Source organism: Bacillus cereus group sp. BfR-BA-01310 (assembly GCF_022664325.1).
GTDB lineage: Bacteria > Bacillota > Bacilli > Bacillales > Bacillaceae_G > Bacillus_A > Bacillus_A paramycoides.
Genome location: NZ_JAKUHD010000022.1, coordinates 1 through 52796 on the forward strand (window position 1 = coordinate 1; position 52796 = coordinate 52796).

Sequence of the window (52796 nt, forward strand, 5' to 3'; positions counted from 1 at the left end):
TCTTTAAATGTTAATCCTTCGATTACAATAATATCGTGTGCAAATAGTGTTTTATGGGTTGGGTGACCTTCTTGGGCACGTTCAACACCTACTGCATCAATGCCCACACCGCGAATACCTTTTTCAGCAAGCCGTTTCGCACCGCTTTCAGCTAAATAAATTCATATATATGTTTTTCTTTTTCTAATACATGCTTAATTTCGTGCTTAAGTTGCTTAATTTCCTTTTGTATAGTTTTTAAACGTATTACAATGGATTTCTGTCGTTCTAAAAAAGTTTCAATATCGTATACACCCCATGCCCATCAAGTTAAGATTTTAAAGTACCCCCATAACGAAATTTTTATCTCTCTACAGTTATTTATGTGAATTCAGCTCGTGTTTTGCGTTTTGGGGGATAATTAGTTTTTTAACTTGATGGCGATGGGGTAGATTAGTTTAATAAAGTAATATTCGGATTAAGATAGATATAAGTAGAAAAATTAATAACAAGGGGTGATTTTTTGGAGAAAAATATTGGGGGTGTAGATTTTTTTAAACAAGTAGTAAAAAGACTTTGCAACTAATAAAGTAATAAGGTTTACTTCAGTAAAATAAGGTATATTATATTTGTTGAATAGATTCTCTTTAAAGACAAGAAAAGTAGGTGAACAAAGTGGGGAAATATCAATTGGATTACAAAGGTCAGGTAGCTGTGACAAAGTTTCATGAAAAACAGACACCTGCCAAATTTGATAAAAAGCAGCAACTTGAAAAATTGCGTGCGGAGTATTTGAAAAAGAAGCAAAAACAAACAGATAAATAATATGTTACATTTTTCCCGATTTTCTGTATATGATGCAAACAAACACAAGAAAATAGGTAAGTTATTCATCGTTCAAATATATACAGGCTATTTTTTCAAACCTCTTACTTATGCAACTAACGCATGCCCATCAACTTAACAGAACAGGTTGCCCCAAAAACGATAAAAATGAACTTCATTGCTATGAAGGAATCTAATTTTTCGTTTTTGGGGTATTATAAAATTTTAACTTGATGGTGATGTGGCGGTACCCCTATATCGGGTCGCTGTTGTACATTTGTTCAGTCATAAGTTTAGTAACGGCTATGTTTTTGTAGCATATAAGATCAACAGTGCTATACAGGAGATGTATAGCATTTTTGAATTATGTCGGCTAATAAGGATGACGGAAAAATGAAATTTATCATTTGGGGTTTCTTTCTAATTTAAAGGGAGGTTAGTTTTTTAATATGATTATCAAGTTATTAATCTAATTAGATAATCATATTAAAAAACTATGTGGAATAAAAAGTTAGATAAATTTTAACTTGATGGGTATGAGTCTGTACCCTTAAAAAAGATGTAATGTTTAGAAGAAAGGCGCGACATTTTAAAAGAAATTTGCGAAGTTTTATCCCCTTAAGTATTTTTTCCTAAAGAGGATTTTTATGTCCAAAGAAGAACATTTTATATTGAAAAGCGGTTTAAGGAGGGCTGCGGGATAGGTTCTGTGTCTGAATATTAGTCGTGGTTAAAAATGCAAGATGTTTCGCCACAAGGACATTCTACGGGATTAAATTGATGAATAAAAAACTTTTTTTGAGTTGTGCAGTATATTCTAAATATAATCTCACTTATGAACGAGCAATCAGTCGGTGATGACATCTCAGTAAAAAATCCTCTCTTAATGTTATAAAAAGAAGCGATAGAAATTAGTAGCCTTTTGTGTCGGCACACTAAACTATTGGAGGGATTAAAATGTTAAACAAAAGTGTCGTCCTCTACACTGAGGAAAATGGTATTGCAAGAATTACATTAAACAGACCGGAAGCACTAAATGCGTTAAACCGAGATGTTCTTGAGCAACTTTCTTCCGTCTTGGACAGGGTTAAAACTAATTCAAGTGTAAAAGCATTGATAATTATCGGTGCCGGAGAAAAGGCATTTTCCGCAGGTGCTGACATTCAGTTTCTCAATAAAGCCACTCCACTAGAAGTACGGGATTTAGCTCAGTTGGCTGTTATGGTTACTCATAAAATCGAGTCATTAGGAAAAGTGGTTGTTGCTGCTATCAACGGATTTGCACTAGGAGGTGGACTTGAGTTAGCTGAATCCTGTACGATCCGTATTTGCGCTAATCATGCTAGATTAGGACATCCTGAAGTACGTATTGGAGCTGTTGCCGGATTTGGAGGGACTACGAGATTACCCAGACTTATAGGTAAGGGGCGTGCTACAGAACTGTTGCTCACTGGAAGCGTGATAAGCGCAGACGAAGCTTATAGAATAGGACTGGTTAATAGGACTGTTGAGCCTGATAAATTATTATCAGAGACAGAAGCGCTTATCCAAGAAATTCTATCTCAGGCTCCTATTGCAGTAAAAATGACTTGGGAGGCAATTCATCGGGGTGGTAATTTAACTTTAGAAGAGTCCGCACGTCTTGGAGCAGATTATTTTGGTTTGATAGCGTCCACAGAGGACTTCAGAGAAGGTACTAAATCATTTTTAGAAAAGACTCAACCATTATTTAAAGAAAGATAGTTAATCGAACCAATCATTTTGGGTTAAACTCTTTATTTGTAAAAAAATGAAAACTTTTTTGCAAAATCCTGTATTTGCATGGGGTAAAATAGCTTATTTTTATCAATCTTTTTTATCGTTGATTCAGTCCCTCAAGACTGATGAGTACTGCTGTTGATGCTTCTAAACAGCTAAATAACTGAGCTAAAGAAGTCATTGCTACATTTTGACTCACCCATATACATAAAGCGACTAAATCTTTTGCTTGGTACTTACTGGTTCTTTGTACAAAACCAACATCCCTAGCAAGATCCCGTAAGATATTTGGAGATGAAAAACTTTGAATCTCTTGAGCAAATAGTTGTAATTCGTCAGACACAGAAATAGACATAAAAAACGCTATCCTTTCCTATGATTCTACAGAAAGAATAGCGTTGTTGTTATTATTTATATACAAATTTATCTCAATTTGATAGCGATAAGATGCTATCCCTATTAGTATTTAATGTATCTAGAAACCCTTATTAAAAAACGTATACGCTCATATTGGGATTTAAATCATACAAAACATCAGCTTCTATATTGAGTGGTGTTGAAGCCATGCATATGCTCAAAAAAGAACAAATTGATTTGCAGGACCAGTCTGTCCAAAATCAGAATATTTTTATCAACCAGCTGTTTGGATTAACTGCTTAACAGGTGATTCCGTTAGGAATCCTTGATTCTTTTTTATTTATCATTTTTTTGCATCAGAACCATTCACCGCTTTGGCTACAAGTGCTGCATATGCTTCTGCACCTACTTTGGTTAAATGCACACCATCAGGTGCAAAGTAGTCTCTCTTTCCAGCACTTGCTGCATACCAATCGACTAGAGTTATATTAGGATATTTAGATGTTGTCACTTTCAATCTCTCATTCACGATTGATTCCCACGGACGTGGTACCCTCGTATTAATAAATATTATTTTACGCTCATTCCCAATTAAATTTATTAATGATACAAGTTGCTCCGTAGTAAAGGCTCCATTTGTACCTAATCCAATAATGACATAGTTTCCTAAATTCCCTTCATTCTTTAACTGTTCAACTACAGGAATCGCTTTTGACAGTTGGCGACCAATTTGTGCATCAATCCTAATATCAGGAAAAGCATTTTTTAAATACGGAGTAATATCGATCATAACGGAATCGCCTATCGCTGTAACGGTCTGAGAACTTTTAGTTTGCTCAGAATTTACTTCTTTTGATTCTTCTTGATTTTTGGGCGCCTCTTGAGTTGGATCTTCCCGAACTGCAACTGGATGTTTCGCCGGTTGTGTTTGTTCTGCTTCCACCCTATCTAGTTTAGGACTCTCCTTAGCCTTACTAACTTTTGATAACCCAAAGACGGCTATCGACGAAACGAATACTGCACAAATTAAAGCTAACTTGACACCTAAAGCGACATTTTGAAGTCTTAAATTCTTAAATTGAATGTTTCGGAGCGTACCTTGTCGGATTGGTTTTTCAATATACTTCCATGAAATTTGCGCAATCATTATAATCAGAAGAAATTGAAGAATTGCTCTTATTGGTGAAAAATCTCCAGTATTTACTTTTGGAGTCGTCAATGTAAGAATTGGATAATGCCAAAGGTATATGCCATACGACCTTACCCCTATCCAACGTAAAGGTCTAAATCGTAAAAATTGAGCGATACGGCTAGCTGGATGAGCAAGATTTGCCACTAACAATGCTGTTGCAATTGATAAGATAACCATTCCTCCATTGTATAGAAACGGATCATATTGATTAGTCTTCCAAAACATAATCAAAATAATAATAAGGGCAGTTCCTCCCACTACATCAAGAATGAGACGCGCCTTTGGAATAATTTTATTTGCAAGCCTATTGCTTGGCCAAAGTAAGGCAAGTGCCGCTCCAATAAGTAAAGAAAAGGCCCTCGTATCTGTGCCATAATAAATTCTGCTCGGATCAGCTCCAGGTTCATACAAAATTGCCATCGCTAAAGCTGAAGCAGCAGCTCCCAGACAAATCAATAAAATCATACGGGATTGTTTTTTTATGTAGTAAAATCCTAAACTAATGATAAATGGCCAGACCACATAGAATTGTTCCTCAACTGCTAACGACCAAAAATGATTCAATGGAGAAAGCTGGTTAAAATTATCAAAGTACGATAATTTATGATAAATATACCACCAGTTACTAACATAAAATAACGCCGCTAATGAATCTCCACACATTTTTTCAAGTAAAGAGCTATGAAAAATTGTAATCCATGCAAACGTTATAACGAGCATAACAATCATTCCTGGAAGCAATCTCCTTGCCCTACTAAGCCAGAATTTCTTCAAATCAATTCTCTTATTTCTCTTCCACTCCATCGCTAGAATATCTGTAATTAAATAACCTGAGAGTACAAAAAATACAGTAACCCCTAAAAATCCTCCAGGCATCCAATTAAAGTTAATATGATACAAAATAACACCTAATATAGCTAGACCTCTTAGACTGTCCAATCCAACCATATAACGACTATTTTTTTTAATAGGTTTAGTCACCTATAATCACCTCTATTTCTTGGAAACTAGGCTAATAATAGCGGTATAAAATGCTATTAATTTCCTAAAATCGTATAAACTATTACAAACATCATTTGGGAAGGCTCTTTTTTTATAATTACATGCACAGTAACTAATACTTTATCACGTTATCTGGTTTTGTTGTGAAATTTTTTAAACCAGGTGTTTTTGCTCATCCCCCCGAAAAAGGGGAATATGCTTAATTAATTAAAAAGTTATATGCTGTGTATCAAAAAGTACACCTTTTGATAAGTTTTTACAGACATATCAAGGACTGACATTGTGAATATGATCTATAACGCATATGTAAAAGGTTTTCTAAAAAGAAACGTTGGTGCATAGGTAGAAAATAATAAAAATAATGATACTATAAGTTCTATGATTTTCTCCATACTCGCATCTCCTTATCAATCCATTAAAAAACCTTTTAATTATATATCAAGAATACTATTGAAATAATGAAAAAGGATATGCATAATTACATATTTCTCTTATTGATAGAATGTACCCTATTGAAAAGCAAGCCTTTCCTTGATATTATTAGTCTCTTTGTTAGCTTGATAGTGATAGGGTTCCACCAACAAAACACGAATTTCGTACGATAAGGAATTTTTCATTAAAAAAACTTAGTTTTTCCGTACGCTAAGAAGGTTCCATAAGCGGTATTTAACCTTTGGTATGATACTTTGTTTAATGTTATTTGAGGATGGAATAGAATTGATTTAATGCTTATTCCTATTGAGGAAAAAAATGAGTATTGTTCTGAAGATGGATAAACAATTATTCTGTTAGATAAAGATGAAAAAATGCCTACACTAGATGAGCCAACAGATGAAGGATATTGGGTTAAAAAACCATCCGCTGTCTTTTTTGCTGATTGTTGAAATGAATTTTGGTGGATTTCGACTAATGTAGCTAAAGGGTTATGGAGAGAAGAAATACTTTACGCTTATGAACACTTAAATAGTGTAAGAGAAATGCTATTAACAATGCTTGAATGGAAAATTGGCATAGAAACCAATTTTTCATTGAGTGTAGGGAAAAACAGTAAGTACCTAGAGCGCTATGTTAATAAGGACATATGGGAAAGTTTATTGAAGACGTACCCTAATGGAGAGTATAAACACGTATGGAATTCCCTTTTATAAAGAAAGAAGAAGTGCTGTATAATGTAATTATATTTTATTGAAAGCGAGTGATTTATTATGACAGTAAGATCTTTCCATTCACCAATTAAATTCGAGGTACGGAAGGGATAATATTAGAAATTTCTTTTATGAAAAATCTTCCGTACAAAAAAACGGAGGAAAATAATATATGTTTAGTTATTACAGTACACTTTGTACCGAAGTCTATGATTTTACAAAACCTGTGGGATATTCTCTAGACGGTGATATTGAATATTACCAAGAACGTTTAAAAACTTGTGAGGGACGTATTCTTGAAGCAGCAGTTGGCTCAGGGCGTTTTCTTATTCCACTTCTTGAGGCTGGATATACAGTTGATGGAATTGATTATTCTCCTGAAATGCTGGATTCTTGCCGTAAACGTTGTGAAGAAAGAGGACTAAACCCTAATTTATATGAAGGTAAATTACAGGGATTTTCATTGCCATTTAATTATGAAGCGATTATTATTCCTACGGGTTCCTTTTGTTTGATTGAGAAACGAGAAGACTCTTTGGACGCATTGAAATGTTTCTATAAACATCTTGTTTCAGGCGGGCGTTTAATTGTTGATCTTGAATTACCTCATGATTGGAAAACAGGGGCGATTTCTACTTCAACTTTTTCTCTACCTAACGGGGATGGGATTACGATGGAAAGCAAATCGATTGAAATAGATTGGCTCAATCAATTTACTGTATCTTATATAAAATATGAGAAATGGCGCCAAGGAAAGTTGATTCAAACCGAGTTACAACGTTTTGCATTACGTTGGTATGGAATTGAGGAATTTAGACTTATTTTAGAAAGTATTGGTTTCTCTAATATTACATGCTCCGCTAATTATGTTTACAAAAATCAGCCATCGAATGCAGGTCAAATTGTTACTTTTGAAGCTGTCCGAAAGCAATAAATATAAGGGAGCTGTTGTCCTATAATGACAACAGCTCTTTTTTTTGTTTCAGGTTCTCTTTTAACGTTTCAAAATTTGTATTGAAAATTGTAAGTTCTAGAAGTATCATATACATATTCAAACATTTGAAGATGTATATGATACTTTTGGAGTTTTAGTTAAAAATAAATACTAGAGGTGTTTTAATGGGAACCGAAATGCAACAATTTAAAGCTGATTTTTTTAAAGCCTTATCGCATCCTTTACGAATAGGTATTTTAGAAGTTTTGTCAGAAGGTGAAAAAAGTGTAAATGAAATTCAAAGCATTCTTAATAAGGAAGGTTCAGCTGTTTCTCAACAGTTAAGTGTGCTACGTGCTAAAAATATTGTTGTTGGCACCAAAGATGGAAAACGAGTTTTATATTCTCTTCGGGATCCTATGATTATGAATTTATTGGTAGTTGCACGGAAAATTTTTAACAATCATTTAATCGATACGATTTCAATGCTAGAAGAGCTAGATGAAACAGAAGGCGAAACGATAGTTAAGGAGGGGTAGGTTGAGCATTGAAGTTAAGAAGGAAGATATCATCCAACATGGGATTGAGATATTTCGCTCAATAGGAGCTCATCACGTTTGTAATGTTTGTATTAACAGTGGGAATACTTGTTGTTTTTCATGCCAGCATTTACAAGATGGAGTTGGGTGTCAAAAAAGAAATACAGCTTGTACAGCTTGGTTATGTGGAATTCAAGGTTTTTTATTGGATCAAATAGGATTATTGGATGAATGGAATCGTTTTTGGATTGAAATTCCAGGAAAGATGTTTCGTAGGGATATAACTCCAGATAATGTAAGGATTACATCGTTTATAGATACGAAGAAGCTAGATAGTCGAGCTGGGAAACTTCTAGCGGAAAGATTGGAATCCTACTTACAACAAGGTGGAGATATAGGTGAATTAGAGCATCATTTAAGCAAAACGTATAGTAAATATTAGGATGGTGTTTTCTTTTGTGAAAATGAAAATCTCCTGTACAAGGGAACGAGAAATGCATTTGTAATCCAGATTTATTAAAAATAGAAAAGAAGGGTTTGTAATGAGAGGGTTATTTACGGGAAGGTTTGAAGGATATTCATTGGGTCATTTTCAAAAGGATCTTCTTTCAGGAATGATCGTTGGAGTTGTTGCGATTCCACTTGCTATGTCTTTTGCAATAGCCTCTGGTGTTAAGCCAGAGTATGGAATTTATACAACATGTATTGCCGGGATACTCATTTCGCTATTTGGTGGTTCAAAGTATCAAATTGGAGGACCTACAGGTGCCTTTGTTCCAATTCTTTTAGGAATTGTCATTACCTATGGATATGAAGATTTACTACTTGCTGGTTTATTAGCTGGAATTATTTTATGTCTTATGGGAATTTTTAAACTAGGGTCTTTAATTAAGTTTATTCCACGTCCTGTAACGATTGGATTTACGTCAGGAATTGCTGTCATTATCTTTACGGGACAAATTGCTAGTTTTTTAGGGCTAACAGGTATAAAAAAGCATGAGGAATTTATAGCAAATTTGCAGGAAATCTTTACTCATATCAGTACTACCAATTTTTACAGTGTTATAACTGCTTTGATTTGTTTTCTTGTCATACTCATAACACCAAAGATTTTGCCAAAAGTACCAGGTTCATTAGTAGGTGTTGTGATTTCAACTATAATTGCAACTGTATTTTTCTCAGGTCATGTACCTACTATAGGTACAGCATATGGCACGATTCCCAATACACTTCCGCAGTTTGATATACCAGAAATCACGGTAGAGCGTATAAAACAGTTAATTGGCCCTGCATTTGTCATTGCCATGTTGGGTGGTATTGAATCTCTTTTATCCGCTGTCGTGGCAGACGGTATGACAAATAGTAAACACAACAGTAACAAAGAGCTTATTGGTCAGGGAATTGCCAATATTGTTACACCATTATTTGGAGGTATTCCGGCAACTGGAGCAATTGCCCGCACAGCAACCAATATTAAGAGTGGAGCTGTATCTCCAATGTCGGGTGTTATTCATGGGGGATTTGTGTTGTTCACGCTTCTACTGTTAGCTCCATATGCTTCACATATTCCGCTTGCTAGTATGGCTCCCATTTTAATGGTGGTAGCTTGGAATATGAGCGAACAAAAACATTTTATTCACATACTTAAAATGAAGACAGGGGATTCTCTTGTATTACTTGTAACATTTCTGCTGACTGTATTTACAAGTTTGACAACAGCTGTGGAAATCGGACTTATTTTAGCTGTTATTTTATTTACAAAACGTATGAGCAACATGCTTGTTATATCTAAAGTGCTTCCAGATCACACAAGAAAGAACGAAAAATTGTTACCACATGTGGTAAATAAAGCTCACGATTGTCCACAAATAAGCATTTACACAATAGAAGGGCCATTATTCTTTGGGGCTGCTCAAACATTTGAACAAAACATACTAGCGACCATTCATTATAAACCCGAAGTTTTAATTTTACGTATGGGAAAAGTTCCTTTTATTGATACAACTGGAGAATCCTATTTTAGGAATATTGTTCAGCATTTTAAAAAGCAAGGTGGCGTACTTCTTGTTTCAGGAATTCAATCAGAGCTAAAAACAACTCTAGATAAGAATGGATTATACGCTGAGATTGGGGAAGAAAACTTTTTTGATCATACAGGGGAAGCGATCAACTGTGCTTTAAGACATTTGAATACGAAAAAATGTATAGGATGTAAGCACTTTGCTTTTCATGAATGTACGGAGCTTGCTCAGCAATCTCAGGGAATGAATACAATAAAGAATAAAGAAAATGCATTAGATTATTAAAAAAATTAATGTACAGTAATCACATATGTCCCGGGAAAAAACTATCTGTTATATCTTAATAACTATTATACAAAGACTAGGAATAATTAAGTAATAATGATGCAGATTCTTTTAAATGATGTGCTAAAAAATAGAAGACTATGAAGAATTTTATTATAAATCATGGATATAGAGGAGAATAAATAATGTCTGAATTTAAAAATCAAGTATTAAATGTGCTAGAAGAAGTATGTGAAAATGATATCGTAAAAGAGAACCTAGATGTGCAATTATTTGAAGAAGGAATTCTAGATTCTTTTGCTACAGTATCTTTATTAGTAGAATTTCAAGAACGTTTAAACATCGAAGTGTCTATTTCTGACTTTGACCGTGATGAATGGGCAACACCGAACATGATTATTAAGAAATTGAAAGATATGCGATAAAAATAGGTTTTAAAAACATATATAAGGGTAGCTTCTTAAATTTTAACTTTAAGATTGCTATTCTTATGAAATTATAAAAAGAAAGTTTTAACGAACTTCAGCTAGAATTCTCCTTCCTCTAGGCGCAGCGTAGGTGGGAGATGAATGGTCCGACCTAACAAAAGTACTTCTGAGTGGTAAAGCATTGCAAACTTTGTTTATAATAGAGTTATTAGAACAAACATTCGGAGGTGGCGACATAATGAAATTGAACTACAGGTTTGAAATCTATCCTACAGAAGAACAACAACATACATTAGAGAGATGGATTTCCATTTGTCGTCAGCAATATAACTCCGCCTTGCTAGATAAACAACGATATTATAAACAAAATAAAAAAGACTTAACACGGTATGAATTACAAGGTCAGCAAAAACTTGATAAAAAGATATATCATTTCTTAAAAGAGGTTCCTTCGCAACCTCTTCAGGAAGTGTTTGCGCGCTTGGAAAAAGCCTATAAAAAGTTCTTTAAAAAGGATGCTGGCTATCCAAAAATGAAAAGTTTTAAAGAATATCGCTCTATTACTCTTACTCAATTTGGTATGTTCAAATATAAAAAGAAGGATGGTTCGTTGGGGACAAGCCGTCGTATGTGTTCTCTCACAAAAGGCGGTAAACTTCTTATCTCGAAATTAGGGGTCATTGATATCAAATGGCACCGTAAATTAGATGGCTGCGTTAAACAAGTTGTCATAAAGCATCAAGGGAACCGTTGGTTTGCGACTTTTTGTGTTGAAAAACACGTAAACCAAGGTTCTATTTGTGATGCAAATAAAACAACTGGTATTGATGTGGGCATCAAAAAATTTGCGGTTCTATCTAATGGAGAAGAAGTTCAAAATCCTACGTTTCTACGCAAAGAAGAGCGTAAATTAAAACGTGCGCAACGTAAACATTCAAAAATGAAAAAAGGTTCGAAGAACTGGTGCAAGCAAGTAGCCAAAGTACAGCAAATTCATACGAAGATAGCGAATCAACGTAAGGATTTCTTGCACAAGCTAAGCTTCAGATTAACCAACAGCTATGGTGTAATTTGTATAGAAGACCTAAAAATCAAAAATATGATACGTAACCGTCACCTAGCAAAATCCATCCACGATGCAGGTTGGGGGATGTTCCGTACATTCCTCTCCTACAAGGCAAAACGAAGTGGTGGGCATTTGGTACTGGTAAAACCGCACTACACGTCACAAAAATGTTCGAAGTGCGGGGAAACAGTTAAGAAATCACTTTCTGTTCGTACGCACGTATGCAAACAATGTGGTACTGTACTGGATCGTGACCGCAATGCAGCGATTAACATTGAAAAATCCGGCTTAACGCAAATTGCGTATCAGCCAGCTTATTAAATGTACATAACATCTATATAACTGTAGGGCAAGGTCTTGTCCGAACAGTATAATCTACGCCTGTGGAGAGCGTGTAAGACCGGATCTCGTAAGAGATAGGCAATGCTTGTAGAATCAGGAAGCCCCCACTTCAAGCGGTGATAACCGGTAAGTGGGGGGTAGTTCACAAGGCTATATATAGAATGAATAATAACAAGTGGAGGAATTTAAAATATGTCTAATTTACCTAATTGCCCAAAATGTAATTCAGAGTACACTTACGAAGATGGAAATTTTTTTGTTTGCCCAGAATGTGCCCATGAGTGGACTTTAGAATCAGAAACTGAAAATAGTGAAGATACAAAGGTAATTAAAGATGCAAATGGAAATATCTTAAACGATGGTGATTCTGTAACAGTCATCAAAGATCTTAAAGTAAAAGGAACTTCATCAGTTGTTAAAATCGGTACAAAAGTGAAAAATATCCGTTTAGTTGATGGAGACCATGATATTGATTGTAAAATTGATGGTTTTGGAGCTATGAAATTAAAATCTGAATTTGTTAAAAAGGTTTAAATGTGAGGTTCATGTAACAGAACTAATTTGATCTAATTGTTTAAAATCAATGAATGTACAACACTTTTAAGGCAGTAGAAGTTAACCATTTTTTATAATAGAAAGACCTCATTCAAAGATACTTATCAAGGATGGGGTCTTTTTATTTTTTTCTTTTTAACAAAACTATACCTAAAGTAATTTGATGAAATTTCAAACGGGATTCATCATCTCGCTAATGGTAATTTTACAAAAAAGGTACATATTTCATCAAATGATGAGTTTGGTGATATAGCGCGTGAAATTAACTTAGCGAGCAAAAAGTTAAAAGAGGCGGTTGAAAGAGGTGACTTTGCAGAAAGTAGTAAAGATTAGCTCGTTGTTAACTTAGCACATGATTTAAGAACGCCATTAACATCTGTTTTAGGGTATTTAGATTTAATTCTTAAAGAGGAGAATTTGAAGAGGGAACAGATTAAACATTTTTCTACGATTGCATTTACGAAATCGCAGCGACTTGAAAGTTTAATTGATGAGTTATTTGAAATTACACGAATGAATTATGGCATGCTAAAGTTAGATAAAAAAACAATTAATATAAGTGAGTTGCTTATACAGTTAGATGAGGAATTGTACCCATTATTAGAGAAACATCATTTAATAGCTAGATTGAGTGTTGATCCTCATTTATTTATTAACGGTGACGGGAATTTGTTAGCTCGAGTATTTGAAAATCTTTTAACAAATGCGATTCGATATGGAAATAATGGGCATTTCGTTGATATAAATGGGTACATTGATCATGGGAAGATTATCGTACAAATTATTAATTACGGAGATAGCATTCCAGAAGAAGATTTACTTTATCATTTTGATATGCTTTATACAGGTGATAAAGCAAGAACGGAGCAAAAGGGCGGTACAGGTCTTGGATTATTTATTGCAAAAAACATCATCGAGCAGCATAATGGGACGATTTCTGTTGCAAGTAATGTAACAAGAACAATATTTGAAGTGAGATTGCCAAAAGAAGAGGAATCAAAAATTCAATGAAAATTTAGCGTTCACCCCACTTTTGATTTAATTAGTTTTTCTCTATCCTATATGTATGTTAGATTAAGGAAAAACTAGAAATGAAGAAGTGGGTCTTTTTATATTGTACACATCAAATAATAGAGGTACAGAACCATCTCTATCCAGCTAAGATAAATTTGTATCCACATAAACAAAAAATGCTATTCTTTTTGTAGAAATATACAGAAAGGATGGTATTTTTGTATGAATCTATTGATGCAAGATGAGTGTAATTCAAACTTACAGCGATATCTATCTCTGTAAGTTTGAATTACAGTTAGATTAGTATTATTGCTCCTACTTTGGTTTAGCAACAAACCAAAAGACTCCATTTTGAAAAAAAGATTGGTTAGTTTCGTCTATACAATCCCTTACAGAAAGGTGGACGCAAACACCATAGATATCAGAAGAAAACAGCCTTTGATATCTTAGACTTTGAATACAACTTTTCCATGTCCTACAATCATGTAGCGTAATCTAAAAATTGAAACCTGATAGGGTTTATTTGGTATGCAAATCTATAATGAGATTACACTGGAACCTTAGAAAAAAGAAATATCTCACGTGAAATTAAACTTATATAAACTTAACTTGTTGGGTGTGGGGTGATACTCCTATTACAAGTATGATAGTTGATTGACCACACTTTCTAAAAATTGCTCTACTTTTTCTTTTGATGTATCAGGCGTATGATAACCAATCGTAAATGTAAGTCTTCTATTATAAGAGCTTGCCCCCATTGTAAAGAATGGGGAATACATAATAGGTGATGTCATATACCCGTCATCTGCTAGAACTTCACCAAACTTAATAGGTTCATCTGCTATCACCCCTAAATTTGTAAGTAACGGCAACGCCATCCCCATTTGTAAAGCCTGTTCATATTGCTTTTTATACATTTCTTTCACCTCAGATAGCTTTAGACCTGCCAGTAACTCCATTCCTGCGGCTGAAGAGAGACCTGGATTTTGAGATTTTATTTTATCCATTGATTGTTTGACTCGAACTAGAGTCTGATTAAATGATTCATTATCTTCCATTTTAATCACTGGCATTTCCATACCGGATAAATTGCAAATAGCACCAGTTGTATGATTAGGAAGATATCGGCGTAAATCAATTGTTATACCGATCATTTTTTCTGCAGTGCGAGGTTCTGCATACACAGTGAAATGTGATAAAGATCGGAAGTATGCAGCCATAATGACATCATTAAAGGTGGCCTGTTGTGCTTTTGTCCATTGGGTTAGACGTAGAGTTTGCTCATGGCTCAACCGCCGTACGGACATTTTTGGGTATACATTTTCGTTCGGTTGACATGGAAAAGACCATAACGATGCTTGTTGTTCTTGGCTAGGACGATACGCACTTTTTACGTCTGATATTCCAGCATAGTTGAAAACAGGTGATTGATCGCGAAAACTCCCATTCCCCGTGCCAAATTCCTTTATAATTTGATCCTTAGAATGCCCCTGGGAAAGTTGAGTATATATTGCTCCCAGTAAACTAAGATATTCCTTGACTCCTGCACCATCTGAACAAAGATGTGATAATTTAACAACTAAAATATTTGTTGTAGTGCCTTGTAATAATTTTGTTTGAACCATTGGCCCCTGAATATAATCTCCAGGTTCCTTAATAAAATCTATTGCCATCATTTCAAGTTCTTGATCGTTTCCTTCTGCAAAAAAACAAGTCGTTGATTTAGTACTAGATGAATGTTCCTCCCAGTAAGGAATATCACTTTCTACAAAACGGCTGTTCAAAACTGGCTGTAATTGTAACGTTATCCTTACTGATTGTTCAAGCATTTCCTTTGATATACCTATAGGAAAATAAAGAACGGCGTTAATTTGTTGATTTGCAGAATAAAGACCTAGTATATAATTCATTCGATCTTGAGGTGTTACTGGATACTTTCTTTGTTCCATAATTTCTCCCTCCTAATTAAGACTATTTTGGTTATAATCTTGTTCCTCATATGGTTGTAACTCTTCTTCAAGGGCTAATAATGCTTCGTTTTTAATTTTTTTAGTTTGTCACTTATGAAGGCATCTTTTTCGTACTGGTTCTATGCTTTAATTGCTATTAACATTTCTTAGAGTTTTTTAAGGAATTAACCAAACATTAAGTTATTTTGTTTGGTTATACATAAACATTCTATGATGATGTTTGTTTAAAATCAACAAAAATAAATAAAACATTTTTATCTTTTTTCGACATTTATCTCCCACCTATTTGCTGGCGCTATCACACCTTCACACAAATTAAGGAAGGAATCTTCTATAATATCTTATTTAATATTTATTTATACGGAAATTCATGTAATATAATATGAAATAATACATTTTATAATAATTTATTAAGATAAAATGTTATATTTTTGGGTGGAATATATAAATGGAGGAAATGTTATGAACAAGAATTTAAAATTTACTCAAATGATGATCGGTATTAGTACGATGGCATTATCATTTGGAAGTATTCAAACAGAAGTATCAGCAGAAGAAAAAGCACCCTATAATATGTTACAGATGAAACCAATTGGGACAGAAACTTTAAAAGATGAAATTGCACATGCTACAAAAGCGGATGAAACATTGACTTTTGAAGAGCGTTTAAAAGTAGGCGATTTTTCACAACGACCTACTCTAGTTATGAAACGTGATGAAAGTCAAGTAAAGCAAAACTACACTCTGGCAGAACTGAATAAAATGCCTGATAGCGAATTCATTGATACGCTATCAAGAATTTCTTGGAATCAAATTACCGATTTATTCCAATTTAATCAAGATACGAAAGCTTTCTATCAAAATAAAGAACGCATGAACGTTATCATTAATGAATTAGGACAACGAGGAAGAGCCTTTACGAAAGAGGACTCAAAGGGAATTGAAACATTTGTTGAAATATTACGTTCTGCTTTTTATGTGGGATATTATAATAATGAAATAAGTTACTTAAAAGAGAGAAGCTTCCATGATAAATGTTTACCAGCATTAAAAGCAATTGCAAAAAATCCAAACTTTACATTAGGTACAGCTGAACAAGATAGAGTAGTAGTTGCGTATGGAAAATTAATTAGTAATGCTTCTAGTGATGTTGAAACAGTACAGTATGCGGCAAATATTTTAAAACAGTATAACGATAACCTTTCTACGTATGCTAATGATTATGCGAAAGGACAAGCTGTATATGAAATCGTAAAAGGTATTGATTATGATATACAGTCTTATTTGCAGGAGACGAATAAAAAGCCTAATGCAACAATGTGGTATGGAAAGATTGATAACTTTATAAATGAGGTTAGTAGAATTGCTCTCATACAGAATATAACAACTGAAAATAGTTGGCTAATTAATAATGGTATTTATTATGCAGGACGTTTAGGGAAATTTCATAGTAATCCAAACAAAGGGTTGGAAGTTCTTACACAAGTGATGAACATGTATCCTCGTCTAAGTGGACCTTATTTTGTAGCGGTAGAGCAAATTAAAACAAACTATGGTGGAAAAGATTATAGTGGAAATGCAATAGATTTACAAAAAATCCGTGAAGAAGGGAAACAACAATACTTACCTAAAACATATACATTTGATGATGGATCTATTGTCTTTAAGACAGGTGATAAAGTAACAGAAGAAAAAATTAAAATGTTATATTGGGCAGCCAAAGAAGTAAAAGCACAATATCACCGTGTAATTGGAAATGATAAAGCACTAGAACCAGGTAACGCAGATGATGTACTGACGATTGTAATTTATAATAATCCGGATGATTATCAATTAAATAGACAGTTATATGGATATGAAACGAACAACGGTGGGATTTATATTGAAGAGAAGGGAACTTTCTTTACATATGAGCGTACGCCAAAGCAGAGTATTTATAGTCTAGAAGAGTTATTCCGTCACGAATTCACACATTATTTACAAGGAAGGTACGAGGTTCCTGGTTTATTTGGGAGCGGAGAACTGTATCAAAATGAACGATTAACTTGGTTCCAAGAAGGGAATGCAGAATTTTTTGCAGGATCTACACGTACAAATAATGTTGTGCCACGTAAAAGTATTATAAGTGGCTTATCATCTAATCCAGCAAGCCGTTATACAGCAAAGCAAACTTTGTTCGCAAAATATGGATCATGGGATTTTTATAATTATTCCTTTGCACTACAGTCTTATTTATATAATCATCAATTTGAAACCTTTGATAAGATTCAGGATTTAATCCGTGCAAACGATGTGAAAAATTATGACGCGTATCGTGAATCATTAAGTAAAGATGCACAGTTGAATACAGAATATCAAACGTATATGCAGCAGTTGATTGATAATCAAGATAAATACAATGTACCGCAAGTAACAAATGATTATTTAATACAACACGCACCCAAGCCGTTAGCTGAATTGAAGAAAGAAATTGTAGAGGTAGCAAATATAAAAGATGCAAAAATTACAAAACATGAGTCGCAATTCTTTAACACATTCACCGTGGAAGGCACGTACACAGGTGATACATCAAAAGGTGAGTCTGAAGATTGGAAAACGATGAGTAAACAAGTAAATCAAACTTTGGAGCAGTTATCCCAAAAAGGGTGGAGCGGCTATAAAACAGTTACAGCCTATTTTGTTAACTATCGTGTGAATGCAGCCAATCAGTTTGAATATGATATTGTTTTCCATGGTGTTGCAACAGAGGAAAAAGAAAAAACAACTACTATTGTAAATATGAATGGACCATACAGCGGGATAGTAAATGAAGAAATTCAATTCCATAGTGATGGTACAGAAAGTGAGAACGGAAAAATTAATTCTTATCTATGGAACTTTGGAGATGGTACAACAAGTACAGAAGCCAATCCTACCCATGTATATGGAGAAAAAGGAACATATACTGTGGAACTAACAGTGAAAGATAGTAGAGGAAAAGAAAGTAAAGAACAAACAAAAGTTACTGTAAAACAAGATCCGCAAACAGGTGGATCCCTTGAAGAGGAGAAGGTACTCCCGTTTAATACGCTTGTAAAAGGAAATCTGATTACTCCTGATCAAACAGATGTTTATACGTTTGATGTTACAGTTCCGAAAGAACTAGATATTTCTGTGATAAATGAACAAAATATTGGGATGACATGGGTACTTTATCATGAATCAGACATGCAAAATTACGTAGCTTGTGGTGAAGATGAAGGAAATGCTATAAAGGGAAAATACGCAGCGAAACCAGGGAAATATTATTTGAATGTGTATAAATTTGATGATAAAAATGGTGAATATTCATTATTAGTAGAATAAATTCATTTCTAATATGTATATAACGGTTTTAGGGATAAAACATAAGACCTTTATTTTCAAAATCATAAAAGATGATTGTTCCCGCAGAAGGAAAGAATAGTGCATATCAGATAGTCATCATAAATCATAGTTTAGATAATAAGGGAAAAGCAGTGTTTGATAGGAATGTAAACAAAACGGAAAAAATGAGCTGACTTCTCAAAATAACTACCTGTAGAGAAAGAAAATTTTCGTTTAGGGGGTACTTCAAAACCTTAGCTTGATGGCAAAGTGGTGCTACCCATCACCATCAAGCTAAGAAAAGCAAATACCCCCAAAGTGAAAAAATAAGCCGTTTTCTGTCAAAAATACACGGAATTTTCATCCTAGGGGTGTAAATTCTTAAGTTGATGGGCATGTATGGTGACCCCTAATAAACCTTACAATTTTGTAATATTAATGTCACTAAAATCAATTTCTTCACTATAAATCATTTACTATAATTTCCATGTGCAAAGATAAGGAGAGAGTTATTTGAAAAAATCCTTAGTTATATTTATATTATTTGCACTGTTTTCTAGTTTTGCTATAGGATGCGAGAGATCTAGAATGGGAACAGAACAATACTATGTACAAATAACAAATAAGGGTGAGGTAAAAGGTAACCAGCGTTTCTATACTTTATCTACTTATAATGAAGATGGAGTAGAAAAAACAGTTACATTTGGAAGTGTAAAACCAATAGACACACCATTTAAAGAGAATGCCTTTATACACCTTTACGTCAGACATAAAGATCACAGTAATGTAGAAATAAACTATAAAGAAGTAACTTCCTATGAAGAAGTTCAAAAAGATGATTTACCTACAAAAGTAAAAGAAAAATTACATACTAAATAATTACCCAATCAAAATAAAGGATACTCTCTTATACACGATGAGGTAGCACCATATCGCTATCAAACTAGCAGAATAAAATATCATTTCACCTAAGCTCGCACTTCATTTTCTATATTTTTACTTTAATTTATAAAAAAATACTATTAAATATTTTCATATAATTGTTATAATATGATTAAATTGGTATAAAAGTTTTTTCTAGATTATATATTTTAAGAATTCTCATGCAAAAAGAGCAAGTTCTCTACTTGGGAACTTGCTCTTTTTTGCAGAGAAACATTACCAGAAGGCCCTAAGTGAGTATCCAAATTTCACAAAAAATTTCTGCATTTTCCCACAACACTATTTAGATATAACGGAATTTTTAAATTTATAAAAAGATTAAGAGGCGATAGAGAATGAAAAGATATGTTGGAATAAAAGGAATTGGCACATATTTTCCAAAACGAAAAGTAGATTCTTTTGAAATAGATCGTATGCTAGATGTGCCAGCAGGCTGGACATTAAAAAAAGCTGGGGTAAAAACACGATACTTTGTTGATGGTGAAACATCTTCTTATATGGGTGCTGAAGCTGCAAAAAAAGCTGTAGAAGATGCTAAGCTAACATGGGCTGATATCGATTGTATCATCTGCGGAAGCGGAACGATTCAACAGGCAATCCCTTCTACTGCATCACTTATTCAAGAACAGCTCGGACTACAGCACTCTGGTATTCCATGTTTTGATATCAACTCAACATGCCTAAGTTTCATAACAGCACTTGATACAATTTCTTACGCAATTGAATGCGGGAGATACAAAAATGTTGTTATCATTTCTTCTGAAATTTCTTCTGTGGGATTAAATTGGGGACAAAATGAAAGTAGCATTTTATTCGGTGACGGTGCGGCAGCTGTTGTGATAGCAAAAAGCGATCATATATCTTCCATTATAGCTTCCCATATGGAAACATATAGCTCTGGTGCGCATCTATCAGAAATTCGTGGCGGTGGAACGATGATTCATCCTAGGGAGTATAGTGAAGAGCGAAAAGAAGACTTCCTGTTCGATATGAATGGCAGAGCTATTTTTAAACTATCTTCTAAGTATCTGTTGAATTTTATCGAAAAACTACTTATGCATACTGGTTATTCCCTAGATGATATTGATTTAATTGTTCCTCACCAAGCAAGTGGACCAGCTATGAGACTGATTCGTAAAAAATTAGGGGTTGATGAAGAGCGCTTTATGACCATTTTTGAAGACTACGGTAATATGATTTCCGCATCTATTCCAGTAGCCCTTTTCGAAGCGATTAAACAAAAGAAAGTGCAACGCGGAAATAAAATATTATTGCTAGGTACTTCTGCAGGACTTTCTATCGGGGGCATCCTTCTTGAATACTAAGAAAACAGTATTAATTACAGGGGCACGTGCACCAGCAGCTTTACATTTATGCAGACTGTTTAATAGCACCGGGCATACCGTTATTATTGCAGATAGTATTCCTTATCCATTAAGCAAAGTTTCAACAAGTACGGATTACTTTTATGAAATTCCTTCTCCAAAGTGGAAAACAAATGAAAGTATCCATGCGCTGCTATCAATCATTCAACGCCATAATGTGGATTTACTTATTCCTACTTGTGAAGAAGTATTTTATATATCTAGACATAAAGAAGAATTTAGTCCATTTTGTCATGTATTAGTAGATGATTTTCACAAACTTTCACTACTCCATAATAAGTGGGAATTTATTCAGTTAGTAACGAATTTAGGTTGGCAAGTTCCTGCAACGTATAGAATAAATAATGAACAAGCCATAAGGTCAATGATTCACCAAACACCAGCCACTACTCCTTTTGTGCTAAAGCCGATTTTCTCCCGTTTTTCTGATAAAGTGGAATTTATTACAAAAGAAGCTGCTATAAAAGAAATCATGGTAGACAAGCCAAATTATATCATTCAAGAGTTTATACAAGGAACACAGCATTGCTCCTACAGTATCGCACAATCTGGGAAAGTGTTAGCTCACTCTACCTATAAAACGGAATTCACGGCAGGATTAGGCGCTACCATTGCGTTTAAACATATTAATCAGCCTAAAATTGAACAGTTTGTTAGGCAAATTGTAAAAGAGCTAAATTTCTCTGGACAAATTGCCTTTGATTTCATCATTACAGAGAATGGAGATGCTATTCCAATCGAATGTAATCCACGTACCACAAGTGGATTACATTTATTTGATGAGGAAATATTATCCGCCTTTTTTAATACAAAAGTAAATAATACACTAATTCCGAAACTGAATTCTGAGTGTGCAATTCGGTTAGCAATGCTTTTATATGGACTCCCCTACTTAAAAAGTACACAAAAACGTAAGGGATGGTTAAAAGTTTTATGCTCCTATCCAGATATCATTTATAGTCACACTGATAGGAAACCATTTTTTTATCAGTTTTTTAGCATGTATAAATTATGGCGTGAAAGTTATAAACATGAACGGACTATTTTAGAGCAAACAACATATGACATATCGTGGGATGGTGAAGATTTATGAAAATGCTAGTAACTGGTGGAACGGGCTTTCTAGGACAAAAACTCGCCTTTCGACTGAAAAATATGGGCTATGAAGTAACGGCAACGGGGAGAAATAAAACAATCGGTAAGGTATTAGAACAAAATGGAATCGAGTTTGTTCATTGTCCTCTTGAAGACAGGGATCGTGTGCTACAAGTTTGTAAAGATAAAGATTATATCTTTCATAGCGGCGCACTTTCTTCCCCTTGGGGCAAATATGAAGATTTTTATAATGCGAATGTGTTAGGAACGAAACATATTATCGAGGGAAGTCAAAAGTACGGTATAAAACGCCTTATCCACGTATCAACACCAAGTATTTATTTCTATTATGATGAGCGACAAAATGTAGTAGAAAACGCGAAACTTCCTGATACATTTGTAAATCATTATGCAACAACGAAGCACATGGCTGAACAAGCTATTGATCAAGCTTTCACGCATGGTTTACCAGTTATCACAATACGCCCGCGCGCTTTATTCGGACCAGGAGATAACGCTATTCTTCCGCGTCTTATTAAAGTATGTGAAAAGGGTGCCTTACCGAGAATTGGTACAGAAAATGTTCTTGTTGATATTACGTATGTTGAGAATGTTGTAGATGCTTTACTTCTTTGTATGCATTCCCCAAAACATACATTAGGGCAAAAGTACAATATAACAAATGACGAACGTGTAAATTTATATGAGGTCATAGAAAATGTAATGAAGCGTCTTGATAAGGAAGTAAAATATAAAAAAATTTCCTACAAAACTGCTTTTACACTAGCTGCTATACTAGAAGGAATCTCAAAAACTATTTTATTTGGAAAAGAACCTATTCTCACAAAATATACTGTTAGTGTCCTTTCAAAAAGCCAGACCTTAAGTATTGATAAAGCTAAAGAAGAATTAGGATATGCTCCAAAGATCAGTATAGAAGAAGGAATTACAAAATTTGTAGACTGGTGGAAAATACAATGAAAATCAAATCTTTAAAGCTATATGATACGGGATATTGCACACATCCAGAAAAAATCGCATACTCCAAGGGCAGTTGGAAACAAATCCGTTTTCCAGCTACAGTAGGATTACTTGAGCATCCAGTATTAGGATATATTTTATTTGATACTGGATATGCGGGACATTTTAAAGATGCGACAAAAAAATTTCCTTACTCTGTATATGCAAAACTTACCCCTGTTCATTTTACGGAAGAGCAATCTATTAAACAGCAACTGCTTCTTGATGGTATTCAGCCAGAAGAAATTAAATATATTATTCTTTCTCATTTTCATGGCGATCATACAGCTGGTCTGCCCGATTTTCCAAAAGCCAAAATACTAACCTTCGCAAAAGCTTATGAGGATATAAAACGGAGAAGTAAATTTGGTGCTCTATTAAAAGGGTGCCTAAAAGATACACTGCCGATGGATTTAGAGAAAAGGATGTCATTCATTGATCAAACTCTATCCCTTAACTTACCTTCTACATATGGAAAGTTTGAAGAGGGGTATGATGTATTTGATGATGGCTCATTATTTGCTGTTGACTTAACAGGACATGCAACGGGACAATTCGGTTTATTCGTCCATTTACAGAGTAATAAAATTGTCTTTCTTTGTGCAGACGCAGTGTGGCTAAGTAAAACTTATAAAAACCTTGTATTTCCTAGTAAGATTGCCAACCTTTTAACTAGCGATCCCAAATCTTACCGAAAGAATATTGAGAAGTTACACCATTTATCACAAACATCACCTGAGATCGAAATTGTACCAACTCATTGTGAACATACATGGGATAAAATTAAAGCAGGGGTGTACTATGAATAAACTACGGATTCTCAAGCAATACTTGAAAACAAAATATGACTTGAGATTTTCAAATCGCAAACAGTTGGAACAGTTTCATAAACAACAAATAGAAAAACAACTTTTGTTCACGATAGAGGCGTCTCCTTTTTATCGCCAGTTATATACGCCGTTTTTAAATGAAATTCAAAAGGGAAATTTGTCTGCACTCCCCATTATTGATAAAGAAGTAATGATGGAACATTTTGATACATTAAATACAGTGCATATTTCAAAGGAAGAAGCGTTTCATGTAGCATTTGAAGCAGAAAAGACCCGGAATTTCTCACCAACCATTCGTAATATAACTGTCGGTTTATCATCAGGCACTAGTGGAAATCGTGGGGTTTTTCTCGTTTCCGAGGAAGAACAAACGTTTTGGGCTGGCTCGATTATTGGAAAGGTGCTTCCTTCTAGCATTCTACATAAACACACGATTGCTTTTTTCTTACGTGCAAATAGCAATTTATACGAAGCGACAAAAAATAAGCGAATTTCATTTCATTTTTTTGATTTACTAGATTCGTTTCAGCAGCATATCACTCGATTAAATGAAGTAAAGCCATCTATTTTAATTGCACCTCCGTCTATGTTACGGAAAATCGCTTACTGGCAGCAAGAAGGGCTTATTACGATTTGTCCCAAAAAAATTATCTCTGTAGCAGAAGTGCTTGAAGATATTGATAGAGACTTTATTCGTGCAACTTTCAAGCAGACAGTACACCAAGTTTACCAATGTACAGAAGGTTTTCTTGCTACCACCTGCAAGCAGGGGACATTACACATTAATGAAGATCTCGTTCATATTGAAAAAGAGTACTTAGATCAAGAGAAAGGGATATTTGTTCCCATTATTACTGATTTCATGAGAAAAACACAGCCTATTATACGCTATCGTCTCAATGACATATTAATTGAGAAAAAAACGCCGTGCAGCTGTGGCTCACCTTTCTTAGCATTAGAACGAATTGATGGTCGATGTGACGATATATTTATTGGAATAAGTGAATTGGATAATAGCGAAATATTTATTTTTCCAGATTTCATTAGAAGAGCAATTTTGTTTGCATCCAGTGACATTCAAGAATTTAAAGTAATACAGCACAGTGTAGACAAAATTGAAATAAAACTTAAAGCACTGCCTGAAGATTTCGAATTATGTCAATCAAAGGTAATGCAAGAGTTACATACACTGTGGTCTACTAAAAAGTGTGCTATACCACATTTTTTCTTTTCGCATTACGATATTCAAGTATATGATAAAAAATTAAAAAGAATAGAAAGTCTTGCAAGACGTGGTGAACATATATGATTAAGCTACATACTGTTCATTCCTTGCACAGCATTGATTGGGAATCAAAAAAAGATGGAGCATATGTACGCGATAGTTTCCTGCCTCTCTTTCAAAAGGGCGTTACAGCATTTATTGAAAATGTTAACACGCAGCTCTTTCTATTAGAAATTGATGATCTCATCTTGCCAGTTACTCTTAATAACGCAGAGTTCGAAAATTCATATGTATGTTCTCCTTATACACATTACATATCTTATGCGTTAGAAGAGCTATGGGAGTTGAAAAAACCATGGCTAGAGAAGCTATTAACCTATCCGATTCATCTTATGGGAAGTTGGCTACGACGAACGAATATTAATAAAGTAATTGTCGTAAATAATTGGATGCTTTCAACAAATCTTTATCACTCTATCAACGAACAACAAATCGAACAAATTACGAATTTATTTGTTGAGAAATTTCCAGAGCATACAATTCTATTTCGCTCTTTAAATAACGAATTATATCCCGTAACGACAGAAGCACTATCTACGGTAGGTTACAAGAAAATTATGTCTCGTTCTATATACTTATTTGATCCGAAACACTATAAAGAAATGAATCGAAAAAAACGAAAAGACTTATTAAATGATAAAAGTTTATTAGAGAAAAGCAATTATGAAATCATTACGAATGAAGAATTAACAAAAGAAGATATTTTACAAATTTCCCAGCTATACAACCAACTATATATTGAAAAATATTCCGCCCATAACCCAATGTTTACACCCGCTTATTTATGGAATGCTCTTCAGCATCATTTATTTGAGATAAAGGCCATAAAAAAAGGGGATACAATAGATGGTGTCATTGCTTATTTTATTAGGGATGGGGTTATGACAACTCCTATCCTTGGCTATAATACAAACTCTGATCAACAACAAGGCTTATACCGTATTCTTTCCCTCCTTATTACAATGGATTCTATCGAAAAAGATTTAATTTGTCATTGTAGTGCTGGGGCTGGAGAGTTCAAACGAAATCGTGGTGCAAAACAGCAGATTGAATACAGTTTTATGTATCACGCTCATTTGCCACCTAATCAACAAAAGGTATGGAAAGTATTAACTTGGATATTAAATACATGTATAGAACCGATGGCAAAAAAACATCGCTTTTAAACAAAAAAGAGATAAGACTCGTAATGTGTAAGAGATGCAAGATCGTCATTAGAATATATACATAAGGACTTATATAGTCAAACAGAGTATATAGCCTCTCAGTGGAGCGGAGCAACAAGTAATCGATTCTATCAGATGTTTAATGACACAAAACCAATGATGTTTAATGTTCTGCAAGAATTAGGGGAAATTGCAGAAGAGCAAGAACGTGCTTCCATAAAATTCCGTGAAGCTGGCGAGTTGTATGGCGGGAATTTAGTCGATTCCGATATTCAAGAAGGTGCCATGTGTGGAAAACTTCCTCCAAAATCAGAAAAGACATTTTGGGATAGAAATAAAAAGGATTTAAGTGATGTGTGGACTGGGATTTCTACTGGGTTTGTAGATGTGGTAGGAGACAAAGAGACCTGGTTAAACATGAAAGATGCAATCGTAAACTATGAGGAAACTATTCCTGCTGCATGGAATGCTCTATCTGATTCATTCATGAATGAATATTGGAATGGTAATCTGAAGAGTAGAGAACATTATGCAGCTTATGCTATCACTTCAATACTCACAGGCTTTGTTGGAGGAAATAGGACAAGCAGGAAAGGTAGCGGCTGTTACAGGTCTTACAAAAGGGAAATCACTGCTTACAAATTCCTCTGCATATAGAAAAGCATTACATATATTAAATAACTATGAATTTAAGGCTGGTAATCATCTCTCATATGCAGGTGTTGGTAGTACACAACAATACTTACATAAAGCAGCTGCATATACCTATGAATGTGCAATTGGTCCGAAGGCAATTAGATTAAGAAAAGGGGAATTAGCGGGAGATAAACATCCTGTTACAGGTATTCCGTATGATGCTAAGATTAGTAGTGTAAACCAAGGCATTGGTTTACACTACTATTTTTTTATAAATGAAAAAAATACTATGAACGGTCATTATTAATTATCGTCAGATAATAAAAAGGAATTGGTGGAAGAAAAAATGCTGACAAAATGCCAATCTTTTTTGTCTTTAGAGTATAAAACCTTGTTGATGAATTGAAAATCATTAAAATTTTTACACATTAATTATTTAACAATTAGCCTTGAATAAAAGAAGCTTTTAATTAGCTGTGATACCTGCCAAGCTTGCTCCTCGAGAAGGAAGTGCCCGCCGCAAAGAAGATGGGTTTCCACATTGTACAGTTCCTTGCTAAAGGCACCAGCGCCATTCAATGTGAAAATAAAATCATTTTTCCCCCAGATAACTATCGCTGGGGGCTGCTTCGCGCGCAGATACTGCTGCCAAACGGGGTATTGCTCTACATTTTTTCGATAATCGTAGGCAAGTTCCAATTGAATTTGAGCATTTCCCAGGCGGTCCAATAAGAGCTGATCCATCAAATAGCTGTCCGGGCTGATCAGATTCGGGGAGCAAGCACCGGTAAGATACTGCTTCTTTGTGAAATCAAAGGTGAGTAGGGCTCCCAATGCTGCTTCAGTGTTTGGGTTTCTGTCCTTCCACAAAGCTTTAAATAGATCGAACGGTTTGCCAAGCCCCTCTTCATGAGAAACGGAATTTTGAATAACAAATCCAAGCACCCTTGACGGCTGGCGAACAGCAATGCGGAGGCCGACTGGACCCCCATAATCCTGAACATAGAAGACTGACTGCCTGATGCCAAGCAGATCCAATAGCTTTTCCATAACAAGAGAAATGTTATGGAACGTGTATGTAAATTCATCGGGAGCAGGCATGCTGCTGTTTCCAAAGCCGGGATAATCAGGTGCAATGACATAAAACTGGTCAGACAAAAGAGGAATTAGATTCCGGAACATATGGGAAGAACTCGGAAAACCATGGAGCAGCACAATCGCTGGATTTCTGCGGCTTCCTGCTTCCCGGTAAAAAATACGCAGGCTATCAATTGTAGCAATGTGGTAACTTACCATCTATCCATCTCCTCTCAGCCTTTAGTACCCCTCTATCTTTTTGTATGCAGATAGGGAGGTATTTAACATTTTTTTCGTTACTCCATTTTTGATTATTTTATCATGTTCTATTGCAGTTCCTTGTTAAACTAAACTCCCGTTAATTGAATAACTTTTTTCAAGAATATGGCCCGATTGTGAAACAAGAAAAAAGCCTATATTTCAATACAGGATTTTTGATCAAACTTATTTACAAATTATCAAACTTTATTATAAACGATCAGACTTTTTTCAAAATAATCAAACTTTATTTCAAATCAACAGCAGCTGCGTTTATATATTTTGGAAGGAGAAGGGAACTTTTAAATAAAAATACAAACTGTACGTTAAATTCTGATTTAACGTACATAACAATTGTAGGAATCTAAAATTTTTATTTATATCTATCATGAGAGGGCTTTTATATACCAATTAAAGTAGAATTCAAACTATGTATTTTTTACACAATAAAATCAAATATCAAACGAATAACATAGAGTGTTTAAATCTCTAGCTAGTTAGAGAAAAGAATAAAAGTTCAGCAATTTTGCATTGCTGAACTTTTATTCTTTATTCTTTCCTATTCTTCCTAAACTATCTTTAATAGTTGTTTCCCCAAGTTGAGTGTATAACAAAGCTGTATCTTGACTGGTATGTCCAAGTTGCTGCATCACTTGTAAGGAGTCTTTTTCTTCCATATATAATTTATTTGCCAATGTATGTCTTAATTTATGAGGAGACATTCTTTTACCAAAGGCCTTAGTATATTTTTCTACTATATCTTGGATAGCCCTAACCGAAAGAGGCTGTGCAGTATGTTTATACTTCGATAAAAATACATTTTTTAATTCTTTCCCTGGAGCATATTTGTTATCTCTAATTTTCATATACTTTTCAATGTCATTCAATGCAATTGGAGTAATCCATACTGAATCTTCTTTGTTTCCTTTTCGTATTACATCAATTAGTCTTTCTTTTAAGTTTATATCTTCTATACGAAGATCTGCCAATTCACTTACACGAATACCACTACCAAGAAAGAGGGAGAGAATAGCTACATCACGCTCTTTATCTCTTAGGAAATAGAACAACTGATGTTTTGTTAAAGATTTTTCATGTTCGTACTTAACGTAATTCAAAAACTCTTGATCGTCATCATTATGAAATATTTTAGATCTCATACGTTTTGCACGGGCATTTAATGTTTCTTTATCTTTATGTATTTCAATCTTAGCCATTACATTTCTATAAAAATAACATTCTCCATCATCATTCTCTGATAGGGAGGTAAGATACTTAAATAAAGACTTTAAGGCTGAAATTTTTCTGTTAACAGAGGAATTCTGCATATTTTGTTGTAGTTTTAGAAACCTCATAAAGTTCTCAACATCTTTTTTCTTTAAATTCTCCAAATCAGAGAAGGATATGTCTTTAATGGGCTTAAATTCAATAACTTGTTCAGATAATAGCCAATTAAAGAAGACTCTAAAATCATATACATAATTCAGTAGGGTGGAGGGAGAGGCATCATGCAATTCTTTGTACTCCACAAATTCTTCTATGTAAAAGGGCATTTCATTTAAATTCTCGTATAATTTCTTACGATGTACGGATTTTTGACGTTGCTTGCTGTAATCCATAAAAATCACCTCATATATACTATAACAGAAAAGGATTACGAACACAAGTTCGCGTTAAATTCAATTTTTACACAAACTTATTTACATAATTAAATTATGGGATGCTAAAATATACTAGAAATTGAATGGAATAGTGTAGTTATTCTAATAAAAATTACAGATAACCAAGTGATAAATTTGTATTAGGCTAGTAAAACTAGTACAAAAATTACATTTAAATGTATGTAAGATAAAGCAATTTTATATATAAATTTATACAAAATGAATACATGAAAACAACATAAAAGTCGTTATAAAATATGAATTGGTTAATTTAATCATGATTATCAGGAGTTAATTAGATCAACACAAGAAAAGCTCATATAAATTAAAATGCAATTCACTATAAAGATTGCTAGTGAGTAATTCAGAATTTGATTATTTTCATATAAAATATGAATTACATAGATGTATACCAATACAAAAATCTATGCACATGAACTGGAAATCCCTAGATACTGTATTAGATTTTTATATAACCATCTTAGTATTCGTAAAATTGGTATTTCGTGCGAAGTTGTGAGGTGTTTGTTTTTCCCCCTTTTTACGATACTTTTATGCTTATCCAATAAAATGTATTATTCACCTGTCATCAGTAAGAATATCTTTTAGTTGCTGATACATTCACTTATACATATTAATGTTGATTATACGGTTACTTATAGGGTACAGACAGTATATAAAAACACGTTAAGAAAATTTTAATACAAAACAGCTAACTTTAACCTCTTAAGACTAAATCGGTTGTGTTTTACTCAAAACTTAATTGTTTGTAATATTGAAAGAGAGTGTTTCCTTTAGTCCTTTTAGGTCAAAGGTATCTTTTATTATCCTTGTTTTAGGTGAACGCTGAGCAAAATTTAATTCTAATACATATTTGAAAATATAATTTTGAAATTCTTTCATCTGTCTCAATAAGATAAGAATTCTTTTCATTTTGAGACAGACTTGACTCTTTTATTGCAACTACTTATAAGATTTCTTATGTAAACAAGGCTTTTGGGAAATACGCCGTCATATCAACGTTTGCGACACTTTCGAAAACTTACACTTACAACAACTTTTATACATCGTTGATTTTACGCTATTTTCACCTTAAGACACCGTTATTTCCTGCATAAACTTCCCATTGTTAACTATCTCTATTTTCGTTGTGTTCGTTTGTTTTGTTAGAGAAAATAAAAAACAATTAAATAGATTAATTGTTTTTTCTATGCAAAATCTTAATTTTTATTTTTTTGAAGTAACCTATAATGCTTGAAAAAATGAAATCCCCCAATGCGAGTGGTATATAGATAAACCATATCTTTAATATAGCCTTTGTTTCTCTATGATTAGAATCCTCCATTCAAACCACCTTATCCCCTTCATTTATCTATATTTTCATTTTAATTCCATTAACAAGAAAATTATACCATTTATTTAACTAGTAGTCTTTATTTTCAAAAAATTCTCGAAGTCTTTTACCCTTATCATCCATTAACAACAAATAAAACCAGAAAATCCATGTACAAAAAAAAGAGCGCTTTTCTTCAAAGCACTCTCCAATAGGAATTTACCAATCTCGACGGTCATCACAATCACAGTTATGATGATGGTTACGTCTACGACGACATTCATCGCAATCACAGTCATGATGATGGTTATGTCTACGACGACGGTCATCGCAATCACAGTCATGATGATGGTTATGTCTACGACGACATTCATCACAATCACAGTCATGATGATGGTTATGTCTACGACGACGGTCATCACAATCTCTTTTTCTGCGTCTGCAAAACATTAAATCATCCCAAAATCTATTACAATCTCGAGAATGTCTGAAATTATCATTACATCCCATAAATATGCTTACCTCCTCTTAACAATAGAATTCATCATATTCTATGATTAAAAGTTAAAAACAGCTTGTTTACTAGTCTATGTTCTGCATTTTAAAGTAATAATATTCATTTTTAATCTTCAAATTGCAAATCTATTTCACCCCCTTATCATCCATTAACAACAAAAAAGACGCCATCCAGATTACGACGGCGTCTATAATAGTAGTTATAAATTTAATAAAAACATTTTTACTTATTTCCTTGTTTCCATACCCCATTTTTTTTGTGATAGATATCCTTGCTAGTCATGAATTGAAACGAGCTACCAGGAATACTATATTTTTTATTTTTCTCTCTTTTCTCTTTAGACTTTTCCAAAATAACTTGTTGTAGATCTGTTCTTCATTGCTTTAAGCGTTCTTTTTCTCGCATCTTCACTTATACCCCTTTAAATAAAAATTTATATGCCCATATTAAATATATCTCTGGAATCCAATTTATGAAAGGGGTTACAATCGTTAGTCAACTTAGGGTTATATCAAGTCAAATGTCCATTTTAATAAGTAAATAAGAGTACCCTCCATTAGGTACTCTTCAAGAATAAGTATGGCGCTCCAAGTCTCACCTCATATGATAACTTGTCCCACGATTTTATCATATGTTTGTCTTTTTAGAATGTTCACTGGTTTAATGTGTAATTTCTATTAATAAGTTATTAAGCGCCTTCTCTACCTGCTGCACCTTCCATTTACTCTTATTCCTTGAATCACGTAACTCAGGAAACAAACTGATTCCTTCTTGCTCCACTTCATTACTGAATCGCATCTTGAGTGCTCTATATTCCTTTAATACGCTTATTACTTCCTTTTGTACTTTCTTATCATCGATAGCTGGTAATAAAGTTAATTGCCTTTCTAAGTTGGAATTCCCCTATTTCTGAATTTGTAATTTTAATATTATATAAGGTACGTGAAATTTTATTATTTAACTACTGAATAAAGAAACAGTGTGCATTAACATAGCCCCCACCCCACTATTGCGCATTGTTCCGCTATCCATAAAATAAAGTATTAGACTAGAAAGTGAATATACGTAAACGTAAAAATTCCGCCTATTACCGTTGGTCAGTTTTCTTAGGTCTTGCATTAAGGATACTAAGTGCAATGAATAAAAATGGTGACAAAATTGCAAGTGATAGACTTGGGATAGAGCCTTCATAAAACCAGTATTGAATCATTGGTATATCCCAGTATGAAACTTTTAAAACCGCAACTGTATTTTCCCCCGATGTTTCATTTAGTGTTGTACCTATAACTTTTCCGTATACAGTAAACTCTCCGATATAAGCTGGATCATCAACATGATGGAACGGTGTGTCACCTTCAAGCTCAATGTCCGTAGATTTTACATTAGGGTATGTATCTTTAATTTTTTCTTTTAATATAGCTAAATCACTCTTACTTATTTTTTGAGGTGCTCCCGTAGTGGCTTGTGCGTATACGTGCAATTTTATGTCATCTTTTTGGATAGCTGACCTACCTACTATTCTATTTGGAGAAAATATAAGAAGTATAACATGCAAAATAAAAAACATTACAAAGACTTTAGAACATTTTTCTAATCTGTTCATTCATCACACCGCCAATACATATTAATAACATTATAATATGTATTAGGTAATTAATTCCACATAGAAACATTTGTTGGTTTGAAATAAAGTTATTTAAAAACAAATAATGTTGTTTAATTTTAAATACCCTCATTTAAACTAACGAGGTAGGAGTTTAAGAAACACTGTTAATATATAATAAAACAGATAGTCATTGAAGCTAATAAATATATTTTTAGGAGTGTGCAAAATGAGTGGTCCCGATATAAAAAGTGTTTTCCCCATGAAAAATATCAGAAGCCTATGCTTTTTAAAGAATGTAGTGATTAATCCGAATATTGAAATTGGGGATTACACGTATTATGACGATCATAATAATCCTTTAGATTTTGAAAAAAATGTCCTTTATCATTTTGACTTTATAGGGGATAAACTAAAAATCGGAAAGTTTTGTGCTATTGCATCCAATGTCAAATTTATCATGAATGGTGCGAATCATAATACAAATTCTTTTACAACGTTTCCTTTTGGGGCATTTGGTGGAGATTGGGAAGTCGGTTTAGAGAATTTAAGTGGTGGATTCAAAGGTGATACAGTTATAGGAAATGATGTTTGGATAGGATATAATGCCACCATTATGCCTGGTGTTAAGATAGGTGATGGAGCTATAATAGCCACAAATTCTGTTGTAACTAAAGATGTTCCGCCTTATTCAATAGTAGGAGGAAATCCAGCTAAATTAATACGTTATAGATTTGACGAGGAAACAATTGATATTCTCAATATCATTAAGTGGTGGGACTGGGATATTGAAAAAATAACTGAATTCATTCCCGTTTTAACAAGCAATAATACGAGTGCTTTAAAGGAACTGATAAAGTCATAATAAAAACTGTTAACCAAATAGTAATGAATTTGAAATTTATTTCTTTTATCTATTGTTTTGCACCTAGCCGATACCTCTAGTTGCATAAGGGCTATTTTTAAACATCTTTATTGTGACTGATTTTGAGGGAGTTAGTAGAGATAGAAAAAAATTAAATAACTATTGTAAACACCCTTCGATTATTCGGACGGTGTTTACTGCGTTTATAGCTTAGAAATTAAATAGCTATATTATCATTTAACATTAGACACATTTAATCAATTACCTGTGCGTTAAGGGGTACCCCCCATCACCATCAAGCTAAGATTTTGAGAAACCTCCCATAACAAAAATTTTACCTTTTCACAGTTATTCATAAGAGTTCGGCTCATTTTTTCTTTTTTTGAGCCTTTATTTTTCTTAAGTTGATGGGTATGTGTCACTCCCCCTATTGAGGGAGCTAAATTAATGGATTTTGCTACTGCGGATTCCGAGTTTAAGAATATCCAATTTTTGGACCCCATCTATTAAACATCAATATCTCATCCCTTAAAAGATTTGTGTTAACAAAAATCACATCTATTTGGATCCCTTAAGGTTCTGATGAGAGGTGGATTCAGTGTTACAGATGAAGACAGCGTTTTTTCCAATGCACGTAGATAAGATTTAGATGAATTTGTTCTCACTCTAAGCTAAGCAATTAGTATGAGGAGAGCTTCTTCTGTTTTAGGGGGCTATTCTACAATATAAGTGCAGCATCACCTCTGCATAACGATCTTGCATTATCGGGCGCATTTCTTAAAAAAGTATTACGTCTTTATTAAGAATCGAAAACCATGAGTGATTTCAATAGCAGCTGTCTCCATGGGAGAATAGACTTCGATAACGATGTGGGAAACTAAGACATCAATGTTGTAGTCATTATTTTTAGGAAAAAACAAGTCTAGAGTTCCCTTTTTTATAGGAAGCTCGGGCATTCAACCCACTGATAAATGGAAACCCAAAGGGCATACTAAGATTATATTTAAAATGGGAGGATATAAATTTGAGTACAATAGAGAATGCATTATCTATCTTCGCCTTAGGCGGCTTGAATGAAATCGGGAAAAATATGTATGCAATCGAATATTCAAACGATATCGTGATTATCGACTGTGGCAATAAGTTTCCAGATGAAAGTTTTTTAGGAATTGATTTGATTATCCCTGATATAGCTTACTTAGTAGAAAATAAAGATAAAGTCAGGGCTTTACTTGTCACACATGGACATGAAGATCATATCGGGGGGATCCCGTTCTTCTTAAAAAAATTGAATGTACCCGTTTATGCCACACGCTTCACACTAGGATTAATTGAAATCAAATTAAAAGAACATAAACTTTTAAGAGAAAGTGAACTTATTGAAATCAACTCAAACTCAAACTTGACAATCGGAGAAATGAGTATAAGCTTTTTCAAAGTGACCCATAGTATTCCTGATTGCTTGGGAATAGTCTTTCACACACCAGAGGGTAATATTGTACATACGGGGGACTTCAAGTTCGATTTAACCCCTGCGAATAATGAGAATTCGGATATTCATAAAATGGCTGCAATCGGCAAAGAAGGGGTCTTACTTCTATTGTCTGAGAGTACCAATGCAGAACGTCCTGGTTTGACCCCATCGGAACAAATGGTAGGCGAACATGTGGAAACAACTTTCATGAAAGCCGAACGCAAAGTTATTGTTTCTACTTTTGCTTCAAATATTAGTCGCGTTCAGCAAGTCGTGAATGCAGCACAAAAAACAAATCGAAAAATTGCGTTGCTTGGACGAAGTATGGTTAATGTCGTAGCGGTTGCTATGGAACGTGGTTATTTAACAGTTCCAGATGGAATGTTAATTGACCCACATGAAATAAATGAAATGCCTCCTGAAAGGGTGGCCATTTTATGCACGGGGAGTCAAGGAGAACCAATGGCTGCTCTTGCTCGCCTGTCCACTGGAAACTTTCGCGATGTCGACATTTTACCTGAAGATACGGTTATATTTGCAGCAGGTCCAATACCCGGGAATGAACGAAATATCACGAGTATTGTAGACAACTTATTCACACTTGGAGCCAACGTGATTTATGGATCAGGAAGTACATCCGGAATGCATGTTTCTGGCCATGGTTATCAAGAAGATTTAAAATTAATGCTTACATTAATGAAACCAAAATATTTTATTCCCATTCACGGTGAATTTAGAATGCTACACCATCACCGTTTGTTAGGTGAATCCGTTGGAGTAGAGCAAGGAAACACGTTTATCATCAATAATGGCGATGTCGTCGATATTGAACATACCATTGCCCGCCAGACCCGGAAAATACCGGTTGGGAATACCTACGTAGACGGGGGGGATATCGATAATATTGGGGAATTTGTGTTACGAGACCGTAAACAACTTTCAGAGGATGGTATGCTCATGATTGTTTTAACTATGAGCAAAGCGGAAGGAAAACTGATTTCTGAACCCGATACCCTTTCTCGTGGATTTGTGGATAGAGATTTCTCGGAACTCCGAAGTGAAGTTAATCGACTTACTATAAAAACTGTTAACGAGCTACAAGAAGCAAATAGAAGCCAATGGACTGTAATGAAAAAACAAATAAAAAAATCAATACGACAATATGTATATACACATACTAAGAAAAAACCAATGATTGTTCCTATACTTATTGAAATTTAATAGGGGGAAAGTTTTTAAAAAAATGAATTAATTGATCTTCAACAATTGGGCGCAATTCTCTAATAAGAATTGTGCTCTTTCTTTTGTATTGGATCATTTAATGGAATAAGAATCCCAAGTGAAATTTAATATTTGTGTTAACATCATTATGGGATTTGTGAAGGATTGCACTTAAACTAAAGGGCAGGTGTAAAATGACTATAAAGTTATTTAATTTTAAATCCTCAAACACGCATAACCCCATGCTGATTTTAGGATGGGGTTAAAATAAAATTGTTTAATTTTTGATGTAGATAACTTCACTATACTTAAAAATATAACAATAAAGTCGTTTAAATCTAAGAGTTATTCAATAATCGCGCCCTTTATATTGGATAAGACATCTGAAATTTTATCCACAATTATTATTAATCACAGTAACTTTTCAGGTTTTGTACATTATTTATTGCTCAAACCTTATTTAATATTACATTGTTAATCCATTACTCCCCATTATATCACTCTGATAGTGCAAAGTAGCCAATCCGAATAAGATTCCTGCGATTAAGAACCAAGGTTCGAAAAGCAACAGGTCTATTAGAATCATATAATCGACGTCTAGTGTTGCCCATGCAGAGAAATCAAAAAATTCTAAAGGAATAACACCAGCCAGAAAAAGCCCCTTAGTAATATATCCATAGATAGCATGCGTGATTGGCAATATGCAAGCAAACCAGCCCATAGCAAACATTAAATATCTTGGGATCTTTTGTCCCCAAGGATGAACCAGTAATAGTGCAAATATTGCCGCTGCTAACAACACTACAGATGCTCCCCAGTTTACTGCTTCCCACATCGCCTCGTCTTTCCAAACCCCAGGCATCCATGTCATTCCTCCAAATGCCCAATAAACGTGAATCGGAATATACAAGAGCGACCAGATACATACGGCATAACGAGCCCATTTCATTTGACTAATCTTCAATTCCTTTCACCCCACCATCATTATATGCAGCAAAATTAAAAGTAGAGGTTTGATTTACTTTCTAATAATTCTTTACTTTACAATCTGGCCCAATTCAAAAAGATACGTCTTTATATATGCACGCCTCGATTTTGATTAAAGATTAATTTCTGTAGCTTTCAAAAATATTTAATATAAAAATCGTGTCTCAACTTTCCGCTCAGCTGAGCATATATTCTCGTGGTTTCACTCTTCTCATGACCAAGTAAGCTTTGTATTACTTTCAGTGGTGCACCGTTGTTAACCATATGTGTAGCATAGCTTATTCCATTATTAAAAATTCCAATCTCTCAGTGATATAAATGAGAAATTGGGATTTAATTATTCAACAATTGCATTCAATTGTTAAAGCACATCCATTTTTCGCAAACGTTTTACAAACCTATAACCAGTTATTTCGTAACCAAGGAATTTATATAGTTCGTGTGCCTTTACCCTCTTTTCACTTTTTCCACTTAGAAGATAAATAAAATCAGATCCTCTTTTCAAAGACCATTCTTCCACATATTTAATCAATGCTTTCGCAATACCTTGACCGCGATATTCTTTCTTTGTAACTAGCGATGTTATTTGAATCTTTTCATCGTTGTTTGTGTACGTTGTATGAATTGTTATTCCTATCATCCCTACTAAGTTATTATCATTTATTGCAACAAAGGTGTAGTAATTTGGATTGGATTCGATACGTTCCATTCTTACTTTCATTTCATCTAATGAACTAGGATAACCTAAATCTGGCATTAAATCTGTTAATTGTTTGATGTCATCAGAATTATATTTTCTTATCTCCACTATGAGCCCCTCCATATTTTTCTCTAATTGTATCATCTTATATTCTGCCTACATCAAGAAACAAATACTTTTTCCTATTACCATCAAGTGTTTCATTAAAAAAATGTTTTAGACTATAGAAAAAGTATTAGACTGTTAAAAAATAGTTGTAGACTGATTTGATGTTTTCTTTACATGAAAGCATTTTTTGCTAACATAAAACCAAAATATCGAAAGACCTTTAAAAGTCCCTTCAGTACTTCTTATCAAGACCTAAATGATAAAAACCCCTAAAAATAAAGAAAAGCACATATTATACATGACTAATATATGCTCTCCTTTTATTCCATTAAAGCGCCTGATTGTGGAAAATCACCAAGCTTCTATTAGCTAGTGAGTTGAAAAAGAATTTGTTCCACAACTCTTAAGTGATGATACTTAAATATTAAATTTTCCTCCTACAATCCCTTTAAAGCCGTCAATCTCCGTCTTTTAAATTCCCTGACCATTGCTATACCTAAACCAAACAACTATACCACCTCTAGCAAAATAATTAACATATCATATTCAAGAAAGTTTAGTTAGCTGATAGCATATATTTTATTGAAAGGGTGTGATTGAATTATGGATCGGCCGAACTGGGGCATTGGAGGATTAGTATTCGTTGGCTGCATGTTTCTTGGTGGAGGATTGGGATCTTTGTTAGGAAGTTCTCAAATTGGATGGCTGATAGGAATGGGTGTTGGATTTCTTGGGATGGCTTTAACGAGACTGATTAGAAAATAATAGACAGGGGTTCTTCTTCCAGTAATGCTATATGCATTTAAGTAATTACTTACATACTAGCCCTGTAACATGTAGTAATCGTACTAATACAAAGCCACTCTTTAATCGAAAGTGGCTATTTTTGTTTTCGGCTCTGCTAAATTAAAAGAGCCGATGTTTTGCCTAACTTCCGCTCTTTTAATTTAGTAGCAGGGTTTTTAAGAATAAAGTCTTCATCATGTGTCCATCTAAAAAGTGATTTGATGCAACGAACTCGGTGTCCTAAACTAGATGGCTTTAAGTGTTCTCCTGCTTCAATTAAGTAAACCTTTAGTTTTTCTGTAGTAAATTCACTCATGTTAATGTCACCGAAATAACGTAATAAAAAGTTATATTGAAAATAATATGTTTTTAAAGTCAGAGATGAATATCCCTCAATTTTTTATCTAATTGATACTGTTCTCAGGACTCAGATAATAACATTATTCTTCACGCTCCCATTCTATAAATCAATTAATCTAGTATTATGTTCAAGGAGAGTCTCTTTTATACGCTAGTCATTCAACAATCGTAGAAAACAAAAAAATTACTTAACCATGAGAACACTTGAAATACAAGAAAAAGACGCTTTCTCTATAAAAGAATAGCGCCCTTTTGTGGAGGAATATTGATTTATTTTGGTGAAACAAAGCAACATTTAGGTTCCTTATGACATTTTTCTAATATAAGTTGTAATATTGCCTAAACAACAACTACCTTGTGGATTGTTTACTTCACAACCACATCGGTTTTCTTTTATGTTTTCGCGAATATGCTCTACTGGATTAGGAGTAAGTCCATTTTCCACATATTGTTTAATTTTTTCTTTTGTCCAATCAAAACAATAACAAATTGGTGTAGTTGCTGAGTCATCTTTTTGATGTACAGCTACCTTTATGTCAGATACAAAGTATTTTTTGTTATTCGTATCAAAATAGACTACATCACAATCTTCGTTTGAACAAAAATAGTGATTTTCTTTAGCATTTAATGTTTCTAATGCAGATGGTTTAAGCAATGATTTTAGTGTAATCAACTTTACATTCTTAGCTTTATTTTTACATGTTGGACAATGACCATTATTTTCAATTTTTATTCCTTTAAGGTTACTACAACAATCTTCCATTATTCTTCCACCTTTACAATTTATTATTATTATAAATATTCTTCTGCTTTCTTTTCTGAGTCCATTAAAGTTTCGATAATAGGACATTCATAAATATCTTTGTTTTCGGAACATCTTTCTTTAAGGTCTATCAACATTTGTTTAATTTTTTTAAGGTCTTGAATTTTACGTTGGATGTCCTCTAATTTAAGAACAGTGAAATCATATATGTCACAGCACTTTGCTTCATTGCGATCGACAACCCCTAGCAATTTGTCAATTTCATTTAAGGTAAACCCCAATTCCTGCGTCCGTTTTATGAAATCCAAACGATCGACCCTTTGTAGGGAATACATTCGATAGGTAGTGAAGTGATAATGACAAATTGTCCAGTAACACTTTACATATGTCGAACAATTAAGATGGCTTCCTGCCATCCCTTGTCCGAAGCCAATTCATCTCCCACCTACTCACTGGGCTGCGACCCTTCACGTTCCTTGAGGAAGGAGTCTTCTTGGCTAAAATGATAAAAACTCCTAATTATCCCACTCAAACATCTTTAACATAATACTGATTTTCTTCTAATTTTTGTAGCCATGCACGTGCTTCTGGTTCACTCACATTGTAAATATCAGAGTAACTTTTTATAAGCGTATATTCTACATCCGGTGCCATCTTTCGTCCATCTCCGCATATATAGATGTGCGCACCTTGATTAAGTAACTTAATCACCATTTCAGCATCTTGTTTTATTAAGTGTTGAACGTATATTTTCTGCTGATTGTTCATTTGAGAGAAAGCTGTATGAAGAGCCACGACTCCTTCTTTCTGTGTTTGCTCAAGTTCTTCTTGATATAGATAATCCTCATTAGGTGAACGACACCCAAAATAGAGATGTGCTTCACCTAATGATTCACCATTAATTTTCATTGATTTTCGAGCTTGCAGAAAACCTCTAAACGGTGCAATTCCTGTTCCTGGCCCCACCATAATAATGGGTGTTTTAGGACTTTTCGGAAGTTCGAAGCCAGACTGTGAATTTGAAATAAAACATGTAATCGAATCACCTTCTTTAAGCTGGGCTAAATAGGTAGAAGCAATACCTTTGTATGTTCCGTTCCCACTCCATGCATTGTCTGCAACAACACTAACTGTAATACTTACTTCTTTATCATTAACCCTTGGCGAAGAAGAAATCGAATAATATCGTGGACGCAATGCAGGAAGTAATTCTATAAAATTACTAAATTCCATTTCACATGCTGGGTATCTCTCTAATAATTCAAGCATAGTTAATCGTCTGGATAAAACTTGCTCTTTATATACCTGTTTTTCTAATAGCGCTTCTAGCTCCATTTTATGTGGCGGGCAAACCGTTTTTTCTACTATTTCACGTAATTGATTTCTTGTGACTGGCTCTTGAAGTTCTACAAATTGCAGTAACTCATTTATTAAAATCGTGCGATTTAAAGGCAGATGTACTAATTTTGCATTATCACCAGTTAAGTGAATATAATCAGCTCCATTTAATTGAAAACGAGATAGTACACGAGTTACTAGTTCTGGATAGTTCCTCGGAATCACCCCTAAATGATCACCTTCTTTGTAAGTTACATTATTCGGTAAAGAAAGTTCAAGGTGCCTTGTACTCCTTAAGCTACATGGTTGTTGCAATTCTTCATTCTTAATAACTTTCGTTGTAAAAGTAGGGTACATTTTTGTTAAAGTCGTTTCCGCTTCACTGCCTACAAATTTAATAGAAAGAGTATAGTCACTTGTTTCACTTTTTTCAATCTCAAGCCTAAAGTGATCGGCTACATCACTCCATAATTGTTCACGCCACTCTTCATAAACTTCTCCAAAATCATCACTTGCATCTCCCTCTCCACGTCCTGTTAAACGCTCAGCTCCTTTTATAGCAAGTAGTTCATCAATCAAAGAAGGCACTTTTTGATATGTTGTGTTCCAGTTCTTATCACCGCATCCAAATACTGCATATTGAACACCTTCCAATTCATGATTAGATGCGTTCTTCAACCACTCTACAAACTTTTTCGCATTATCAGGAGGATTACCGTTGTAAGAAGCACAAATTATCAATACTGCTCCTTCTTTTGGTAGACATCCCGCATAAGAATCTAATGGAGCAGCTTGTGCTGCAAATCCCTTAGTAAGAGCAATATCTACTAAATCACGTGCTATCCCTTCTGCTGTTCCCATATTGGATCCATACAGTACAAGTAATGGCGTGCTATGATCATTATTAATTACTTTGCGGACATTTTTTTCTGACTGCTCAATGGAAGGAACTGGGATACCACCAAGAGGAATTCTTTTCGATACTGCTTTTACCGTAAACCCTTCCGGTTTTAGTGTTAAAGTTTCTTTAATATTTAGCTCGTAATCTTTATGATCATAAAAATTAAAATGCTTTAACATCATTCCAAGTACAAGAGCCGCTTCATGAAGTGCAAACTGCTGTCCTATACATGCACGTTGTCCGTTTCCAAAAGGCTTGAACGCATGCTCCGGAATCGTACTCACACTTTCAAATCTTTCTGGTCGGAACTTTTCTATATCTTGCCCCCAAATTGTTTTATCCCGATGAAGCTGAGGAATTAGCACTGTAATCTCATCCCCTTGCTTTAACGGATATTCCCCTCCAAGAATAGTGTCTTCTTTAGAATATAAAGAAAAAGCAGGCGCTGTAGGCCATAAACGAAGCGTTTCATTTAATACCATACTAATATATTTCAACTGTTTTACTTGTCTATAAGTTGGAACAGGATCAACCAATACACGGGTTGCCTCTTCTGCCGCCTTATGTAAAATGTGTCTATTTTTCACTAGGAAATAAAGCGCAAATGACAATAGACCACTCGTCGTTTCATGACCTGCAATTAAAAATGTAATAATTTGATAGCGGATATTTTCATCATCTAACGATTCTCCTGTTTCCTGGTCTTTTCCATTTAACATATGAGCAAGCAGATCGTTCCCTTCCTCACCACTTATTTTCCGATCCTCGATAATTTTATCTACTAATTCATTCATGAACTGAATATCTTCTTGAAGTTGAAGGTTTTCCTTTTCATATGATGAATCATTTGGATTCGTACGCTGTAATCGATTCATTGAATCTTCTAGCGTACGCACCATACTCATTATAAACGGATGAGGCTGCTCACGATAGAAACTGTTAAAACGGTAATTAAAACCGCATAGTCCAATTGTATCAAGTGTTAACCGTGTCATATCTTCTGGCACATCAATATGCTCATCTGCATTTAAACGCTCCCATTTTTGAATCAACTGCACAGCAATATCTACCATCATCGCATGATATCCCTTCATTGCTTGTTGACTAAAACTTGGCAATAAAATATTATGAGCTTTTTTCCAATTTTTTTCGTGTGACCAACTTGTAAAAAGACCATCACCAGTAAAACTTCGTACATTTTTAAGCGACTGGCTTAGATTCTTATCAAATCGCGATTCATCACATACTTCTTTAACTAATCGCTGACTAGATACATAGTGAGTAACCCGGCTAGGTGTTTTGAAATTAAAAATTTCACCCATTTGATTGCTTATTTTCAATATAGATTGAAGTGGTTTCTCTTTATTAAATAATGATAAATCCCCAAAATCTCCATCTGTTTTAAGTTGCAGTATTTCCTTTATTCCCACGTGTAATTCTCTCCTTTTTATGTAACCCTATGAATCAATGCTTATAGCCGCCCATAAAATATCCTCTACATCCTGAATCAACTTATCAATTAATTCTATGCGCTTACTTTTATTCAACGGACAAATCTCTATAAAGCCCCAATCTTATATAAGCAGAGACGCAATTTTCAAACAGACTTTGTCTTTTGACGTACAATGAATAACTTCGATTTCTGGTAGCCGTATTATATGCATCCATACACACTTACCAATGTCTATCCTTTTCAACAAAGCCTTCTCCATGAATCTACAAGTAATTTATTTGTACTTAAATATGATTATTGATACTACAGTTGTGTATATGAAGTAACCTAAATTAAACAAGTTTAATTTCTTGATAATTATAGATTTCATTATTAAATATTAGAGCAATTGTAGCACTCCATCTTTATATATCATCGACTGGAGACCATCCTCCGAATTCATGCAGCCGAGTCGGCAATGACTAGATGTAGCACGTTCATCGCGAAACAAAAGCCCCCTACCTCTCGTCCATGATGAACGATGGCACCCATCATAGTTTTTAAAATTTCTTATGAATTAGTGAGACCCATAGACCAACCGACTCTCGTTACTATTTCACACATATCATATACATACATTCACTAGATTTATAATCAGCTATAGAATTATTTTGTTATTACAAAAAGAGTAAACAAAAAAATGTTTTAAGTTTTATGGCTCATGTTTATTTAAAAGATGCATAGCCCTGATCAACCATAACAACACTACCATTTACTGCGCTTGCCTCTTCTAATGAAAGTAAATAAACAGAATCCGCTATTTGTTGAGGGTGTGTTAAATCATTACCCATTATCTTTGCTTTCATGGCCTCGATTTGACCTTGATTCTTATACCCCTGAATAATTGGTGTATCAACAATACCTGGTGCAATGGCTATTACACGTATGTCATATTCAGCTAACTCTAACGCGGCTGATTTCGTCATCATAATAACGGCACCTTTTGTAGCATGATAAGCAAAAGTACCTGGAGAGGCTAAAATACCAAAAACCGAAGCAGTATTGATAATCACTCCTTTGATTCCTAATTCCCGCATTTTTTTACCAGCAGCAATAATACCATGTGTAACGCCATGCTGGTTGACATTAATAATACGATGATACTCACGCAAGTCTTGATCTAAAACAGGAGTCGGCCTTCCGATGCCGGCATTATTAAACATGACATCAATTCTTCCGAAAACATGAACGGTCTTTTCTACTAACGCTTCAACATCTTCATATTTCGAGACATCTGTTTTAACGAAGATTGCCTCACCACCATTTTCTTGGATGGATGCAACCGTTTCATATCCTAGCTCCTCATTGAAATCGGCAACTACAACTTGATCGCCTTTTTCGGCAAATTTTAAGGCCGTTTCTCTTCCTATTCCACTTGCTCCGCCTGTAATAACAGCGACTCTTCTCATACTCATCATTATTCCACTCCTTTATTTTTCAAATAACAAAATTAGAATTTTATGATGCAAGTTACTATTTTAAAAAATAATAATCATCTGTATTGTAACGTTGTTTTAAATTTATTAAAATTTAGATATATTTACTAATAATTAAGTAATACTTAATAAGGAGATACCACAATGAATCTTGAACAAATGGAATACATCGTTGAAGTAGCAAAAACCGGATCTTTCACGAAAGCAGCTCAAGAATCTCATGTTACTTTATCTGCAATAAGTCAATCTATTTCTCTACTTGAAACAGATCTTGGGGTGACGCTTTTTACTCGTTCACGTGGTTTAGGTGCGGTTCCAACTGCAGAGGGAAAGACGATTATTCGGAAAGCAAACGATATTTTGTTACAAGTGAAGGAGTTAAAAGAAGAAGCGCAAATTTATAACAATACATTAAGTGGGGAATTAAAAATTGCAACGATACCAGGGCCTATGCATGTCTTAATAGATCTCGTGGCGAAGTTTAAAAAGGATCATCCGCACGTAAACATAAAAATTTATGAAAAGGGGAATAAAGAAATCTTAGATGATCTTCAACAAGGTAAGATTGATATTGGGTTTATCGCATTATCAGAAAAGCTGAGGGAAAAGTATACCTGTTTTTTATTTGAAAAATTATTAGAAATAAAGATTGTTGTTGGTGTAAATAAGAATTCACCACTTGCATTAGAAAAAACAATTACACCAGAACAATTGGTGAACCAGACTTTAGTCCTATATGACGATGAATATATTCGGAATAGTATTAATGACTTGTTTGCTAAGTATGGAAAAGCGAACATTCTTTTTATTTCAAATAATACACAGGCTATACAAAATGCGGTACATCAAGAGTTAGCCATTACGATTGGCGTAGATTACTCTTTTGTAAATAACCTAGTAGATGCCCAAAAAGAAATTATCTCTATTGAACTTGTAGTCCCCAATCTTCCCCCATTTTCGTATGGATGGGTACTTAGTAAGGACAAGCATCCATCACAAATTTTAAAACGGTTTATTAATAGGCTTCATTTTGAATAACAATGGATTCTGGTGTTTTGACATTTCCGCACCAGAACCCATCAACTCCTTATACATAATTCCCCTGTTTTATGCACTTTCGCGTATAGTATATATTCTTTTATTTTCAATTAATTTATCAAGGTTATATATTAAATTAGCTGCCATTCGCAGGAATTTAAGTCTTGCACTTATGACTATTTGGTTGAGCCATCAATATGATGTACTGAAACGTCAATATATCTTAAAAAGGAGCTCCCTTTATCAAGAGAGCTCCTTTTCTTATTTCTTCTTCTTTTCTGTCGGTTGGCTTTGTTTAGCGAAATTAGATGAATCATCGAAATTCGGTTGCTTTTTACCAGCATTATTACTTCTACCTTTTCCCATATGTAATGCACCTCCCCTCACCCTTACTATTCCCAATAAAAAAATCCTCTTGCATCCAAAAGAATTTTTTATGAAGAGATACTTTTTCTGTTCTGGAGATATTCTAAAATATTAGCTTGATGGTGATATTCCAGTATTTATTTAGCAATTATAAATCGATATACTAATCACTAAAAAGCATAGTCGGGAAGCATATTTTATTGTAAAACAAAATCAGTTGTAAGAAAGTAATTAAAATTCTATATCTTCCGCACTTTTTACACAAGCAAACCATTGACCGATTATCTCGTTATGATGCTTAATGATTTGAGACGCTGATAATACTGTAGAATTATATGTACTATGTCCATTCCCTACAAGAGTAACGTCATATCCTAAGCTGTACGCACGCCTGCATGTTGCATCTACACAAATTTCAGATTGAATTCCTGCTATAACAATTCGTTTTATATTCCTCATTTCCAGAGCTTGTTGAAGACCCGTTTTATGAAAAGAATCTGGGTGATTCTTCTCAAGAACGACATCTTCTGTTGCTGGAGCAATAGATTTATGAATTTCCCACCCAGCTGTCCCTTGTTTAAGTGTGGAACCAGACTTCCCATTAAATTTCATATAAAAAATAGGGGCTGAAGCAGAACGGGCTTTAGAAATCAATAATCGAATAACTCTTAATAATTCCATTTCATTATATAGAACTTTTCTCTCTTCAAATGAACCTACTTGTACATCAATAATAAGAAGTGCTGTACAGCTTTCCATCATAAATACCCTCCTAACACTTGTTCCCAAAATACAAAAAAATATATGTAAACTACCAAGTTATGCATATTTAATGTCTCCAAAATTTCCAAATAAACACACTAATACATGTATGTATTTGCTACCAATACTATGAAATGTTTACGCCATTTGTAAGAAACTAAATTCCACTTCACTTAATAGTCATAAAAGGTGGGTAATAATAGTTCATAAATTAAAGTTTATAATTATAGTCGGTATCTTATGTACTATTGGTACACGGACTTCAAATAAAGTAGCAGCTCGTATGTTAATGAGAGAAGATCTAGAGCCAACGGGGATATTCACTCGGGACGTAACTACCAACAAAAAGATAATTGGCTTTCGTATACAACAGGCTCCTCAATTAGTAAAAACGGTATTAAATAAAGGGCATGAAATTGGCAATCATACAATGAATCATGTTTTCGCTCAAAATACACCATTAAAAATGGTTCAAAAAGATATTTTAGAAGGACAGAAATATATAGAAAAATGGAATAAAGATCCCTTACTTTTCAGACCACCTGGTGGTTATATAAATTACACTGTATTTACAACAGTCAAGCAACAAGGGAAACAAATTGTACTTTGGTCTTGGCATCAAGATTCACGTGATTGGCCGAATCCTGAAGTAACTGCCATTGCTAATCACGTATAAAAGATGCTCGTAACGGAGATATTGTTCTTCTTCATGATGGTGGAGGGAACAGAAGACAAACTGTAGCTGCTCTAAAAATCATTCTTCCTAAGAATCAGGAAAAAGGATTTCAAGTTGTTAAAGTTTATGATCTTCTCAAGTATAAACGAAGTAAGTAGCATGGGTGTACCTCTAAAAATACTCACAATATGACTGCTAAAAGGTAGATGTGCAAAGAAAAATTTTCTCCAAACTATTAACAAAAAATAAATACATCCAAATCACTGATTATTGAGCCTCGTTATTAGCAACTGGATAGCTACTTAAGAACAAAAAAGAATTTGCCAATTTTTTTGCAAAATGTAACGGGGGCTCTACTGATTGGATATGAATATACATAATTAATGGGTTCATGTACAACCAGTGATTATGTAAAGCACTAACAATAATTCCTTGTTGTACAATTGATCTCATAAATGAAGGGATCTCTTCTTGCAGAACAGCAATTTCTCCTAAATTTAATGCATTACCATTTTGATCCAACGATTCAAAACTTACTCCTACGGGTACTACATAGGCACTTGGCTTCCCTTGAACAAGCACCCTAAAATCACGATGAAAAGATACCGAACAACCACCTTGACTTATTTCACTTTTCCCTTTAAGAATTGTAGCAAATTGATCACAAATGAAATTAAAGTTGTGCATAAATATAATTCCTTTCTCATACAAAATGATGAATTTATAGTTTTAATTTAAAAAGGACTTTTTCCTACTCTTACAGCCAAGAAACACAGATAAACAAACTCAACTCGCTTCGAAATTCTAAAAAAACAGGTCACAAAGTGTAATCTGTGACCTGTTTATTTTAGACGAAATACCTACGATATCTCCAAGCAATCATAACCATTCTTGAAAGGGATTAATGTATCAGCTTTATTGAACGTCTGATTCATGATGTCCCCCTGTTCTGTTGTAGCTTTGCAATAAAGTTTGATTAAAAATGCCTCACAAACCCATAGTTTACGGTAAAGAAAAAGAATCCAGTTTGAAAAAAGATTGATCAAAATGGATTCCACTTTTGAGATTGACTATTTATCTTTCATAAAAAAGTTTGATCATTTTTGTGATCTATCCTCCATTAAAGCGCCCGTTTCTTGAATAACTATAGGTTTACCGCATATTTATCCCGTTCTGTTTTATTTTTTTTCCATTATTGGAGGTATAAATATAAAGAAAAGCAAGAAGTCCATATAAGATTCCTCCTAACAAGAAAAACGGTTCAACAATTACTAATAGTAAAGAAAGTGATTCTGATTCCAACAAGCTTTGAATTATCCCTACACCACCGCGTAAACCCAAAACCACACACGCTCCCCATGCTGAAGTGAGCAACAACCAGGATGGAAACCTTCGTCCCCAAGCTTGAACAAGTGCAAGTGCAGTAAATGCAGCAATTATACATAGGGCAATTGCAACCAGATTAATGATGAATAACACTTCGCCCATCGTCCTGCCTTCAAATCCTAAAGTGCCTCCTGCAGCCCAGTAAATGTGGATTAACCCGAATAGAGTCGACCAAACAAAAGCTGCATAACCAGTAAAAACCAACCACTTCTCGATTTTGTCCAGAGGATGACGATCATTATTGTTTTTGATTGTAATAACTCCTTTCATTATGAGGGATAACAGAAATCTTTTTGAATTACGTATAGTTTTATATATTGTTTCATTTTATAATTTATTATTATTAAATCCAATGAAAATTTTACGAATATTATGATTGTATTTGTACAATCAGTTACTACATTATAGTATACTCACAACGCTCCTACAAAGCTTACTAAAATAACAAGCTCATAATCCATGTAAAGTAACCTACGATTATCATCATGTCTTCATCAGAGTTGATAATCCTGTAATTCCAAGAACAGGCATCCAACAAATAGCGAGGAAACCATAATCCACTATAACCTGCGGTACTAATTCCATCTTTCAGACTCCATTTCATCTGACATATGTTTTTTAAAATGTGGAAATAAGGTGTTCCCCCCTTTCAACTAACCAAGTTATGTTTCAAAAAAGTTAATTAAAAGTCAGTGAACATATGCAACTTCTCTAATAAAAGCCACTCCATAAAGACTCTATTACTATTTGGTCTCAAGGGTATTCTTTTTTTCTTCCCGTATAATTTGATTTATTTTAATTAAGGTATCGGTCATTTGCTGCAAGGATTCGATATCAATTTTAGAGAAGTATTTCTCAATAAGTAAATCATCTAGCTCAGACAACCGTTCTATAAACTTGCTACCGTTAGGACCAAGTGTAAGGAAATATTCACGTTTATTGTTAGGATTTACTTGTTTCGAAATCATCTTATGTTTTTCCAATTTAGATAAAACTTGACTGACAGCACTTTTGGATATATTAAAAGTGCTCGCAATGTTGTTTGCTGTAGTATTTTTATTTAAATTGATATAGAATATCATGTTCTCTTGCTGTCCTGTTAGACCGAACTCAGTCTTTAACTCCTGAGATATTAAAATGTTTAATTCATTGTAGGCCCGGTTCATTTCGGTAATTACTCCTTTATAAGAACTAGTCATATGATTCTTCCTCCACTCATTTTATTATTGCACTGTACGCTGTTTTTTCGCTTTTGTATATAATTAAGTTAAGTTAACTGTACAATGCCTTTGTGTTAGTGTAAAGTAAAATGTATCTCAATACTTTAATTACAAATTCTTTTTAATAGTGCATAAAAAGCTCCTATCTCACAGCAGTATTTGCAAGAATCCCTTGAACTACACATGGTACACCTTTTGGAGCATTATCACAGGGTTGCTATTCTAGTCCATCATATAGATAAAATGTAATGGATTAATAAATTATGGAGTTTCAAAGACTCATTTTTTCAAGTCAGTTTAATTTACATTTAAGACATAGATGCAAGATAAGAAACAAAAAGAGGCGATTTGTTGTTTCCAATGATAATAACGAAAACGGAGGTATATGGTATTGAAAAAATCGGATCTACGGATTATTCGGACAAATAAATTTATATATGATGCTTTTATCAAGCTGATAGGGGAAAAGGGATACGAAGCTATTACCATTCAAGACCTCACAGATGAGGCACTCATTAATCGTGCAACATTTTACTCGCATTACAGGGATAAACAAGAGCTGCAAAAACTCTAAAGTTCTTGCAAGTAATCTCCTAAACTTGGACATACTGATCGTACACCTTTTATAGAGTTGTATTATCAATATGTCCAAAATTTGAAGATTCATTGCACAAGTTTTATCGTTTTTACACCAGAATCGTTTATAACGAAAACATGTTGCTTATAATAAAATTATATCTTATTCGCTATATAATTCAATTTAAACTTAGTTCATAAACGTATTGTAAAAAACAAAATTTCAAATTGTGCCGTTTATATTGACAATAACAAACGATTAATTAAAACAGGTAGGCATCTAGCTAATACCAACTCTACAAATTCTAACTCTTTTAAAATAACCTCTTATTAAGCCTTAGAAATATCAACAAATCCTTCCCCAAACACATCACGAACATCGTGTATAGCGATGAAAGCACTCGTATCAGTAGATTGAACAATCCGTTTTAACTTCATTACTTCTTGCTTATTAATAACAATATAAAGAATTTCCTTTGGGGTTTTTGTGTAATAACCATGACCTGAGTATACGGTAACCCCTCTGTCCATTGATGTAGTCACTTGTTCGGCAATGTCATTCGGTCTATCAGAGATAATAGTAATGGCCTTCTTCGGGTTTAAGCCTTCGATTACAAATTCCATCACTTTCGTTCCTATATATAGCATAATAATTGTCAACATCAGCTTTTCTGCACCTATAATAAAATAAGATGAAAAAGCAACTATTAAATCGAAAAACAACAGACCATAGCTAATGCTCCATCCTAAATACTTATGCGTCATCCTTGCTAAGA

38 protein-coding genes and 12 pseudogenes are annotated in these 52796 nt (G+C 34.0%); 27 read left to right on the forward strand and 23 right to left on the reverse strand.

From position 1 onward, the window contains the following. A pseudogene (locus tag MR109_RS24790) lies at positions 1-161 on the reverse strand (cyclase family protein); the annotation flags it as partial. Between the two features lie 493 nt (positions 162-654). Between MR109_RS24790 and MR109_RS24795 the strand changes: the two are divergent. Next, positions 655-804 (forward strand): hypothetical protein, encoded by a 150-nt coding sequence (locus tag MR109_RS24795; protein ID WP_002174157.1) that lies wholly within the window; start codon positions 655-657, stop codon positions 802-804. A gap of 957 nt (positions 805-1761) precedes the next feature. After that, entirely contained in the window at positions 1762-2547 is a 786-nt protein-coding gene (locus MR109_RS24800) for an enoyl-CoA hydratase/isomerase family protein (RefSeq protein ID WP_025149724.1), read from the forward strand. A 115-nt stretch (positions 2548-2662) separates the two neighbouring features. On the opposite strand, the pseudogene MR109_RS24805 reads toward MR109_RS24800, so the two are convergent. Continuing rightward, positions 2663-2917, reverse strand: a pseudogene (locus MR109_RS24805) (IS4 family transposase); the annotation flags it as partial. A gap of 132 nt (positions 2918-3049) precedes the next feature. On the opposite strand from MR109_RS24805, the pseudogene MR109_RS24810 reads away from it, so the two are divergent. Next, positions 3050-3222, forward strand: a pseudogene (locus MR109_RS24810) (IS6 family transposase); the annotation flags it as partial. A gap of 40 nt (positions 3223-3262) precedes the next feature. Here MR109_RS24810 and MR109_RS24815 read toward each other — a convergent pair. Continuing rightward, positions 3263-5092 carry an acyltransferase family protein gene (locus MR109_RS24815; protein WP_242274233.1) on the reverse strand — a complete coding sequence of 610 codons (1830 nt, stop codon included), beginning with the start codon at positions 5090-5092 and terminating at the stop codon, positions 3263-3265. Between the two features lie 711 nt (positions 5093-5803). On the opposite strand from MR109_RS24815, the pseudogene MR109_RS24820 reads away from it, so the two are divergent. From MR109_RS24820 to MR109_RS24860, 9 genes and pseudogenes are all read left to right on the forward strand, one after another. Further along, positions 5804-6255: pseudogene (locus MR109_RS24820) on the forward strand (aminoglycoside 6-adenylyltransferase); the annotation flags it as partial. Between the two features lie 175 nt (positions 6256-6430). Then, the gene (locus tag MR109_RS24825) at positions 6431-7192 is read left to right on the forward strand and encodes a class I SAM-dependent methyltransferase (protein WP_098305533.1); all 762 of its coding nucleotides are present in this window, start codon (positions 6431-6433) and stop codon (positions 7190-7192) included. Between the two features lie 185 nt (positions 7193-7377). Next, complete coding sequence (locus MR109_RS24830) at positions 7378-7731, forward strand: ArsR/SmtB family transcription factor (protein ID WP_002175213.1); 354 nt, start codon at positions 7378-7380, stop codon at positions 7729-7731. A gap of 1 nt (position 7732) precedes the next feature. Then, positions 7733-8173, forward strand: coding sequence for a DNA mismatch repair protein (locus MR109_RS24835; RefSeq protein ID WP_098305531.1), 441 nt, complete (start codon positions 7733-7735; stop codon positions 8171-8173). Between the two features lie 100 nt (positions 8174-8273). Continuing rightward, entirely contained in the window at positions 8274-10037 is a 1764-nt protein-coding gene (locus MR109_RS24840; RefSeq protein WP_098305529.1) for a SulP family inorganic anion transporter, read from the forward strand. A 185-nt stretch (positions 10038-10222) separates the two neighbouring features. Next, positions 10223-10462, forward strand: a complete 240-nt coding sequence (gene dltC, locus MR109_RS24845; RefSeq protein ID WP_002175210.1) for a D-alanine--poly(phosphoribitol) ligase subunit DltC — start codon at positions 10223-10225, stop codon at positions 10460-10462. A gap of 241 nt (positions 10463-10703) precedes the next feature. Continuing rightward, positions 10704-11852 (forward strand): RNA-guided endonuclease InsQ/TnpB family protein, encoded by a 1149-nt coding sequence (locus tag MR109_RS24850; RefSeq protein WP_242274235.1) that lies wholly within the window; start codon positions 10704-10706, stop codon positions 11850-11852. Between the two features lie 213 nt (positions 11853-12065). After that, entirely contained in the window at positions 12066-12407 is a 342-nt protein-coding gene (locus MR109_RS24855; RefSeq protein ID WP_048376465.1) for a zinc ribbon domain-containing protein YjdM, read from the forward strand. A gap of 138 nt (positions 12408-12545) precedes the next feature. After that, positions 12546-13439, forward strand: a pseudogene (locus MR109_RS24860) (sensor histidine kinase); the annotation flags it as partial. 638 nt (positions 13440-14077) lie between these two features. Here MR109_RS24860 and MR109_RS24865 read toward each other — a convergent pair. Next, positions 14078-15391, reverse strand: a complete 1314-nt coding sequence (locus MR109_RS24865; protein WP_242274236.1) for a condensation domain-containing protein — start codon at positions 15389-15391, stop codon at positions 14078-14080. Positions 15392-15874: 483 nt separating this feature from the next. Here MR109_RS24865 and colA point away from each other — a divergent pair, with 483 nt between their 5' ends. From colA to MR109_RS24910, 9 genes and pseudogenes are all read left to right on the forward strand, one after another. After that, on the forward strand, positions 15875-18757 hold the full coding sequence (gene colA / locus MR109_RS24870; protein ID WP_242274237.1) for a collagenase ColA: 2883 nt from the start codon (positions 15875-15877) through the stop codon (positions 18755-18757). 513 nt (positions 18758-19270) lie between these two features. Continuing rightward, positions 19271-19636, forward strand: a complete 366-nt coding sequence (locus tag MR109_RS24875) for a YxeA family protein (protein WP_242274239.1) — start codon at positions 19271-19273, stop codon at positions 19634-19636. 398 nt (positions 19637-20034) lie between these two features. Beyond that, positions 20035-21024 (forward strand): beta-ketoacyl-ACP synthase III, encoded by a 990-nt coding sequence (locus tag MR109_RS24880; protein WP_242274241.1) that lies wholly within the window; start codon positions 20035-20037, stop codon positions 21022-21024. Then, a complete protein-coding gene (locus MR109_RS24885) occupies positions 21014-22177 on the forward strand; it encodes an ATP-grasp domain-containing protein (protein WP_242274242.1) in 1164 nt (387 codons plus the stop codon). The genes MR109_RS24880 and MR109_RS24885 overlap by 11 nt, the downstream gene beginning before the upstream one ends. Further along, the gene (locus MR109_RS24890) at positions 22174-23160 is read left to right on the forward strand and encodes an NAD-dependent epimerase/dehydratase family protein (protein WP_071721279.1); all 987 of its coding nucleotides are present in this window, start codon (positions 22174-22176) and stop codon (positions 23158-23160) included. The genes MR109_RS24885 and MR109_RS24890 overlap by 4 nt, the downstream gene beginning before the upstream one ends. Further along, complete coding sequence (locus MR109_RS24895) at positions 23157-24008, forward strand: MBL fold metallo-hydrolase (protein ID WP_242274244.1); 852 nt, start codon at positions 23157-23159, stop codon at positions 24006-24008. Before MR109_RS24890 ends, MR109_RS24895 begins: the two co-directional genes overlap by 4 nt. Beyond that, positions 24001-25338 carry a F390 synthetase-related protein gene (locus MR109_RS24900; protein ID WP_242274245.1) on the forward strand — a complete coding sequence of 446 codons (1338 nt, stop codon included), beginning with the start codon at positions 24001-24003 and terminating at the stop codon, positions 25336-25338. The genes MR109_RS24895 and MR109_RS24900 overlap by 8 nt, the downstream gene beginning before the upstream one ends. Next, a complete protein-coding gene (locus MR109_RS24905; protein WP_242274246.1) occupies positions 25335-26480 on the forward strand; it encodes a hypothetical protein in 1146 nt (381 codons plus the stop codon). The genes MR109_RS24900 and MR109_RS24905 overlap by 4 nt, the downstream gene beginning before the upstream one ends. A 27-nt stretch (positions 26481-26507) precedes the next feature. Further along, positions 26508-27336 (forward strand): annotated as a pseudogene (locus MR109_RS24910) (WXG100 family type VII secretion target); the annotation flags it as partial. 212 nt (positions 27337-27548) lie between these two features. Here the strand turns inward: MR109_RS24910 and MR109_RS24915 are convergent. The 6 genes and pseudogenes from MR109_RS24915 to MR109_RS24940 form a co-directional block, all read right to left on the reverse strand. Beyond that, the gene (locus tag MR109_RS24915; RefSeq protein WP_242274248.1) at positions 27549-28412 is read right to left on the reverse strand and encodes an alpha/beta fold hydrolase; all 864 of its coding nucleotides are present in this window, start codon (positions 28410-28412) and stop codon (positions 27549-27551) included. Positions 28413-28993: 581 nt separating this feature from the next. Continuing rightward, positions 28994-30070, reverse strand: a complete 1077-nt coding sequence (xerS, locus tag MR109_RS24920; RefSeq protein ID WP_242274250.1) for a tyrosine recombinase XerS — start codon at positions 30068-30070, stop codon at positions 28994-28996. A 1693-nt stretch (positions 30071-31763) separates the two neighbouring features. After that, positions 31764-31955: pseudogene (locus MR109_RS24925) on the reverse strand (hypothetical protein); the annotation flags it as partial. A gap of 229 nt (positions 31956-32184) precedes the next feature. After that, positions 32185-32367, reverse strand: a pseudogene (locus MR109_RS24930) (hypothetical protein). Between the two features lie 267 nt (positions 32368-32634). Further along, a pseudogene (locus MR109_RS24935) lies at positions 32635-32823 on the reverse strand (ArpU family transcriptional regulator); the annotation flags it as partial. Between the two features lie 226 nt (positions 32824-33049). After that, positions 33050-33565 (reverse strand): transposase, encoded by a 516-nt coding sequence (locus tag MR109_RS24940; RefSeq protein ID WP_242274251.1) that lies wholly within the window; start codon positions 33563-33565, stop codon positions 33050-33052. 229 nt (positions 33566-33794) lie between these two features. Between MR109_RS24940 and MR109_RS24945 the strand changes: the two genes are divergently transcribed. Together MR109_RS24945 and MR109_RS24950 are read left to right on the forward strand one after the other, a co-directional pair. Next, a complete protein-coding gene (locus tag MR109_RS24945) occupies positions 33795-34430 on the forward strand; it encodes a CatB-related O-acetyltransferase (protein WP_242274253.1) in 636 nt (211 codons plus the stop codon). A 1024-nt stretch (positions 34431-35454) separates the two neighbouring features. Further along, positions 35455-37125: a ribonuclease J gene (locus MR109_RS24950; RefSeq protein WP_242274254.1), complete on the forward strand. Its 1671-nt coding sequence runs from the start codon at positions 35455-35457 to the stop codon at positions 37123-37125. A 466-nt stretch (positions 37126-37591) separates the two neighbouring features. Here MR109_RS24950 and MR109_RS24955 read toward each other — a convergent pair whose 3' ends face one another. The 3 genes from MR109_RS24955 to MR109_RS24965 all read right to left on the reverse strand — a co-directional run bounded on the left by MR109_RS24955 (position 37592) and on the right by MR109_RS24965 (position 38935). Continuing rightward, a complete protein-coding gene (locus MR109_RS24955; RefSeq protein WP_242274257.1) occupies positions 37592-38089 on the reverse strand; it encodes a DUF3995 domain-containing protein in 498 nt (165 codons plus the stop codon). Between the two features lie 158 nt (positions 38090-38247). Continuing rightward, positions 38248-38415, reverse strand: a complete 168-nt coding sequence (locus MR109_RS24960) for a tyrosine-type recombinase/integrase (RefSeq protein WP_308197298.1) — start codon at positions 38413-38415, stop codon at positions 38248-38250. 58 nt (positions 38416-38473) lie between these two features. Further along, a complete protein-coding gene (locus MR109_RS24965) occupies positions 38474-38935 on the reverse strand; it encodes a GNAT family N-acetyltransferase (protein ID WP_025149700.1) in 462 nt (153 codons plus the stop codon). Positions 38936-39523: 588 nt separating this feature from the next. On the opposite strand from MR109_RS24965, the gene MR109_RS24970 reads away from it, so the two are divergent. Continuing rightward, complete coding sequence (locus MR109_RS24970) at positions 39524-39685, forward strand: hypothetical protein (RefSeq protein ID WP_242274261.1); 162 nt, start codon at positions 39524-39526, stop codon at positions 39683-39685. A gap of 136 nt (positions 39686-39821) precedes the next feature. On the opposite strand, the gene MR109_RS24975 is transcribed toward MR109_RS24970, so the two are convergent. The 5 genes and pseudogenes from MR109_RS24975 to MR109_RS24995 all read right to left on the reverse strand — a co-directional run bounded on the left by MR109_RS24975 (position 39822) and on the right by MR109_RS24995 (position 45975). Continuing rightward, complete coding sequence (locus MR109_RS24975; protein ID WP_242274262.1) at positions 39822-40022, reverse strand: site-specific integrase; 201 nt, start codon at positions 40020-40022, stop codon at positions 39822-39824. A gap of 348 nt (positions 40023-40370) precedes the next feature. After that, positions 40371-40829, reverse strand: coding sequence for a putative iron-sulfur cluster-binding metallochaperone (locus MR109_RS24980; protein ID WP_002175165.1), 459 nt, complete (start codon positions 40827-40829; stop codon positions 40371-40373). Positions 40830-40858: 29 nt separating this feature from the next. Continuing rightward, positions 40859-41170 (reverse strand): annotated as a pseudogene (locus tag MR109_RS24985) (MerR family DNA-binding protein); the annotation flags it as partial. Positions 41171-41357: 187 nt separating this feature from the next. Further along, positions 41358-44498: a bifunctional cytochrome P450/NADPH--P450 reductase gene (locus MR109_RS24990; RefSeq protein ID WP_308197297.1), complete on the reverse strand. Its 3141-nt coding sequence runs from the start codon at positions 44496-44498 to the stop codon at positions 41358-41360. Positions 44499-45225: 727 nt separating this feature from the next. Further along, positions 45226-45975, reverse strand: a complete 750-nt coding sequence (locus tag MR109_RS24995) for an SDR family NAD(P)-dependent oxidoreductase (protein WP_242274263.1) — start codon at positions 45973-45975, stop codon at positions 45226-45228. Positions 45976-46140: 165 nt separating this feature from the next. Here MR109_RS24995 and MR109_RS25000 point away from each other — a divergent pair, with 165 nt between their 5' ends. Continuing rightward, positions 46141-47034 carry a LysR family transcriptional regulator gene (locus tag MR109_RS25000; RefSeq protein WP_242274264.1) on the forward strand — a complete coding sequence of 298 codons (894 nt, stop codon included), beginning with the start codon at positions 46141-46143 and terminating at the stop codon, positions 47032-47034. 597 nt (positions 47035-47631) lie between these two features. Here MR109_RS25000 and MR109_RS25005 read toward each other — a convergent pair. Then, positions 47632-48162 (reverse strand): cysteine hydrolase family protein, encoded by a 531-nt coding sequence (locus MR109_RS25005; protein WP_242274265.1) that lies wholly within the window; start codon positions 48160-48162, stop codon positions 47632-47634. A gap of 199 nt (positions 48163-48361) precedes the next feature. On the opposite strand from MR109_RS25005, the pseudogene MR109_RS25010 reads away from it, so the two are divergent. Next, a pseudogene (locus tag MR109_RS25010) lies at positions 48362-48996 on the forward strand (polysaccharide deacetylase family protein). 109 nt (positions 48997-49105) lie between these two features. Here the strand turns inward: MR109_RS25010 and MR109_RS25015 are convergent. The 3 genes from MR109_RS25015 to MR109_RS25025 all read right to left on the reverse strand — a co-directional run bounded on the left by MR109_RS25015 (position 49106) and on the right by MR109_RS25025 (position 51423). After that, the gene (locus MR109_RS25015; RefSeq protein WP_048376320.1) at positions 49106-49525 is read right to left on the reverse strand and encodes a DUF1259 domain-containing protein; all 420 of its coding nucleotides are present in this window, start codon (positions 49523-49525) and stop codon (positions 49106-49108) included. Between the two features lie 465 nt (positions 49526-49990). Continuing rightward, positions 49991-50494 (reverse strand): DUF3995 domain-containing protein, encoded by a 504-nt coding sequence (locus tag MR109_RS25020; RefSeq protein ID WP_242274267.1) that lies wholly within the window; start codon positions 50492-50494, stop codon positions 49991-49993. A gap of 473 nt (positions 50495-50967) precedes the next feature. Next, on the reverse strand, positions 50968-51423 hold the full coding sequence (locus MR109_RS25025) for a MarR family winged helix-turn-helix transcriptional regulator (RefSeq protein ID WP_048376316.1): 456 nt from the start codon (positions 51421-51423) through the stop codon (positions 50968-50970). Between the two features lie 406 nt (positions 51424-51829). Here MR109_RS25025 and MR109_RS25030 point away from each other — a divergent pair. Next, a pseudogene (locus tag MR109_RS25030) lies at positions 51830-52006 on the forward strand (TetR/AcrR family transcriptional regulator); the annotation flags it as partial. A 344-nt stretch (positions 52007-52350) separates the two neighbouring features. On the opposite strand, the gene MR109_RS25035 reads toward MR109_RS25030, so the two are convergent. After that, positions 52351-52796, reverse strand: a 446-nt coding sequence (locus tag MR109_RS25035; protein ID WP_242274269.1) for a YitT family protein, incomplete at its 5' end; no start/stop codon positions are given.

Excerpts from the sequence above, each read along its gene's own strand:
- MR109_RS24915 (WP_242274248.1), bottom strand. The coding sequence starts at position 28,412 with ATGGTAAGTTACCACATTGCTACAATTGATAGCCTGCGTATTTTTTAC.
- MR109_RS24880 (WP_242274241.1), top strand. The coding sequence starts at position 20,035 with ATGAAAAGATATGTTGGAATAAAAGGAATTGGCACATATTTTCCAAAA.
- MR109_RS24840 (WP_098305529.1), top strand. The coding sequence starts at position 8,274 with ATGAGAGGGTTATTTACGGGAAGGTTTGAAGGATATTCATTGGGTCAT.
- xerS (WP_242274250.1), bottom strand. The coding sequence starts at position 30,070 with ATGGATTACAGCAAGCAACGTCAAAAATCCGTACATCGTAAGAAATTA.
- MR109_RS24965 (WP_025149700.1), bottom strand. The coding sequence starts at position 38,935 with ATGGAGGGGCTCATAGTGGAGATAAGAAAATATAATTCTGATGACATC.
- MR109_RS24980 (WP_002175165.1), bottom strand. The coding sequence starts at position 40,829 with ATGGAAGATTGTTGTAGTAACCTTAAAGGAATAAAAATTGAAAATAAT.
- MR109_RS24830 (WP_002175213.1), top strand. The coding sequence starts at position 7,378 with ATGGGAACCGAAATGCAACAATTTAAAGCTGATTTTTTTAAAGCCTTA.
- MR109_RS24800 (WP_025149724.1), top strand. The coding sequence starts at position 1,762 with ATGTTAAACAAAAGTGTCGTCCTCTACACTGAGGAAAATGGTATTGCA.
- MR109_RS24865 (WP_242274236.1), bottom strand. The coding sequence starts at position 15,391 with ATGGAACAAAGAAAGTATCCAGTAACACCTCAAGATCGAATGAATTAT.
- MR109_RS24995 (WP_242274263.1), bottom strand. The coding sequence starts at position 45,975 with ATGAGTATGAGAAGAGTCGCTGTTATTACAGGCGGAGCAAGTGGAATA.
- MR109_RS24890 (WP_071721279.1), top strand. The coding sequence starts at position 22,174 with ATGAAAATGCTAGTAACTGGTGGAACGGGCTTTCTAGGACAAAAACTC.
- MR109_RS24825 (WP_098305533.1), top strand. The coding sequence starts at position 6,431 with ATGTTTAGTTATTACAGTACACTTTGTACCGAAGTCTATGATTTTACA.
- colA (WP_242274237.1), top strand. The coding sequence starts at position 15,875 with ATGAACAAGAATTTAAAATTTACTCAAATGATGATCGGTATTAGTACG.
- MR109_RS25015 (WP_048376320.1), bottom strand. The coding sequence starts at position 49,525 with ATGCACAACTTTAATTTCATTTGTGATCAATTTGCTACAATTCTTAAA.
- MR109_RS24970 (WP_242274261.1), top strand. The coding sequence starts at position 39,524 with ATGGATCGGCCGAACTGGGGCATTGGAGGATTAGTATTCGTTGGCTGC.
- MR109_RS25000 (WP_242274264.1), top strand. The coding sequence starts at position 46,141 with ATGAATCTTGAACAAATGGAATACATCGTTGAAGTAGCAAAAACCGGA.
- MR109_RS25025 (WP_048376316.1), bottom strand. The coding sequence starts at position 51,423 with ATGACTAGTTCTTATAAAGGAGTAATTACCGAAATGAACCGGGCCTAC.
- MR109_RS24900 (WP_242274245.1), top strand. The coding sequence starts at position 24,001 with ATGAATAAACTACGGATTCTCAAGCAATACTTGAAAACAAAATATGAC.
- dltC (WP_002175210.1), top strand. The coding sequence starts at position 10,223 with ATGTCTGAATTTAAAAATCAAGTATTAAATGTGCTAGAAGAAGTATGT.
- MR109_RS24945 (WP_242274253.1), top strand. The coding sequence starts at position 33,795 with ATGAGTGGTCCCGATATAAAAAGTGTTTTCCCCATGAAAAATATCAGA.
- MR109_RS24975 (WP_242274262.1), bottom strand. The coding sequence starts at position 40,022 with ATGAGTGAATTTACTACAGAAAAACTAAAGGTTTACTTAATTGAAGCA.
- MR109_RS24855 (WP_048376465.1), top strand. The coding sequence starts at position 12,066 with ATGTCTAATTTACCTAATTGCCCAAAATGTAATTCAGAGTACACTTAC.
- MR109_RS24905 (WP_242274246.1), top strand. The coding sequence starts at position 25,335 with ATGATTAAGCTACATACTGTTCATTCCTTGCACAGCATTGATTGGGAA.
- MR109_RS24940 (WP_242274251.1), bottom strand. The coding sequence starts at position 33,565 with ATGAACAGATTAGAAAAATGTTCTAAAGTCTTTGTAATGTTTTTTATT.
- MR109_RS25020 (WP_242274267.1), bottom strand. The coding sequence starts at position 50,494 with ATGAAAGGAGTTATTACAATCAAAAACAATAATGATCGTCATCCTCTG.
- MR109_RS25005 (WP_242274265.1), bottom strand. The coding sequence starts at position 48,162 with ATGATGGAAAGCTGTACAGCACTTCTTATTATTGATGTACAAGTAGGT.
- MR109_RS24850 (WP_242274235.1), top strand. The coding sequence starts at position 10,704 with ATGAAATTGAACTACAGGTTTGAAATCTATCCTACAGAAGAACAACAA.
- MR109_RS24895 (WP_242274244.1), top strand. The coding sequence starts at position 23,157 with ATGAAAATCAAATCTTTAAAGCTATATGATACGGGATATTGCACACAT.